The 55,498-nt window shown below is 61.0% G+C and carries 59 protein-coding genes and 6 pseudogenes (1 of these 65 running past the window's edge); 23 read left to right on the top strand and 42 right to left on the bottom strand.

The window, feature by feature from the left end; all coding sequences use genetic code 11:
* A protein-coding gene (locus QA637_RS21965) for an efflux transporter outer membrane subunit (RefSeq protein ID WP_283066891.1) crosses the window boundary here: on the bottom strand, positions 1-77 show its 5' portion. Its footprint begins 1,405 nt before the window's first position; the window shows 77 of its 1,482 coding nt (coding positions 1-77); its start codon is at positions 75-77; its stop codon lies beyond the left edge, outside the window.
* A 146-nt stretch (positions 78-223) separates the two neighbouring features.
* On the opposite strand from QA637_RS21965, the gene QA637_RS21960 reads away from it, so the two are divergent.
* The 3 genes from QA637_RS21960 (at position 224) to QA637_RS21950 (ending at position 3,982) form a co-directional block, all read left to right on the top strand.
* A complete protein-coding gene (locus tag QA637_RS21960; protein WP_153443146.1) occupies positions 224-913 on the top strand; it encodes a response regulator transcription factor in 690 nt (229 codons plus the stop codon).
* A gap of 20 nt (positions 914-933) precedes the next feature.
* Positions 934-2,232, top strand: coding sequence for a HAMP domain-containing sensor histidine kinase (locus QA637_RS21955; RefSeq protein WP_283066889.1), 1,299 nt, complete (start codon positions 934-936; stop codon positions 2,230-2,232).
* Between the two features lie 664 nt (positions 2,233-2,896).
* The gene (locus tag QA637_RS21950) at positions 2,897-3,982 is read left to right on the top strand and encodes an ABC transporter ATP-binding protein (protein ID WP_153443151.1); all 1,086 of its coding nucleotides are present in this window, start codon (positions 2,897-2,899) and stop codon (positions 3,980-3,982) included.
* A gap of 75 nt (positions 3,983-4,057) precedes the next feature.
* Here QA637_RS21950 and QA637_RS21945 read toward each other — a convergent pair whose 3' ends face one another.
* The 5 genes from QA637_RS21945 to QA637_RS21925 form a co-directional block, all read right to left on the bottom strand.
* A complete protein-coding gene (locus QA637_RS21945; RefSeq protein WP_153443152.1) occupies positions 4,058-4,900 on the bottom strand; it encodes a carbohydrate ABC transporter permease in 843 nt (280 codons plus the stop codon).
* Positions 4,897-5,784: a carbohydrate ABC transporter permease gene (locus QA637_RS21940; RefSeq protein WP_153443153.1), complete on the bottom strand. Its 888-nt coding sequence runs from the start codon at positions 5,782-5,784 to the stop codon at positions 4,897-4,899. Before QA637_RS21940 ends, QA637_RS21945 begins: the two co-directional genes overlap by 4 nt.
* A 70-nt stretch (positions 5,785-5,854) precedes the next feature.
* Positions 5,855-7,129, bottom strand: coding sequence for an extracellular solute-binding protein (locus QA637_RS21935; protein ID WP_153443154.1), 1,275 nt, complete (start codon positions 7,127-7,129; stop codon positions 5,855-5,857).
* 47 nt (positions 7,130-7,176) lie between these two features.
* Positions 7,177-8,685, bottom strand: coding sequence for an arabinosylfuranosidase ArfA (gene arfA, locus QA637_RS21930; protein WP_153443155.1), 1,509 nt, complete (start codon positions 8,683-8,685; stop codon positions 7,177-7,179).
* Positions 8,686-8,788: 103 nt separating this feature from the next.
* The gene (locus QA637_RS21925; protein WP_153443156.1) at positions 8,789-9,712 is read right to left on the bottom strand and encodes an ArsR/SmtB family transcription factor; all 924 of its coding nucleotides are present in this window, start codon (positions 9,710-9,712) and stop codon (positions 8,789-8,791) included.
* 206 nt (positions 9,713-9,918) lie between these two features.
* Between QA637_RS21925 and QA637_RS21920 the strand changes: the two are divergent.
* The 6 genes and pseudogenes from QA637_RS21920 to QA637_RS21900 form a co-directional block, all read left to right on the top strand.
* Positions 9,919-10,665: pseudogene (locus tag QA637_RS21920) on the top strand (ATP-binding cassette domain-containing protein); the annotation flags it as partial.
* Between the two features lie 43 nt (positions 10,666-10,708).
* Complete coding sequence (locus QA637_RS31135) at positions 10,709-11,767, top strand: hypothetical protein (RefSeq protein ID WP_487247768.1); 1,059 nt, start codon at positions 10,709-10,711, stop codon at positions 11,765-11,767.
* On the top strand, positions 11,649-11,972 hold the full coding sequence (locus QA637_RS30905; RefSeq protein ID WP_475527767.1) for a beta-barrel domain-containing protein: 324 nt from the start codon (positions 11,649-11,651) through the stop codon (positions 11,970-11,972). Before QA637_RS31135 ends, QA637_RS30905 begins: the two co-directional genes overlap by 119 nt.
* Before the next feature lie 379 nt (positions 11,973-12,351).
* Positions 12,352-12,632: pseudogene (locus QA637_RS21910) on the top strand (type II toxin-antitoxin system RelE/ParE family toxin).
* A 28-nt stretch (positions 12,633-12,660) separates the two neighbouring features.
* A complete protein-coding gene (locus QA637_RS21905; RefSeq protein WP_153443157.1) occupies positions 12,661-12,960 on the top strand; it encodes a HigA family addiction module antitoxin in 300 nt (99 codons plus the stop codon).
* Between the two features lie 141 nt (positions 12,961-13,101).
* Positions 13,102-13,476: a lipocalin-like domain-containing protein gene (locus QA637_RS21900; RefSeq protein ID WP_283066884.1), complete on the top strand. Its 375-nt coding sequence runs from the start codon at positions 13,102-13,104 to the stop codon at positions 13,474-13,476.
* Between the two features lie 182 nt (positions 13,477-13,658).
* On the opposite strand, the pseudogene QA637_RS21895 reads toward QA637_RS21900, so the two are convergent.
* Positions 13,659-14,046 (bottom strand): annotated as a pseudogene (locus QA637_RS21895) (LysR substrate-binding domain-containing protein); the annotation flags it as partial.
* A gap of 58 nt (positions 14,047-14,104) precedes the next feature.
* Between QA637_RS21895 and QA637_RS21890 the strand changes: the two are divergent.
* Both QA637_RS21890 and QA637_RS21885 read left to right on the top strand, forming a co-directional pair.
* Positions 14,105-14,275, top strand: coding sequence for a hypothetical protein (locus QA637_RS21890; protein WP_167528422.1), 171 nt, complete (start codon positions 14,105-14,107; stop codon positions 14,273-14,275).
* Positions 14,272-14,535: a hypothetical protein gene (locus QA637_RS21885; protein ID WP_184108940.1), complete on the top strand. Its 264-nt coding sequence runs from the start codon at positions 14,272-14,274 to the stop codon at positions 14,533-14,535. Before QA637_RS21890 ends, QA637_RS21885 begins: the two co-directional genes overlap by 4 nt.
* Here QA637_RS21885 and QA637_RS21880 read toward each other — a convergent pair.
* Positions 14,501-15,576, bottom strand: a pseudogene (locus QA637_RS21880) (extracellular catalytic domain type 1 short-chain-length polyhydroxyalkanoate depolymerase); the annotation flags it as partial. The gene QA637_RS21885 and the pseudogene QA637_RS21880 overlap by 35 nt on opposite strands.
* Before the next feature lie 557 nt (positions 15,577-16,133).
* Complete coding sequence (locus QA637_RS21875; protein ID WP_153443159.1) at positions 16,134-16,412, bottom strand: hypothetical protein; 279 nt, start codon at positions 16,410-16,412, stop codon at positions 16,134-16,136.
* Positions 16,413-16,780: 368 nt separating this feature from the next.
* On the opposite strand from QA637_RS21875, the gene QA637_RS21870 reads away from it, so the two are divergent.
* From QA637_RS21870 to QA637_RS21835, 8 genes are all read left to right on the top strand, one after another.
* Positions 16,781-17,596, top strand: coding sequence for a class I SAM-dependent methyltransferase (locus tag QA637_RS21870; RefSeq protein WP_153443160.1), 816 nt, complete (start codon positions 16,781-16,783; stop codon positions 17,594-17,596).
* A 286-nt stretch (positions 17,597-17,882) separates the two neighbouring features.
* Complete coding sequence (locus tag QA637_RS21865) at positions 17,883-19,712, top strand: PHA/PHB synthase family protein (protein WP_153443161.1); 1,830 nt, start codon at positions 17,883-17,885, stop codon at positions 19,710-19,712.
* Between the two features lie 239 nt (positions 19,713-19,951).
* Positions 19,952-20,305, top strand: a complete 354-nt coding sequence (locus QA637_RS21860) for a LysR substrate-binding domain-containing protein (protein ID WP_283066879.1) — start codon at positions 19,952-19,954, stop codon at positions 20,303-20,305.
* Positions 20,299-20,577 (top strand): type 2 periplasmic-binding domain-containing protein, encoded by a 279-nt coding sequence (locus tag QA637_RS21855; protein WP_234887130.1) that lies wholly within the window; start codon positions 20,299-20,301, stop codon positions 20,575-20,577. The genes QA637_RS21860 and QA637_RS21855 overlap by 7 nt, the downstream gene beginning before the upstream one ends.
* Before the next feature lie 66 nt (positions 20,578-20,643).
* Positions 20,644-20,919 (top strand): TniB family NTP-binding protein, encoded by a 276-nt coding sequence (locus QA637_RS31040; protein WP_283066876.1) that lies wholly within the window; start codon positions 20,644-20,646, stop codon positions 20,917-20,919.
* Positions 20,885-21,529, top strand: a complete 645-nt coding sequence (locus QA637_RS21845; RefSeq protein WP_283066874.1) for a TniB family NTP-binding protein — start codon at positions 20,885-20,887, stop codon at positions 21,527-21,529. Before QA637_RS31040 ends, QA637_RS21845 begins: the two co-directional genes overlap by 35 nt.
* The gene (locus QA637_RS21840) at positions 21,507-21,986 is read left to right on the top strand and encodes a TniQ family protein (protein WP_327791109.1); all 480 of its coding nucleotides are present in this window, start codon (positions 21,507-21,509) and stop codon (positions 21,984-21,986) included. Before QA637_RS21845 ends, QA637_RS21840 begins: the two co-directional genes overlap by 23 nt.
* Before the next feature lie 134 nt (positions 21,987-22,120).
* The gene (locus QA637_RS21835) at positions 22,121-22,384 is read left to right on the top strand and encodes a hypothetical protein (protein WP_283066872.1); all 264 of its coding nucleotides are present in this window, start codon (positions 22,121-22,123) and stop codon (positions 22,382-22,384) included.
* 413 nt (positions 22,385-22,797) lie between these two features.
* Here QA637_RS21835 and QA637_RS21830 read toward each other — a convergent pair whose 3' ends face one another.
* The 9 genes from QA637_RS21830 to QA637_RS21790 form a co-directional block, all read right to left on the bottom strand.
* Entirely contained in the window at positions 22,798-23,220 is a 423-nt protein-coding gene (locus QA637_RS21830) for a type II toxin-antitoxin system VapC family toxin (RefSeq protein WP_153443162.1), read from the bottom strand.
* Positions 23,217-23,471, bottom strand: a complete 255-nt coding sequence (locus tag QA637_RS21825; protein ID WP_184108938.1) for a type II toxin-antitoxin system Phd/YefM family antitoxin — start codon at positions 23,469-23,471, stop codon at positions 23,217-23,219. Before QA637_RS21825 ends, QA637_RS21830 begins: the two co-directional genes overlap by 4 nt.
* A 400-nt stretch (positions 23,472-23,871) precedes the next feature.
* Entirely contained in the window at positions 23,872-24,909 is a 1,038-nt protein-coding gene (locus tag QA637_RS21820; RefSeq protein WP_283066868.1) for an IS110 family RNA-guided transposase, read from the bottom strand.
* A 229-nt stretch (positions 24,910-25,138) separates the two neighbouring features.
* Positions 25,139-26,314 carry an N-methyl-L-tryptophan oxidase gene (gene solA, locus QA637_RS21815; protein ID WP_283066866.1) on the bottom strand — a complete coding sequence of 392 codons (1,176 nt, stop codon included), beginning with the start codon at positions 26,312-26,314 and terminating at the stop codon, positions 25,139-25,141.
* On the bottom strand, positions 26,298-27,818 hold the full coding sequence (locus QA637_RS21810) for an HAL/PAL/TAL family ammonia-lyase (RefSeq protein ID WP_283066865.1): 1,521 nt from the start codon (positions 27,816-27,818) through the stop codon (positions 26,298-26,300). Before QA637_RS21810 ends, solA begins: the two co-directional genes overlap by 17 nt.
* Positions 27,815-28,591, bottom strand: a complete 777-nt coding sequence (locus QA637_RS21805; protein ID WP_153443165.1) for an ABC transporter ATP-binding protein — start codon at positions 28,589-28,591, stop codon at positions 27,815-27,817. Before QA637_RS21805 ends, QA637_RS21810 begins: the two co-directional genes overlap by 4 nt.
* Before the next feature lie 27 nt (positions 28,592-28,618).
* A complete protein-coding gene (locus QA637_RS21800) occupies positions 28,619-29,323 on the bottom strand; it encodes an ABC transporter permease (protein ID WP_283066864.1) in 705 nt (234 codons plus the stop codon).
* Between the two features lie 9 nt (positions 29,324-29,332).
* Positions 29,333-30,058, bottom strand: coding sequence for an ABC transporter permease (locus tag QA637_RS21795; RefSeq protein ID WP_153443167.1), 726 nt, complete (start codon positions 30,056-30,058; stop codon positions 29,333-29,335).
* 97 nt (positions 30,059-30,155) lie between these two features.
* The gene (locus QA637_RS21790; protein ID WP_153443168.1) at positions 30,156-30,998 is read right to left on the bottom strand and encodes a transporter substrate-binding domain-containing protein; all 843 of its coding nucleotides are present in this window, start codon (positions 30,996-30,998) and stop codon (positions 30,156-30,158) included.
* A 187-nt stretch (positions 30,999-31,185) separates the two neighbouring features.
* Between QA637_RS21790 and hutC the strand changes: the two genes are divergently transcribed.
* Positions 31,186-31,932: a histidine utilization transcriptional repressor HutC gene (gene hutC / locus QA637_RS21785; protein ID WP_283066863.1), complete on the top strand. Its 747-nt coding sequence runs from the start codon at positions 31,186-31,188 to the stop codon at positions 31,930-31,932.
* A gap of 237 nt (positions 31,933-32,169) precedes the next feature.
* On the opposite strand, the gene QA637_RS21780 is transcribed toward hutC, so the two are convergent.
* From QA637_RS21780 to QA637_RS21750, 7 genes are all read right to left on the bottom strand, one after another.
* On the bottom strand, positions 32,170-33,024 hold the full coding sequence (locus QA637_RS21780) for a transporter substrate-binding domain-containing protein (protein WP_283066861.1): 855 nt from the start codon (positions 33,022-33,024) through the stop codon (positions 32,170-32,172).
* A gap of 57 nt (positions 33,025-33,081) precedes the next feature.
* Positions 33,082-33,858, bottom strand: a complete 777-nt coding sequence (locus tag QA637_RS21775) for an ABC transporter ATP-binding protein (RefSeq protein WP_283066859.1) — start codon at positions 33,856-33,858, stop codon at positions 33,082-33,084.
* A gap of 2 nt (positions 33,859-33,860) precedes the next feature.
* Entirely contained in the window at positions 33,861-34,583 is a 723-nt protein-coding gene (locus tag QA637_RS21770) for an ABC transporter permease (RefSeq protein ID WP_283066857.1), read from the bottom strand.
* Positions 34,583-35,302 carry an ABC transporter permease gene (locus QA637_RS21765; RefSeq protein WP_283066855.1) on the bottom strand — a complete coding sequence of 240 codons (720 nt, stop codon included), beginning with the start codon at positions 35,300-35,302 and terminating at the stop codon, positions 34,583-34,585. The genes QA637_RS21770 and QA637_RS21765 overlap by 1 nt, the downstream gene beginning before the upstream one ends.
* Positions 35,303-35,412: 110 nt before the next feature.
* Positions 35,413-36,258, bottom strand: coding sequence for a transporter substrate-binding domain-containing protein (locus tag QA637_RS21760; protein ID WP_283066853.1), 846 nt, complete (start codon positions 36,256-36,258; stop codon positions 35,413-35,415).
* A 68-nt stretch (positions 36,259-36,326) separates the two neighbouring features.
* Entirely contained in the window at positions 36,327-38,021 is a 1,695-nt protein-coding gene (locus QA637_RS21755) for a M28 family peptidase (RefSeq protein ID WP_283066851.1), read from the bottom strand.
* Positions 38,014-39,438 carry a M20 family metallopeptidase gene (locus tag QA637_RS21750; protein ID WP_283066849.1) on the bottom strand — a complete coding sequence of 475 codons (1,425 nt, stop codon included), beginning with the start codon at positions 39,436-39,438 and terminating at the stop codon, positions 38,014-38,016. The genes QA637_RS21755 and QA637_RS21750 overlap by 8 nt, the downstream gene beginning before the upstream one ends.
* A gap of 282 nt (positions 39,439-39,720) precedes the next feature.
* Between QA637_RS21750 and QA637_RS21745 the strand changes: the two genes are divergently transcribed.
* Positions 39,721-40,353: a GntR family transcriptional regulator gene (locus tag QA637_RS21745; RefSeq protein WP_153443176.1), complete on the top strand. Its 633-nt coding sequence runs from the start codon at positions 39,721-39,723 to the stop codon at positions 40,351-40,353.
* A gap of 163 nt (positions 40,354-40,516) precedes the next feature.
* Here QA637_RS21745 and dhaK read toward each other — a convergent pair whose 3' ends face one another.
* The 16 genes and pseudogenes from dhaK to QA637_RS21665 all read right to left on the bottom strand — a co-directional run bounded on the left by dhaK (position 40,517) and on the right by QA637_RS21665 (position 53,549).
* The gene (gene dhaK, locus QA637_RS21740; protein WP_153443177.1) at positions 40,517-41,512 is read right to left on the bottom strand and encodes a dihydroxyacetone kinase subunit DhaK; all 996 of its coding nucleotides are present in this window, start codon (positions 41,510-41,512) and stop codon (positions 40,517-40,519) included.
* Positions 41,513-41,627: 115 nt separating this feature from the next.
* Positions 41,628-42,038, bottom strand: coding sequence for a hypothetical protein (locus QA637_RS21735; protein WP_014330605.1), 411 nt, complete (start codon positions 42,036-42,038; stop codon positions 41,628-41,630).
* Complete coding sequence (ptsP, locus tag QA637_RS21730) at positions 42,039-43,652, bottom strand: phosphoenolpyruvate--protein phosphotransferase (protein WP_153443178.1); 1,614 nt, start codon at positions 43,650-43,652, stop codon at positions 42,039-42,041.
* On the bottom strand, positions 43,636-43,980 hold the full coding sequence (locus tag QA637_RS21725) for an HPr family phosphocarrier protein (protein WP_153443195.1): 345 nt from the start codon (positions 43,978-43,980) through the stop codon (positions 43,636-43,638). The genes ptsP and QA637_RS21725 overlap by 17 nt, the downstream gene beginning before the upstream one ends.
* Positions 43,980-44,378 carry a dihydroxyacetone kinase phosphoryl donor subunit DhaM gene (gene dhaM / locus QA637_RS21720; protein WP_167528423.1) on the bottom strand — a complete coding sequence of 133 codons (399 nt, stop codon included), beginning with the start codon at positions 44,376-44,378 and terminating at the stop codon, positions 43,980-43,982. Before dhaM ends, QA637_RS21725 begins: the two co-directional genes overlap by 1 nt.
* Positions 44,375-44,989 carry a dihydroxyacetone kinase subunit DhaL gene (gene dhaL, locus QA637_RS21715; protein WP_380786762.1) on the bottom strand — a complete coding sequence of 205 codons (615 nt, stop codon included), beginning with the start codon at positions 44,987-44,989 and terminating at the stop codon, positions 44,375-44,377. Before dhaL ends, dhaM begins: the two co-directional genes overlap by 4 nt.
* 68 nt (positions 44,990-45,057) lie before the next feature.
* Entirely contained in the window at positions 45,058-46,692 is a 1,635-nt protein-coding gene (locus tag QA637_RS21710; RefSeq protein ID WP_283066842.1) for a dihydroxyacetone kinase subunit DhaK, read from the bottom strand.
* A gap of 39 nt (positions 46,693-46,731) precedes the next feature.
* Positions 46,732-47,739 (bottom strand): ABC transporter ATP-binding protein, encoded by a 1,008-nt coding sequence (locus QA637_RS21705; RefSeq protein WP_153443181.1) that lies wholly within the window; start codon positions 47,737-47,739, stop codon positions 46,732-46,734.
* Positions 47,732-48,829: an ABC transporter ATP-binding protein gene (locus QA637_RS21700; protein ID WP_283066840.1), complete on the bottom strand. Its 1,098-nt coding sequence runs from the start codon at positions 48,827-48,829 to the stop codon at positions 47,732-47,734. The genes QA637_RS21705 and QA637_RS21700 overlap by 8 nt, the downstream gene beginning before the upstream one ends.
* A gap of 3 nt (positions 48,830-48,832) precedes the next feature.
* Positions 48,833-49,045: a hypothetical protein gene (locus tag QA637_RS21695; protein ID WP_153443183.1), complete on the bottom strand. Its 213-nt coding sequence runs from the start codon at positions 49,043-49,045 to the stop codon at positions 48,833-48,835.
* Positions 49,042-49,995, bottom strand: coding sequence for a carbohydrate ABC transporter permease (locus QA637_RS21690; RefSeq protein ID WP_283066838.1), 954 nt, complete (start codon positions 49,993-49,995; stop codon positions 49,042-49,044). The genes QA637_RS21695 and QA637_RS21690 overlap by 4 nt, the downstream gene beginning before the upstream one ends.
* Complete coding sequence (locus tag QA637_RS21685) at positions 49,992-50,960, bottom strand: carbohydrate ABC transporter permease (protein WP_283066836.1); 969 nt, start codon at positions 50,958-50,960, stop codon at positions 49,992-49,994. Before QA637_RS21685 ends, QA637_RS21690 begins: the two co-directional genes overlap by 4 nt.
* A gap of 81 nt (positions 50,961-51,041) precedes the next feature.
* Complete coding sequence (locus QA637_RS21680; RefSeq protein WP_167528425.1) at positions 51,042-52,367, bottom strand: ABC transporter substrate-binding protein; 1,326 nt, start codon at positions 52,365-52,367, stop codon at positions 51,042-51,044.
* Positions 52,368-52,616: 249 nt separating this feature from the next.
* A pseudogene (locus tag QA637_RS21675) lies at positions 52,617-52,733 on the bottom strand (GntR family transcriptional regulator); the annotation flags it as partial.
* 154 nt (positions 52,734-52,887) lie between these two features.
* The gene (locus QA637_RS21670; protein ID WP_283066833.1) at positions 52,888-53,295 is read right to left on the bottom strand and encodes a type II toxin-antitoxin system VapC family toxin; all 408 of its coding nucleotides are present in this window, start codon (positions 53,293-53,295) and stop codon (positions 52,888-52,890) included.
* On the bottom strand, positions 53,295-53,549 hold the full coding sequence (locus tag QA637_RS21665) for a type II toxin-antitoxin system Phd/YefM family antitoxin (RefSeq protein WP_283066831.1): 255 nt from the start codon (positions 53,547-53,549) through the stop codon (positions 53,295-53,297). Before QA637_RS21665 ends, QA637_RS21670 begins: the two co-directional genes overlap by 1 nt.
* Positions 53,550-54,417: 868 nt before the next feature.
* Here QA637_RS21665 and QA637_RS21660 point away from each other — a divergent pair.
* Both QA637_RS21660 and QA637_RS21655 read left to right on the top strand, forming a co-directional pair.
* A complete protein-coding gene (locus tag QA637_RS21660; RefSeq protein WP_283066829.1) occupies positions 54,418-54,618 on the top strand; it encodes a type II toxin-antitoxin system VapB family antitoxin in 201 nt (66 codons plus the stop codon).
* Positions 54,615-54,998 (top strand): type II toxin-antitoxin system VapC family toxin, encoded by a 384-nt coding sequence (locus QA637_RS21655; RefSeq protein ID WP_283066828.1) that lies wholly within the window; start codon positions 54,615-54,617, stop codon positions 54,996-54,998. The genes QA637_RS21660 and QA637_RS21655 overlap by 4 nt, the downstream gene beginning before the upstream one ends.
* A 226-nt stretch (positions 54,999-55,224) precedes the next feature.
* Here the strand turns inward: QA637_RS21655 and QA637_RS31035 are convergent.
* Positions 55,225-55,381: pseudogene (locus QA637_RS31035) on the bottom strand (IS21 family transposase); the annotation flags it as partial.
* Positions 55,382-55,498: the final 117 nt, after the last annotated feature.

The following is a 55,498-nucleotide window of genomic DNA, read 5'->3' as shown; positions in this document are numbered from 1 at the left end:
ACGACGCAACCGCTCAAACTCCCGGCAAGGCAGACAAGGCTGACCAGTTTCAATTTGCGCTTGATATGGCTCTTCAACGTGTGCTCCGCCGTCTCCAATGTCAGAGCCGTTGATAGAGGTCGGGGTGTTAAGTGCGGTTAAGGAAGCGTAAAGTTATGTAAAAATTGCCCCGATCTGCTGCTGCCGTTGTATTGCTCACGGGAATGGTGAACCGGGATTGCCCATGCCGAAAGTACTTCTGATCGACGATGACACGGAACTGACGACGCTGCTGAGCGAATACCTCACCGAGGAGGGCTTCGACGTCGAAACGACGGACGACGCACGGCAGGGGATCGCAAGCGCCGCTGCCGGTCAGGGAGTCGACATCATCGTCCTGGACGTAATGATGCCGCGGATGAACGGCATCGACGCGCTGCAGCGCATCCGCCGTCTGGGCGACATCCCGGTGCTGATGCTGACAGCGAAGGGCGACGATGTCGACCGCATCTCCGGGCTCAATCTCGGGGCTGATGACTATGTCTCGAAGCCCTGCTCGCCGGGCGAGCTGGTCGCGAGAATCCGGGCGATACTCCGGCGGACGACCGGCAAGACGACAGACGAGAGCGAGACACTGCAGGCGGGCGGGCTTACCCTCAACCCCGCGACGCGTGCGGCGATCTGGAAAGGTCGGCACCTGGAGGTGACCGGCACGGAGTTCTCGATCCTCGAAGTCCTCGCGCGCAGCGCTGGGCAGCTCGTTCCAAAGGAAGAGATATCCCGGTGGGCTTTCGGGCGCGGCTTGACGCCATTCGACCGGCGGATCGACGTCCACATAAGCAGCGTCCGGCAAAAACTCGGGTTGCGGGATGACGGCTCCTCCTGGATCCAGTCGGTCCGCGGTCAGGGCTACCAATTGCTGCGGGACGGCTGATGCAGAGGCTTCGGAGAAAGATGTTCGTGATGGTGTGGCTGTGCGTAGCTGGATCCATCGCGCTGGTCTTCGCCATACTCAGCTTCCTGCCGCTCACGCCGTTTGCCGAAGAGGTCCAGGAGCGAACCACAAGCTTTGCCCTGGACACGGCTTCGGACCTGCTCGCTCGCCAAGGCATGCTTGCCGTGCAAGACGTCATATCGGCGTTCGCAAATGCGGATCCTTCGATCCGCCTGAGCGTGAAGGCGGTCGGCGCACCGCTTGAATGCGCGGTATCCGTCAGCGACACGCTTGTCCGGCGCGTCGTGAACTCGGGCAAATGCTATGAAGTCACGGCAGTCCCGGACGATGCCTACATTTGGCGACAGTGGCCCAAACTCATGCCGTGGGCTTCCGCCCTTTTGGCCGCGGCCGGCGCCGCGTTCTGGCTGGCGAACTACTTCACAGGGCCGGTCGAACAGCTTCGGCAAGGACTGGGGGAACTCGCTCGCGGCAACTTCGGTGCGCGGATCGGTGAAGAGGTCGACCGCAAGCGTGACGAGGTGGCTGCCCTTGCTCATGACTTTGATGCCACGGCTTCTCGTTTGCAGGAGTTTCAGGAGGTTCAGCAGCGCCTGTTTCACGACGTCTCCCATGAACTCCGGTCGCCTCTCTCGCGTCTGCAGGCTGGTCTAGGGGTGCTTCGCCAGAACCCAGCCCGGCTCAACGACATGCTGGAACGGCTGGAGCGGGAAATTCAACGTATGGACGATCTTGTCGGCGAGATCCTGACGCTTGCCAAGCTTGCGGCGGCGGCGGACCAGCCTTTGAACCGACAGAGACTTGATCTGATCGACCTCGTTCGCGAGATAGTGGACGACAGCACCTTCGAGGGAGCGTCGAACCAGGTCGCGGTCGAATACGACGGAGAAGAGTCGTTCGTGACGTCAGTAGATGGCGAGCTGATTTATCGAGCGGTGGAGAATGTCGTGCGGAACGCAGTGAAATACTCCCCGCCCGGATCGGTGGTCCGCGTGTCGAGCCGAAGAACGTCGTATAGTTTCGAGCTTATCGTCGAAGACGAAGGCCCCGGAGTTCCAGACAGCGCGCTCGAATCCATCTTTCATCCCTTCCGGAGGTTTGCCGATACCCCGGCCGACGCTGCCGGGTTCGGTCTGGGTCTGTCGATCACCAAGCAGGCATTCGAGCGGCATGGGGGCAGGATTGACGCATCGCGGATCTCCGGTAGCGGTTTGCGTATGAAGATGATTCTGCCGATCACAGAGGCAGATGCTGTTCTGCGCACGATGCCGGCAAACCGCCGGCCTTCCGCTGAATAATTACTGTCCGGTGGGGAGCGGTCGCTCGCGCGTCACACGGTGACGGTTGCTTTGCGCGGCAAAACCGGAAATTCCGAGTGCTATCGACGGATATCGGCTTAGGGTCGAAGCGTCGGTTGAATGAACGTCCCAAAAGTCCGCATCTCGGCCATTCGCGCTAACCGCAGCAGACGACCGGTCACCACCCCGAAAACGACTTTCCAGCCACGATTCACGAACGACCGCTGTGCGCCTTCAAGTCGGACACTGAGCAGAGCACGGTGGTATCCCAGAAGCGGAATGCATACATGCCGCCGAGGTGCAGGTTTGCACCACTTCCAGACCTTACCCTCGGAAGCTGCGATCGACGCGTTTCGACCCAGTGCTGCCGTCTGATATCAATGGGGCAAAGACCGCTTAGAGCCCGAAGCGGACTGTCAATTCGTTGCGCGGGACGGCAGGTTTGCGCCGTCATCGGTCGTCCACACCACCTGCTCAAGCTCATAAAAGCCGTCGATACGCTTAGCCAGCGGCCACGCCGGGAACCCCAACAGGAGACATCGGCCGAGCGTGTTCTCCCTTATGTTGGTCCCACATTTGTGCTCGCTGCTCGGCGGTTGTTGGAGGCGATATCTTGACTTCCGATACATACCGAAAAGAATGATGCAAACATTGGGAGGATTACATGGCGGAAATTCGTCTGGAGAACGTTTCCAAGAGCTTCGGCTCGGTATCGGTAATCAGCAACATATCCCTGACGGTAAACGCCGGCGAACTGATGGTGTTTCTGGGACCATCGGGGTCGGGAAAATCAACGCTTCTTCGGATGATCGCCGGTCTGGAGACAATCGACTCCGGCTCTCTGACGATCGGCGGCATACGCAGCGAAGCGCTGCCGCCCGGCCATCGCAACGTAGCGATGGTTTTCCAGAACTACGCGCTTTATCCGCACATGTCGGTGCGGGACAACATGGCGTTCGGGCTTGAGAACATCGGGCTTCCGGCGGCGGAGATCGAGACGCGGGTCTTGATGGCGGCGCGAATGCTCGAGATGGAAAACCTGCTTTCTCGCAAACCCGCGCAGCTATCTGGTGGCCAAAGGCAGCGCGTAGCCATAGGGCGTGCGATCGTGAAGGAGCCAAAGGCGTTCCTTTTCGACGAACCTCTGTCGAACCTCGATGCCGCCCTGCGCGTGAGGACCCGCGTCGAGCTGGCGCAACTTCACCAGCGGATGAAGTCTACGATGATCTATGTCACGCACGACCAGACGGAGGCGATGACGCTGGCAGATCGGATCGTGGTGCTCAACCAATGCAAGATTGAGCAGATCGGGACGCCAATGGAGGTTTACCTCAAACCCGCGTCCCGCTTCGTCGCAGGTTTCATCGGAAGCCCAGGAATGAATTTTCTTTCGGTCGATGTCATCCGTCCAGGGCGGACACCCATCAGGTTCGGGAACGGGTTCGAGCTCGAGATTGAGGCCCCTGTGCCCGCGCCAGGCAGGTTCGATCTTGGCATACGGCCAGAGTCGGTCCGGATCATGACTGGCGAAATCGATCCCTCTCGTCCCTCGATCGAAGCACAGGTTGGCGTCGTCGAGCAACTTGGCGAGCGGACGCTGGCATATTGCACGCTCGAGGACGGTTCACAGCTTATCGCTCAGGATGCGGGGCGTTCCGAGGTCCGTCCGGGAGATCGCGTGCGCGTGGGACTCGACCCTCTGGCCGTTCACCTCTTTGATGCCGACGGGAAATCCTATCAAGCAATCTGATACGCGTCCAAATAGCAGCGGACCTCCAATCACCAATTCGGAGGTCCGTGCAGGCGCCAGCCGGAGAGTAACAATCTAGCCTTTAATACCCGCTGACAGCGTGATCGCTTCAGTGACGCGCCGCTGAAAGATTAGGTAAGCCATCGCCACGGGCAGGCCGGCGAGAACCGCCGCAGTAAGCTGCCTTGCATAATAGACCCCGAAGGCATCGTTCACCTGCGTGATCCCCACAGTAATCGTCATCATGTCGGTCCTGGTCACCGCAAGGAATGGCCACAAGAACGAGTTCCAGGACCAGATGAAGCAGACGATCGAGAGCGCCGTTGTCACACCCCAGTTCATAGGAATATAGACCTTGGTTAAAATCCGCCATTCAGACGCATTGTCCATAACCGCCGCCTCGCGAAAATCCTTCGGCACGCCGTCAAAGAATTGCTTGTAGACGATGATGATGACGGGATGAATGAGCTGCGGGAGCACGATCCCACTCCAGGTATTGATTAGGCCAAGACCGGCCACCAATTCGAAGTGATTCACGATCAGGGTCTGCATGGGGACCATGAAGCTCGCCAAGATTAGCCACCACAAGACATTCCGAAGCGGAAAGCTCAGCTGCGAGATGGCGTAGCCGCAGAACAGTGACGAACTGACAGTTAGCACCGTGACGGCTATCGCCGTGAGAATGGAATTGACATACCACCGCCCGATCTCTGTCTGAGTCAAGGCGAATACATAATGCGAAATGGTAAAAGTCTCGGGCCAGAGCTCGATATAGGGCCTGACGACTTCGTGCTCAGGTTTCAGTGACGAAACCACAGCCCAGTAGAGGGGAAACGCCCAGACGATGGCGCAGATGACGGTTATGACAGTGATAATGAGGCCGATGGCGTTAAGTCGGCGCGCTGTTGTCGCGGTCATCGGTCCCGCCCTCCCGAAAGGCGTGTCAGCTGAAAATTCAAAACAGACACGACAATGACGATCACAAATAGGACCACCGCGACGGCTGCCGCCCTGCCTCCCTGATCCGATTGGAACGCTCGCTGAAAGACATAATAGACCAGGACCACGTTGTCGTTCGGTCGTCCGCCGACTGAGAAGAGGTAGACTTGGTCAAAAATCTTGAGCTGCGAAATCAACTGGATGGTCAGTACGAGCGCGGTGATTGGCCACATCAAAGGCCAAGTAATGCGGCGGAAGGTCGACCATCTGCCGGCGTTGTCTAAGGCCGCAGCCTCGTAGATTTCCGTCGGGATGGTTCGCAATCCGGCGAGAAACAACAATATGGAAAATCCTGCGGTCCACCAGATCGTGATTATGCCGACGGCGGGCATGAACCAGGCGGTCGACTTGAAAACGGGGATGCGCGCGATGCCGAGCATGTCGAAAAGGTACATCGCGATGCCGAACTGGAAGTTCAGCGTCCAATCCCAGAGGAGATACACGACCGAGACCGGAAGAATATATGGCAAGAAGAACAGGGCGAGTATGGCTGCCTGAAGTCGTCCGGCAAGACGATTGACGCCGAGCGCTATTGCGAATGCCACAAGCGTTCCAGGGACGACGGTGATGAGTACGAAGTAGGCCGTGTTCCATACCGCGGTGCCGAACCGTCGGTCAGAAGGAAGGCGTGCGTAGTTGTCGAACCCGACGAAGTTTCCATCGCCAATCAGGGGCGCATCTGTCAGGCTTATCATGAAAAGCCTTATCGTCGGATAGACGAACACAAGTCCGTAAATGGCGACGAACGGCGCGATGAGCGCCAAGGCGAAGAGAGCTTCGTTGCGCCGGTTTCTGAGCATCATCCTCCCGCTCCACTTACCTTTCAGACGAGGATGGCCCAGGCGAACGATTGATTGCCTGGGCCTCGGGTCGTCAAAGGTCGGCCAAACCGGTCTTGATCTCCTCGACCGCTTTCGCGGGCTCCATTTCACCATTGAGCGTCGGCACGAAGAAATTCGACATCACGTCAAAAATTGGCCCAGCGATGCCCGCCAGCGGAGTCTTCGGATCGAAGATCATGTTTGCGGTCAGCGAAGAGTATGTGTGGTTCGGCTCCATCGCCTTGTACTCGGCCGAGTTCGTGACGGGACCATATGCGGGGATATGCCCCGCGGTCGCCCAGAACAAGGAATTCTTCGACATCCAGCTCATGACCTCGAGGACCGCGGCTCGCTTCTCGGGACTCATGTCCTTGCCCTTGTTCGCAGGGAGCGCGAAGGTGTGACTGTCGGCGTAGGTGGAGGGATGATTGAAGATTACAGGCAGTTCGACGGCTCCCCATTCGAAGAGCTTGCCGTTCTTCTTGAGGTCCGTCATCGTCGGGACTTCCCAAACCCCGTTGATCATCATCGCAGCTTCACCCGATGTGAAGAGCGCCACGGTCGCAGGGTAGTCCGTATAGGTGGATTGAAGCCCTTCCTTCGTCCATTCGGACAGAACGGCAAGAGAGTTTTCGAGCTTCTTTGCGCTGTCGCCAGCAAGAAACTCACCGTCCGTCATGAGCTCACCATCCTGCTGGCCCATGAAGGAATAGACGGTGCGGAACATGAAGTTGCCGTCCGCAGTCACCGAGCCAAGCGGGAACTTGACCCCAGCGGCCTTCAAGGCCTTCAGCGTCGCGGTGAAGTTCTCACGCGAGTCCATGCCCTTCGGCTTGCCGTCGTCGCCGAGAACTCCGGCTTTCTTGAGCAGGTCCTTGTTATAATAAAGGACGATTGGGTGCGTATCGAGCGGCACCGCATACTGTTTGCCGTCGATGCTCACAGCCTCCCAAGTCGCGGGGGCGTAGTCAGATTGTCCGAGGCCCATCGTCTTCCAGTCGTCGGCGGTGATTTCCTGCAGAATGCCCTGCTTCACCGCCAGCGGGATGCGGCTGGCGTGATACGTCATGATATCAGGGCCTTCGCCAACCGCCGTAGAGGTTTGGACCTTGGAGTAAAATGGCGTTCCCCATTCCAGCGTGGTCGCATCGATCTTTATCTCGCCCTTGTGGGCCTCGTTGAAATCGGCGACCATTTGTTTCATGCGAACGCCGTCACCGCCGCCGAAGAAGTCCCACCATGTGACGGTTTCCTCGGCGTGGGCGACGGTGGTCATGAGACCTCCCGCCAAAAGCACTGCCTTCGTAAGTTTAAACCAATTCGGCATGTCACTTTCCTCCCAGACAAGCAGCGTGTTGCCGCTACCGATTGATCTTAAAGTTGAATTCTGATCATCGAATATGAGTATGGCGGAACGGAAACACTCACACTGTTGCCGTCCATGACCGCATCGGACGTCTTGCGCGGCGAGACATTGTCCGGATTGTCCTTGGTATTCCGGGCCTCGAGGTCGTCGTGCTTGATCAGGGTGTGCTCGACGCCCCTGATGGTTCCGAAGCGCTCCACGGCGAGCTTGATGCTTGCCGATTCGGACGAGTGGCGATTGACCGCAAAGAAGGTGAGAGTGCCCGCGTCGCCGTCATGAACGCCGGCGATATCGAGATAGGACACAGCTTCGGACACGTTGGAGACATAAGTCGCACAGTCGACGTCGAGTTGTAGAGCGGTGCCTCGACCGTAGCGAGATGCCAGATGGAAGGGATGGTAGATCGTCTGACGCCAAGAACGACCGCCTGGCTCGGTCATGATCGGCGCGATCACATTGACCAACTGCGCTATGCAGGCGACTCGCACGACGTCCGAGCGGCGGATGAAGGTGTTGATGATGCACCCGACCTGGAGCACATCCTCGAAGTTATATATGTCTTCCAGGAGAACCGGCGCATGAGGCCAATTCCATTCTCGCATCCGCTTAGCGTCGTTCTTGCGCTCGTGGTACCAGACGTTCCATTCGTCGAAGGAAATCTTGACGTCTCGCTTGGATCGTTTGCTGCCCTTCACAAAATCGATAACACCACTGACGGTGCCGATGTAGCGATCGAGCTTTTCCGGAAGAGCGAGAAACTCTGAAGTTCTCTTCTCGTAGTTCTCGAAATACATGTGGAGGGAGATGTAGTCGACCTGGTCGTATGTCGCGTCGAGGACCGTTGCCTCCCACCGAGGATAGGTCGCCATATCGGAGTGGGATGATCCGCAGACGACAAGTTCAAGCTTGTCGTCGAAGGCTCGGATGGCCTTCGCGGTCTCGTTTGCGAGGTGGCCGTACTCGGCGGCGCTTTTGTGACCCACCTGCCACGGCCCGTCCATTTCGTTGCCAAGGCACCACAGCTTGACATTCCAAGGCTCCGCGCGCCCGTTCTGGCGCCGTAGGTCCGACCACTGACTGCCGCCCGGATGGTTCACGTACTCGACGAAGTTCCGGGCGGCGTCCAGGCCGCGCGAGCCCAGATTGACCGCCAGCATCATTTCTGTGCCAGCAGCCTCGGCCCATTCGGCGAACTCATGGATACCGACCTGGTTAGATTCCGAGGTGCGCCATGCGAGATCAAGGCGCGTCGGACGGCCCTCTTTCGGCCCAATGCCGTCTTCCCAATTGTAGGCCGACACGAAATTGCCACCTGGATAGCGGCAAATCGGTGTATCGAGTTCCCGCACGAGATCGATTACGTCCTTGCGCATCCCGTTGGGGAGCGCCGTTGGATGGTCGGGTTCGTAAATGCCTGTATAGACAGCCCTACCCAGGTGCTCCAGGAATGATCCGTATAGCCGCCGATCTATGTCGGCGATTGTATAGCGCGAATGCGCGGTGACCCGAGCCTCCAAAACTCTCTCCCCTCGAATTCAATATCCAAGATTTCGGTTTATATCCAATTTGTTGGTATATGAAACCGAATTGGAGGGTCACGTCAAGCAAAAGTATGACTTCTCAAATTTGAATTCGGAGCACGATGTCCTGGTCGTAATTGCCGAAGCCGCTGCCGAAAATGTTGATTCCACCGGGATGCTCGGCCGCGTCCTTGACGCCAACCCGCAACCGGATTGAACGATGCTTGTCCAGATCGAGGTCATCGAGGTTGGTGTTTGATATCTTCACTCCATCAACGAAACTTCCCTGCTCGTTGATGCGCCAGTTCTTGAGCTTGCCATACTGTGAACCCGCGAGTTTCCACCAGTCCGGCGTGAAAGTACCCCTTTTGTCCCCATAATCGCCCGGCGACGTCCACGTGCCGATTTCGATTCCGTTGACCTGCAGAAATATGTCGGACGGCCAGTTTGCCGACGTCCCCGGCACTTCAGAACTCAGTTCCATCGAGAATTCGATTGCCTTAGGTTTCGCCTTCTTGAGCAGGGTGTTGTTAGGAAACTGATATTCTACGAACCCCGTGTTGAACCACAGAAGCCCCGCTTTCATACGGTCCGGATCGAGGAAGGTGTCCGGTACGTCGAGAAGGCCGATGACACCATCCTTGGAGCACATCCCACACGGGCCGGTGACTTCAAACTGGGTATATAGACCAAGCGGCATCGAAACTTCTATCGCGTCCGCTAATCGATCAACCACTGGCTCTGAAAACGAAATGAGAATTTCCTGGAAGGCCGAATAACAGACTTTCTGGCTGCCCTTTTTGGCCCGCTGTCCCTCAGTATAGATCAGTCCGCAATCCTCGAGCACCTTCAGGTTGATCGACGCCGTTGACTGGGGAAGACTTAGTTCCTCCGCGATCTCGTTCACGTTTTTGGGACCGCTCGATCGAAGCAACTTCAACATCATCACGCGAACGTCGCTTGCGAGACCTTTGATGAGGTCTTGCCGCTCGATCGGATCAATCACGAGTACTTTACCAGTCATATCATCCCCACGCTTTCCTACGCTTCATATCAGGTTTCACGATATGAAAGCAACTGCTGCATTGAGTGCGGACGTGTGACACTAGGGAGCCTACAGCACTGATCGCGGTGGCGTCATCGAACCAGCAATTGGCCCGCTACAAAGAGAATTCTCGTGAAATTGCCAAGCCAAGACACCATCAACCGATACGCGCCTGCGAGAACCGCCAGCCGGTGCCACTGCCGGCGCCGCGGCAAACATTGGACGCGGCCGGGCTCGTCGTCGCCGCACCCGGCAACAATGCCGCCATCGTCCGCGACGTCTCGTTCAAGCTCGCCGCGGGCCAGGGCGTCGGCATTATCGGCCCGAGCGGCTCCGGCAAGTCGACCCTGGCCCGTGCCTTGGTCGGTGTCTGGCCGCCCGCGCGCGGCACGATCCGCCTCGACGGGGCCGAGCTCGGCCAATGGGAGCCAGAATCGCTTGGGCCTTCGATCGGCTACCTACCGCAAGGCGTCGACCTGTTCGACGGCACGATCGCCGAGAACATCAGCCGCTTCGCGAGAGACGTGGACCCGGCCGCGATCATCGAAGCGGCCGAGCAAGCCGGCGTGCTTCAGTTGATCCTGTCGATGCCGGAAGGCTACGACACCCGGATCGGTGCTGCCGGCGCCATCCTGTCGGCCGGCCAGCGCCAGCGCATCGGCCTCGCCCGGGCGCTCTACGGCAAGCCGTTCCTGCTGGTGCTCGACGAGCCGAATGCCAGCCTCGACGCGGAGGGCGAGGCGGCGCTGACCAATGCCATCCTCGCCGCCCGCAAGGCCGGCGCGATCGTTGTCGTTATCGCCCACCGGCCGAATGCCCTGGCCGCCGTCGATCAGGTCCTGTTCATGGCCGAGGGCCGAGCCGTCGCCTTCGGCCCGCGCGACGAGGTGCTGCGCAAGACCACCGTCCACGCCGTTTCGGAGACCGCATGAGCACCAAAGCAGAAAGCCGCGCCGCCAAGGCCATCTCCCGCACATGCTGATCGCCGGCGTCTCGATCGCGGTACTCGTCTTCGGCGTTGGCGGCTGGGCGGCAACGAGCAATCTCTCCGGCGCCTTCGTCGGCGCAGGCACCGTTGTCGTCGAGGGCAACGTCAAGCGCATCCAGCACCGCGACGGCGGCATCGTCGGCGAGATCCGGGTGCGCGACGGCCAGCAGGTGAAGGCCGGCGAATTGCTGATCCGGCCCGACGACACCGTCACCCGCGCCAACCTGGCGGTCATCACCAAGCAGATCGACCAGTTGCAGGCGCGCGCCATGCGGCTGACCGCCGAGCGCGACGAGGCGGCGGAACCGGCGCCGTCGAAGGAACTGCAGGCAAGACTCGGCGATCCCGAGGTCGCCGCCTACGTCAATGCGGAAAAGGCGCTGTTCCACGCCCGCAAACGCACGATCGACGGCCAGAAAGCGCAGCTCAGCCAGCGGGTGCATCAACTGGCGCAGGAAGCCGACGGACTGACGGCCCGCCGCGACGCCAAGGACGACGAATTGAAGCTGATCGATGAGGAACTCGCGGGCATTACCAGCCTGCACGCGCAGGGACCGGCGCTGTTCTCGCGGCTTGCCGAGCTCAAGCCGATGAAGGCGCAATTGTCGGGCGAGCGCGGCCAACTGACGGCGGAGATCGCCCGCGCGGCGACGCAGACGACGGAGACCGAACTGCAGGTCCTGCAGCTCGACCAGGACCGCCGCTCCGAGGTGCTAACGGAACTGCGCGACGTCGACAACAAGCTGGCGGAACTCACCGAGCAGCGGGTTACCGCCGAGGACCAGTTGAAGCGCATCGATATCCTCTCGCCGCAGAACGGCATCGTGCACGAACTTGCGGTGCACACGGTTCGGCGGCGTCATCGCCCCCGGCGAAACGGCGATGCAGATTGTTCCCGTCAACGACAGCCTCGTCGTCGAGGCGAAAATGCAGCCGGCCGATATCGATCAGCTGCATCTCGGGCAGAAGGCCACCTTGCGCTTCTCTGCCTTCAACCAGCGCACGACGCCGGAGATCATCGGCGAAGTGCAGACGATTGCCGCTAACCTCAGCACCAACCCGCAGACCGGCGAGGCGTGGTACGCCGCGCGCATCCGGATTTCCGCGGCCGAGCTCCACAAGCTCGGCAGCCTCGTCCTGCACGCCGGCATGCCGGTCGAGGCGTTCATCCAGACTGGCGAGCGCACGGCGCTCTCCTACCTCGTCAAGCCGCTGGCCGACCAGATCGCCCGGGCGATGCGGGAGGAATGAGCTCAACGGCGTTTTTTATGCAAATCGATGAAGCCCCGGCCCCTCCTCAAGGCCACTGTTCAGCATGCGAGTCGCCAGCGCGACAGTTCGACTCTTCAAGGCGGGGGTGGGGAAATGTCGGCTTCTCGCGCGGATTGCTGTCACTCGTTGGGTTGCTCTCCAAGTTTTCCACCCGACTGAGACGACCGGAAGCCGACGATACGCCGCCACCCGAGATGTCGGCTCCTATCCCTCGCCTTGAACAACGGTATCGAACCGAAGATCGGCCATTTTCGGATGGCGTAAAAAGGATCGCGATTGCGAATCTGTATCGTGCAATGATACATATTGGTTGACTTTCACCAGTATCACCATATGATACAAGCATAAAAAGCCGGACGTGATCAGGTCATTTAAGGACGCCAAAACCGAAGCCGTTGCGCGCGGCAAAGCACCAAAAGGCTTTCCTTCAGACATCGTGAGGTCGGCCGTTCGTAAATTGACGATCCTGAAAGTGCTGCCGCTCTTGACGACCTGCGTTCCCCTCCGGGAAATCGACTTGAAGCGCTGAAGGGCGATAGAGAAGGCCAACACTCGATCCGGATCAATGATCAGTGGCGTATATGCTTCGTATGGACAGATGCCGGTATCGAAGACGTCGAAATAGTTGACTACCATTAAACGCCAATCGTGGCACAGGGAGCTTGAGATGACCCATATCCTTCCGCCGGTCCATCCGGGCGAAATCCTACGCGAGGAGTACCTACGTCCCCTTAACATGAGCGCTGGTGCACTGGCGAAAAAGCTCAATGTTCCTCGCACCCGCATCGAACGCATAGCGGCGGAGCAAACACCGATAACGACGGATACCGCTTTGCGCCTCGCCAAATACTTCCGCACAACGCCGGAGTTTTGGATGAACATGCAGACCAGCTTCAACCTCAAGACAGAGGAAATAGCACTTCATCGCGAACTGGAGTTGATCCCGGAAATCGATAGCGCAGCATAGCCTGACCCTGTCCCCCAAGTACGGCACATTCCAGCCGATACATTATGCGATCTTCTGCAACGGGCGTTGCGTCAATCCCTTGTGAGCTTATGGCCGTGTTGTCCCCGGCCCTCGCCAACGACGAAAAGGGTTCGTTGGTGCGTGGAACATGACCTCCCTTCAGGTCACCGACGCGAGCGGCAGACAGAACAGATTCCGTATTCCGGACAGGTGATCCTCTCGAAAAGCGGCACACTATCCGTGCAGGCCATGAACCCGGACGCTGCGGCGGAGCCGACGCCTTGCATGGCAAATGGCTATGAGGCCTATTATGGCCCGGTCGAAATCGACCAAGCGAAAAAGACGTTTGCCATCACGGTGTGTTCATCGCTCGTTCGCAACCTTATCGGACAACGGCTCGAGCGGAATTTTGAAGTGACGGAAGACCAGTTGGTGATCACGCCGACAAATGCACCCGAAGGCTGGCGCGTGACGTACGAGCGGCGTAGGCCTTTGCAGGGCTTGCGTGGCTCTTAACGAACTTTCAAACCGGAAGTCCTCTCCCTCTACTGGTGGCGGGGGCTTCAGTCACGACTAGTTTGCCTCCCCAGGCCCCTAGTTTAATCCTTCGAGCCCTCGACGCGTGCGTCATGGGTTTTCCTGTAGGAAGAGGATATTCAAAGAGAGCATTACCTTGCAGATTTGGAGCCTTCTTGATCTCAGTTTGGTTTCACGGCGATTTTAGGCCCTGACATCGCGGAGCGACCGACGCCCACAGGGGTCGGAGCCTCCTCGAAACACTCGATCAGCATTTCTGTGAGACACGTATCTTCTTTGCGGGATGCTGCCCCGACGGGCGGATGACATATATGCCGGCAGAGGTGGTGGATAGCGTGTCATGACCGGAACCAGCGCGCCGGATGCTGCATATTCACGGGTCACGCCATCGGGGATCCAAGCTACCCCCAGCCAATGCGGCGGCGGGGAGAGCCCGGGCGTTGTCGGCCTTGAAGCGCCCCCGGTAATGATCTTTTCGCCGTCCATGAATTGCCAGGCTTCCGTTCCTTGCATGAGGGCCTGATGGGCGACGAGCTCCTCCGGCGCCTCAAATGCCGGGGAGTGTTAGCCCTTGACGTCATTGGCAGATGAGAAGAATGAGGTTCTCATGACCAATGCGGAAGACGTGATCGAGCGCGCTCACTCCATCGTGGCGGCTTTGCGCGCAAAAAGAGAGCGCGAGGCAGCGCGGCGCAAGGAGGTGGTTGGGCGGATTGAGACCGGCAAACCCTTGACGATCCCCCAACGCAGCATCCAGCTAAGCCTGAAATTACAATGACCGCCCCAGAAATAAAGGCGAAGAGCGCCGATCTCGATTGGGAGGTCGAAGCCGCCCTCGCCTGGCACGATGAAGATCCGCGCGCAGCGATCGCCACACTGCTGCTCGACTGCAAGCATCTGCGCGAGCAGCTTGCAGTCGCTGAGCAGTTCATGAGCCGCGGGCTCGCGCGCGGGTGGTCACCGCAGTATCAGAGGCCAGAAAATCAGACGGAGTCTGTTTCGGCATCAGCCCGGCCGATCGAAGAGCGTCGGCGATGACTTTCAGGATTTTGTTCTGAGCCGAGCGTGAACGATCCGCATGTAGAGTGGATGCGTCGGCTTTGCCTCGTCACGTCGGTCTCTCGTCAGTTTTCGCGTCAATCCCCATGAATAGGCAATATGGGCGGTTGACGATATACCAACGTCGAGCATGTAGGGACCGCGCTTTCCATAGCCACTCGCCAGATCAAGCGGCAGCCCGTGCCCCATGCCTTCGATGCTATAGAGAGTGACGACCTGCCGTCCGTCATTGTCCTTCCAGACCTTGCGCGTCTGCCCGTCTATCGTTTCAGTGACCGTCGGCGCCTCGCCCAAGCCATGCACGCCGCGCCACTGTTCGACGATTGCGCGCGCGTTCACTTCGGCAACAGTGCTGTCCCTCGTTCCATGCCAGACGGAGATTGTCGGCCATGGTCCCGTATGGCTGGATGCCGACAGAACTTTGGCGCGCAGTTCTCGCGTCGACGGCATGCCGTGCCCGCGCATCCGCTCGAATGCCTGCGAGAGGGTCAGCGCGGTTGCGTATGGGAGCCCGGCAATGATCGCTCCGCCAGCGAAAACCTCGGGATAGGTCGAAAGCAAGACATTCGCCATTGCGCCACCGGCGGACAGTCCCGTCACATAAATTTTTTCACCGGCGATCTTGTGCCTCGAGCACATCGTCTGGATCATTTGCCGAATGGAAAGAGCCTCGCCCGCTTCGCGCCGGATATCGCCAGGCAAGAACCAGTTGAAGCAGAGATTGCCGTTATTGTCGCGCACCTGCTGCGGGTAAAGCAGCGCGAAGCCATGCCTCTCGGCCAGTTTCGACCAGCCGGAACAGACATCGTAATCGGCTGGAATCTGTGTGCATCCGTGCACAGCGACGACGAGCGCCGGTCTCTTTGCCAGGTTCGGCGGCAGATAATATCTGGCTTTCAACTTACCTGGGTTCGACCCGAAATTCGTTAGTGTGGAAAGCCTGTTGCCGGAGTGCAGGTGCGCCGCCTTGCCCGTACTGGGCCGCGTAATTCTTGGAAGGATAACGGATAGGGTTCTCATGAATGGATATCTCCTTGCATCAGCGGTAGGGCTGCGCGCCCGAGTAACAACGTGGCTAGCCCCGGATTGTTGCTGCGCTGCACAATGAAATATCCGTGATAGTCACCTCAGCTGGTTGGGCTCATCAGAAGATCGCGAGCGCCTCTCGCGGTCCTCTGAGAGAGTCCTCAACACCGGCTAGCAGAAATGCAGCGGGTACCCATTGCGCCGATACTCGGCATCGCGCGCAGCGGCAATGGGCTTCAGCGCGCAGGTATCCAGTCGGCGTCGCCAAGCCTCACGCACCCGAAATCGACTCAGCGAACCGGGGGCACTGCCCAAGCGCACGGAACGCTGGGCGCGCTCGCTTATCCGCCGCGGGAGGGCATCCCGGAAATGGCATCGCACACTTCAAGGCGCCATTCCACCTCAAGACACCTTACCCGGCGCGCCACCAATCGGAGTGATCACCTTTACCGTCCCGCCTCAGTCTGGGCATGCTTCGCCGTCGAGCTTGCCTGTTCCGGAGCAGCGGCGGCAGATGTTCTCGCCCGACATGGGCATCCCGGCGAGACCTTCTATTCAGATCCGTCTGTCCCGACGTCGACAAATCGGCCAATTGATCGCAGGTAAGCGACAATCTCGACCTTGAGGAAATCACGATCGCCATACGCTTCTTCGATCCTGTCTAACATGCGCCTCTTCTTCTCATAGGCGCCCGGTGGCAGGTCGGTATGTCCAATCACGTATTTGTCGCGGCCAACGGCGCAGATATCGCATCCGGCCTCGATGACGTCATCCACGAAGGCTGGAATGTCGCTCGCCTTCATCAGCTTTTGGTTGGTACTGCGCGCCATCGTAATTTCTCCGCTCGCAAGTGAGCAGGCAAGGCGCCATCCGGTCGGGAGACTTGCAAAACTGCAACCTTCCTCCGAACCGCGATGGTCGCGGTTCGTTCCGTGCAGACTCACGCGCTCCGAGCGCTGCGCTAACGGATCCCAAGAGGCGCTGCGGTGCCTTTCGAAATCTGGCAGTCGCTCCAGAGTATCGGGGAGGGACCGCCTGTCCGCCTCCTCACTGTCGCCACCAGGCGCTCATCGGTGCTACGCGGCAGATTTGGCTGCTGCCCCGCACGATAGCTTGATTGATGTTGCGGATAAGAAACCGTTGCTGCGGATGCGACAGAGAGAGTACGCTCCTGATGCCGGGCACCTTGGAGAAAGCCATGCAATCGGAGCAAATCCGCCTCACCGGCGCAAGGGAAACCCTGCTGATCACGCTCCAAGCCAAGGCAGCCGAAAACGCCATGCCGGATTCGCTGCTGCGCGACCGCTTTGCCGCAGACGCATTGCACCGTATCGATCAGGACGGTCGGCACCTTAAAGTTGGTCAGGACATGGCCATCGGCATCGCGTTGCGCGCCTATATGCTTGATCGCTGGACAGAGGCATTCCTTCAGCACTGCCCGGAGACGACTGTTGTCCATCTCGGCTGTGGTCTCGATAGTCGCATCTTCCGGATAAATCCTGGGCCGGGGGTTCGCTGGTTCGAAGTGGATTTCCCGGACGTCATCTCCTTGCGTCAGCAGATCTACCCGGACCGTGCGGGCTGCACGATGGTTGCCGGCTCGATCGTTCAGCGCGGGTGGATTGCGAACCTTCCTTCCGACAGGCCGGCCATGATCGTCGCCGAGGGCGTTCTGCCTTATCTGAAGGAACGGCAAGTTTCACAGGTTTTGCGGCGGATCGCCGGCCACTTTCCCTCGGGCGAGATAGCCTTCGATGCCTATAGCAGCTTCGCGATCCGACTGCTGCGCTTCAATCCGGCAATCCGCGCCACCGGTGCCTGTCTCCATTGGGCGCTCGACGACCCGGCAGAGATAGAACGGCGGGTTTCGGGGCTAAAGCTCATCGAGGATCGTTCGGATTGGGACATCGGACAGATGGCGCGGATGTCACCGCCCGTCCAGATCGCGCTGCAGCTCTTCAGCATGATCCTAACCCCCTATCGTATGGGGCGCCTCGTTCGATTTCGCTTCTGAACCATTCGCACGATAGCCAGACAGCGCGGCGCGCCTCCCGAACACCGACGTGTTTTCGGGATGAGAGCTCTTCTGGGGAAGTTGATGTACCTCCTCCAGCGCAAGGCGGACCTGCGCTTCGGAATGCCGAAAGGCCTTACTTGCCCAGAACTGACAAGCAGCGCACCATCATAAATGGTAGCTTCCGTCTGCTGCTCCGATCGACGACACTTCGTTGATCCCCGTCGGCGATCGGGCATTAAATCGGCGTGAACGACTGCGCAGCAAGGCTGAATGGAGTTTCGCAATGAAGACGCCTGAAAGACCAGTTTTGGCCGCAGCCCGCGCGAGGAAAGCAGGGTCCGCCAGCTCGATAACGGCTCAGTCGGCGCTGCCATACGAAGACGAGGACGCGGGCGGCGAAGCATTCCGGGCGATCGATCGGATGCGTGAGGCTCTGAGTGCAATGGCGACCGGAGGTCTTTCACCTGCCGCATTGATGCTCGCCTATTTCGACTGGTCGATCCATCTCGCATCGGCTCCGGGGAAGCGCATGGAACTCGCCGATAAGGCAGGGCAGAATTGGGGCCTTCTGCTGACTTACATGGCTGCAGCCGCGACGCGTCCGGACGCGACACCCTGCATCGAGGCGCTGCCGGGAGACAACCGGTTTCGTGCGGAGGGTTGGCAAAAGCAACCCTACACAATCTGGGCGCAGGCTTTCTTGCTGTGCCAGCAGTGGTGGCACAATGTTACGCGCAACGTCCCGGGCATGACACCGCACCACGAGGATGTCGTCTCCTTCACCGCGCGCCAGTTGCTGGACATGTTCTCGCCGTCCAACATTCCCTTTGCCAACCCGGAAGTGATCCACAAGGCAATGGAGACGGGCGGGGCGAACTTCGCGCAGGGATTCCGCAACTGGCTCGAAGACGTCGGCCGGATGGCCATGAGGCAACCTCCGGTCGGGACGGAAGCGTTCCGCGTAGGACACGATGTCGCGGCCACGTCTGGAAAGGTCGTCTACCGAAACCACCTGATCGAGCTGATCCAGTATGCGCCCGCGACGAAGGACGTCCTGGCCGAGCCGATCCTGATCGTGCCGGCCTGGATCATGAAATACTACATCCTCGACCTTTCACCGCATAATTCCCTGATCGGCTATCTCGTGGCGCGGGGCCACACCGTCTTCTGCATTTCCTGGCGCAATCCCACCGCGAGGGACCGCGACCTTACTCTCGACGATTACCGGAGACTGGGAATCCTGGCCGCGCTTGATGCCGTCAGCGCCATCGTTCCTGAACGCAAGATCCACGCAACGGGCTACTGCCTGGGAGGGACGCTTCTAGCGATCACGGCGGCCGCGCTGGCGCGCACCGAGGACCAGCGTTTGGCGTCGGTCACGCTGTTTGCCGCTCAGACGGACTTCTCCGAACCTGGCGAATTGGCGTTGTTCATCGATCACAGCCAGCTGCATTTTCTCGACAGCATGATGTGGCATAGTGGCTGTCTTTCTGCCGATCAGATGGCGGGGGCATTTCAACTGCTGCGCACCAACGATCTCGTGTGGTCGCGCCTTGTCCACGACTATCTGATCGGTAAACGCACCCCGATGACCGATCTTATGGCGTGGAACGCGGACCCGACCCACATGCCCTACAGGATGCATGCGGAATATCTGCAGCGTCTCTATCTCGACAACGAACTTGCCGCCGGCCGTTTCATCGTTGACGGACGACCGGCTCACCTCCAGAACATCCGCCTTCCGATGTTCGTCGTTGGGACGGAGCGAGACCACGTCGCACCGTGGCGTTCCGTGTACAAGATACATTATCTCACCGACACCGACGTCACTTTTGTGCTGACAAGCGGGGGCCACAATGCCGGCATCGTCTCGGAGCCAGACCATCCCGGGCGAGGTTTTCGCATCGCATTGTCACGTGAGGGCGATCCCAGCGTCAGCGCGGACGAATGGGCCGCGGCAGCCACATCGAAGGACGGCTCATGGTGGCCGGACTGGGTCGAGTGGCTCGCCGGCCATTCAGCGCCGGAACGGGTGGCACCGCCGGTCCTCGGCGTTCCCAAGAGATATCCCCCGATCGACGATGCGCCCGGCACTTATGTGCATCAGCGATAAGGCTAGGTTTTCGGGCACCGGTGGAACGGCACCGCCGGGCGATCGAGGCCTAGTCGCGTCGGCCGTAGTCCTGTCATTCTTTGCGGTTCCTGTTGATACTTTATGCGATTTCTTAGCCCAGCCACGCTGCCCGACGCGCCGGCTTATCCGCGGGCACGGCGCTTCGCCGGGACAGGCGGTGTGTCGCGGCGGATTTTCTCAGCGCACTCGCTCTGAGCCGGCGGTCGGATCGGCCAACGGTGGTCCCGGCAGTGGGCTCGACGCTTTATGGCGGCATCCCGGACCTCGTCCGTCGAATGCGCGGACGTTGGCCCGATCTGTACATCGAGATCCGGGAAATGGTGTCGACCGAACAGGTCACCGCTCTCAAGGAAAGGCGGATCGATGTCGGCTTCGGCAGGGTCCGATTCAATGATAGCGAGATTGAGAGGCTGACGTCGCGAGAGGAACGGCTGGTCGTCGCCTTCCCCAACGGACACCCGAAATCGCTTTCCACCGAACCGATCGCCCGTGCCGAACTCGAGGGCAACCGCTGGTCGTCTATCCGTCGGCTCCACGGCCGAGCTTTGCGGACGAGATCCTCAAGATGTTGACCGAGCTAGGCATTTCTCAAGGAAGCGTGGAAGAGGTCCGCGAAATTCAAACTGCATTGGGTATCGTGGCGGCCGGGGTGAGCTTGTGCGTCATTCCCGCAGCGTCGCAGCGGCAAAGACCCGACGACGTGTGCTACCGCACCATAAAGCACGAGAACGCCACGTCGCGGATCATCTGCGATCGAGCAGCGCAAACTGGTGGACGCAGCGGTCAAGAAGACGGCGGCTGCGCGACGCGGCCGTCCAGGCAGCGCAAAAACGAGGGTGGATGACGGCGGATGGGGCTCGCTTCGCGGGGTCGACTCCAGCAAACCTGTGGCCTTTGACGAGGACACGGAGTGAGCTGGCATGAACACCGAACTCTCCACCTGACCGCGAGCGCCGCAGCGCTGATTGCTGAAGCCGACGAACAGCGCATCCGCGCGATCAGATCGCGCCGCTGGCTTGTTTATCCGCGGGCAAAGCAGGTGCTCGATCGACTGAACCTCTTGCTCGATCATCCGCGTGGAACGCGAATGCCATCCATCGCCATTTATGGCGACAGCGGCATGGGCAAGACGATGATCATGAAGCGCTTCCGTGGACCCGCCAAGCTTCAATTCGATTACCGGTAAGCTGAAGACACCGGTCCTGGCCATGGAGATGACCAGCCGCCCCGGCGAACGGCGGTTCTACGCCGGACTGCTGACCCTGCTCGGTGCACCGCAGCGGCCACGCGCCGATATCGCGCAGATGGAGCAGGCCGCTTTGCGGATCATGGAAGCGATCGGTGTGCAGGTGCTAGTGATCGACGAAGTGCATAATATTCTTGCCGGAAGCTATCGCGAGCAGCGTATTGTCCTCAACACATTGCGTTTTCTTAGCAACCGCCTCCAGATCTCTCTCGTCTGCTTCGGGGTTAATGACGCCCGCGAAGCCATCGGCGGCGATGTGCAATTGGCCCGCCGCTTCGAGCAGTTTACGTTGAACCGCTGGGCCGCCAACGAGCAGTTCGAAATCTTGATCGCCTTGATCCTGCGCAACACGCCGCTGCGTCTACCATCGGTGCTAACAGCAAAATCGCTGCGGCGGATGCTACAGATCACCGAAGGCGTCACCGCGAACATCTTTCACATTATCAACTCACTCGCTATCGAGGCCATCAAAAGCGGCCAAGAAAGGATTACGGACGCAGCCATCGAGAAATGGGAGCCGGAGTTTGATGCGGAAGCCGCCTTCGCCTGATATGGGAGAGACCTCGCGGCGGTTGCCGGTAACGCTGGCGCCTCGCACGGATGAGCTTCTGTCGTCGTGGATCGGCCGGCATGCCGAGTTCTATGCTGTCCCTCCCCTGGCTATGCTTCGGCATTGCCTTCCAGAGGCGTCATCCCTGCGCGCCGCAGATCTCGACCTCAACGAGGATCAGGTCTTCCGCCTTGCCCGCATGTTCTCCGCTGATCAGACCATGGTTCACCGCATGACCTTCGCGAATATCGCGCAATCGTCGCGGCGCCTGATTGCCAAGGAACCTGTCCAATCGTGCTCTCGCTGTCATCCGGCAAAGCACGACCCCAGGCCCGTTCTTCGGAGCCAGCTTTTCGGCTGGCGTATCACCTGCACGCTTTGCGGCTGCCTGCTCCGGCACTCAGGCAGGCATGACCGCCAACTGCTTTCGGCCGCTACCATGGGACTTCTCTCATAGGAGAACGGCTCCTCGACGATGAAGCCGAACGCAATGTCCGAACCTGGACATCGCCGGCCGAGATCGCGCGGCTTCTGCTGATGCGACGGGTGACGAGACCCATCTCCCGAGGATACGAACCGTGGCGATACAGGGTGATCGGCGCAATCATTCCAGATCTCGATGATGTCGTCGAACGGGGGAGCCTGACGACACCGGCAAGTCCGATCCTGCCGCTGCATCTGCGACCAGCTCTGCTGGCCGGAGTGGCCATCGTCGAGCGGGCCGGACCTGAGATGCTCGACATGCTACGCGGCCAAATGATGGGTGCGAACAAGGCGCGTTTCAGCGGCGCTATCGACGAGATCATGACCCATACATGCCGATCAATGGCGTGTTCGCAGTTGCAGTTAATTTGAGATTCCGGCCGCTCAGATTCTCAGTATTAAATGCCAACCTTGGCTAAAACAGGTGCATTCTCACGTTTAAATGCAAAGCGACATCCCTCATTCTGACCCACTGGCAAGCCCACGAGGTCGAAATGGCCGCATTCCCATAATTGAACGCTAGAAGCCGACATTTCGGATTCGGCCCCAAACAGGTCATCCGGCAATCGGCTTGGCGACGACCGCTTAGTCCGCATCGCGGCCATTCGCGCTGGCCGCAGCGGCGCGACCCTCCCCGCCCTACTGAGACGATCGGAACCCGGGAACATGGCTGCCAGTCCGGAATCTAAACTCCTATCCATCGCCTTGAACGGATTCGATCCGGCCACCCAGCAATCGAACTCGCCCGGTCAGGAACGGCCTGTATTCGGATAGGAGTGAAACGATCAGCCTTGCCAGGGATCGACGATAACGACGCCGGTGCCTTCGAAGTCTCTGGTGTTTCGGGTGACAACGATCATGTCGTGAACCATCGCCGTCGCCGCAATCAGCGCGTCGGCCTCATTGCGCCGGTCGGGGATGTGCAGGTGCGCGCACCGTGTCGCAACCACATCGTCAACCGGAAGAATACGGCCGGCGAATTCCGGACGCACATGACTGTCGAGCCAAGAACGCAACCGAGCGCCTTGTGCGGCGTCTCGGCGCTGCACCCCGAGTACACCCCGCTCCAGTTCGAGAATTGTGATGGCCGAAAGGAAGAAGCGGGACGCATCTTCCGCTCCGATCCATGCGACCACATTGGCATCGGCTTTGCCGTCACCGATCTTGCGCAATTCGGAAACGACGTTGGTATCGAGCAGGTATCTCAAGACAAGTCCACTTCGCGCGGACTAATTTCAGCGCGGTGCGGCTCGAAATCGATCCCCGAGAGGCCAGGCATGGCGAGACCCTCGACAAGACTGCGGTGCTTGCCGGTCAAGCGCTCAAATTCATTGTAGGTCATGAGCACATGGGAAGGCCTGCCGCGATCCGTGATGATGACCGGGCCGCTTTTTGCCGCCTTCTTGGCGCTACTCACGTCGTGGTTCAGCTCTCGGCTGGAAAGGGTCGTAATCCCCACAGCTAACACCTCCATGTAGGTAGTTACCTACATATAGCATGAAAAGAAGAAATAACAAGCCGAACAGTCGAGCGGGCCCAGCGGGTACATCAGGGTTCAATGGAGGTGTCCGGCACTGCAGCGTTCCAGTCGATATATTATGCGATCTTCTGTAACGGGCGTTGCGTCAATCCCTTGTGCGCTTGATCCCTCGCCGAGTGCTTGCTTCTGTCCGCAGTCGGAGCTTTGCCGCTGCTCCATGGGGTCTGCTGAGGACCGGTTGGCCAATCTTAGAAGCGCAGTCACCGGGTGCTGCTGATCGCATAGCGGCCTAACCCATCCATCGTCCCGGCGAAGGGACCTTGCTGCGGCGGGCTGATGGCTGTGCCCGTCCGAAAGCCTGTCTTGTCGTCTCCTCCGATCAAGCCGCCACGGCTGGCGCTCCCTTATGAGCAATGAAGTTGGTTCTGTCCCTGAGCAGGCAATGCAACACCACCGCGAGCTTGCGGGCCAGCGCCACGCGCGCCTTTCTGGGACCGGCCCGTTTGGCGACCGCCAACGCCCAGCGCTTCAGATCGGAACCTTTGACCGGTCGCGTCAGGATGACGTTGGCCGCCTCGTAGAGCGCGGTGCGCACGCTCCCATCGCCGATCTTCGAGATGCGACCGCTATGATCGGTCTCGCCCGATTGATATTTCTTCGGCGTCAATCCGAAGTGCGGCCCCACCGCGCGGGAGGAGCGGAAGCGCTCCGGCGCATCGACGGCCGCCACAAACGTCAGCGCCACCAGGACACCAACGCCTGGCGTCGTCATCAACCGCTGTGCGTTGTTATCCTGGCGGGCGATGGCGCGCAGCTGGCGCTCAAGCCCTGCAAACTCATGCACAAGCGCGTCGCGCACCTTCAGCAGCGAAGCGGCGATCGCTTCCAAGGTCGAATGGCCTGCAATCAGCGCGCGGATGCGCCCCGCGTAAGTGCGCCGCGTCGTCGGCCCGACCTTGAGGCCGAAGCCGCGCAGGATGCCCCGGATGCTCATCTCGATGTCGTGAAGCTTGCCTTGAATGAGCTTGCGGGCGGTCAGCAGCGCACGCACCTCCTGGGCCGCAAGAGATTTGCAGTGGACCGGCCTGAACCAGCCAAGCCGCATCAACTGCGCAATGCCCCGAGCGTCCTTCTTGTCGGTCTTTACCGGCATTGTCTTGAAGGCTGCACGCACGTGGCGCGTCTCGATCAGCTCGACCGAGAGACCGGCTTTCACCATCCCGGCATGGAGCCACTGCGACAAGGGCCCGGCCTCCAGACCAATTCGCTCCATCGCAACGCCGTGCGCGCCGAACCAGGCGATCAGCGCAGCGGGCTCGCTGAGGATCTTTGCTTCCCGCACAATGCGGCCATCCGCATCCACCACGCACACACTTGAGTATTCCAGGGATACGTCTATGCCGGCATACTCTTTCATGGTCGTCTCTCCGTGCTGCTATGGAGCAGGCCACTCCTGACTCCGCGACACCATCATTGTGAGGGACGACCACCGGCCCTTCAAACCTGCCGGGCCGGGTCGGCCCGTTACACCATCTTGAGAGCACATAACGAGAACACCGCGCGTCAGCGGGATCAAATTTACGCGTCACCGGCTGACGGATGATATTTCGGTCGTTGGCGGTTTCCTGGTGCAATCGGCCGCTCGATCATCCAAGTGGAATGTCTGTAACGCGCGCCCCGCACTCGAAACGGTTCATGGCATCGAAAGAGAAGGCGGCCACCGGCAAGCTGGTTGCGGCCTCGAGTGCGAGGTCCGCCAAGATTTCACCGACGACGCTGGTAAACTTGAAGCCATGTCCCGAACAGGGCGAAGCGACGACGACGTTCGGATTGCCGGGCGCGAGGTCGAGCAAGAAATCCTCGCTCGGCAACATCGTATAGCGGCACGTCACGGCATTGACACGCTGTCCGGCGGCCGCCGGCACGCGCTTGGAGATAAAGCCATCGAGCAGCGCCGTGTCCGCATCGTTGACCGGCGGGTTTGGCTCATCCGGATTGATCCGTTCGCGAAAATGTGCATGCCTGCCGACTTTGACGCCATCAATGCCGATCGCTGGAAAGCCGAAGTAAGAGCCCCCTGCTCCCTCGTCCCTAAGAAAGCAGGGCATGCGCCGCGGTTCGGTCGCGAAGCCGTCGCGTGGCTGGTACCAGGCAACGACCTGCCGGATCGGCACCGCATGCGCCTTCAACTGCGGAACGAGTTCGGCGATCCAGGGTCCGGTCGCAACCACCGCCTTCTTCGCGCGATAAAGTCCATCGGCTGAGCGGAGCGTGACACCGCCGTCGCCCGGCTCGATTGCGGTTATCCGTTCACCGAAGTGGAGAACGGCGCCATCCTGTGCGGCAAGTTTCAGATAGCCCGCAATGGCTGCTTCCGGCCTGAGATAGCCGCCCTGCGGATCGAGGACCGCGATCTCGTCGTCGTCCAGTTGAAAGGCGGGGAACCGGCGTCCCATCTCAGCCTTATCGAGCACCTCATGCGCCAAACCGTGCATCTCACAGGACGCGCGCGTTCCCGCGACGATCTTGCTGTCCGCAGCACCAACCTGGAGGACGCCGGTTGTCGTCAAGATCTCCGTGCGAAGCCGGATTTCCAACGCGCGCCAGTTGTAATAGGCACGTTGCAGCAGCGGCACATAGGATGGATCCTCGAAGTACCCGAGCCGGATCAGGCGGCTGTCTCCATGCGAGGAACTGAGCGCATGGGCCGGGAAATAGGCATCGATGCCGATCGTCTTGGCGCCGCGCGCCGAAAGAAAGGACAGTGCAGCACTTCCCATGGCGCCGAGGCCGATAACGGCAACGTCAAACTCGACCGTCATCCCTGCTCCCTCCGTTCACGACCGGTGGCATGTCTTCCCGGACCAGGATGCGAAGCGCTTCCATGTCGCCGGCAAGCGGACGATCGTCGTCGTAATGCGCAACGACCCCGCGCACGAGGCGATAGATGGCATCAGTCCCTTGCGCGCGCGCTGCGGTCGCGGACAGGAAGTCATGAGCCTGGGCAGCCGCCATCAGCTCGATCGCCAGGATGTATTCGGCATTGTCGACCACGTTCAGTAGCTTGTTTGCGGCCGCCGTCGGATGCGCGAGAAAGTCCTCCTGGAGAGCAGAAGTCAGGCCGCCATCTGTCGAGGCCGGAGCCGCCAGCCTGCGGTTCTCATTGCTGAGCGCTGCCGCGGTATATTGCGCAATCATGAAGCCGGAGTTGCTGCCGGCGTCGCTTGCCAGGAACGGCGGCAGGCCGCTCACCAACGGATTGACAAGCCGATCCGTGCGGCGCTCGCTCATGGCGGATATCTGCCCAAGGGCGATCGCCAGGTTGTCGCACGCCTGTGCGAGGGCGGGCGCGACGGCATGGGCTTGCGACGAGACGATCGGACTGTCGGGCGTTCCTGACACCGTCGGATTGTCAGTGACGGAAGCAAGCTCGCGGTCTACGACATCAGATGCATGGTCAAAGACGTCGCGGGCGGCCCCGTGGGCGTGCGGGATCGCGCGGAGACTGAGCGCATCCTGCGTGCGCCGGCCGAGCGCAGCCGCGACGAGCCCGCTGCCTTCCAGGCGCTCTCGCAGGGTAGCACCGACGTGCCCGAGGCCGCGCGACGGGCGAAGCGCCAGAACCGCTTCGTCGAAGGCCGCCATCTGGCAGCCGGCTGCCTCCAAAGTGAGGGCTGCGATCGCATCCGCCCAGTCGAGCAGCCGCTCGGTGCGCGCGAGTGCAACGCTTGCAAGACCCGTTGCGCAGGCCGTACCATTGACGAGGCTCAATCCCTCCTTCGCGCCGAGCACAAGCGGCGAAAGGCCGATAGCGCTGAGCGCCTCGCGGCCACTCATGCGCTGGCCGGCCACCTGCGCGCTTCCCTCGCCGATGAGGACGAGCGCGGTGTGGGCGTTGTGCGTAAGGTAACCGGCCGAGCCTTTCGATGGGACATCCGGCACACAGTCCTTTTCCAGGAATCCCGCAAGATAGCGGATAATGTCCGCGCTCACACCGGAATGGCCGTGGGCAAAGTTGGCGATTTGCGCAGCGATGATTGCTCGGACCTCGCGTGCGGCCAAGACATCGCCGACGCCGCAGGCGTGACTGAGAACAATGTTGCGCGACAGCCGGCTTTGATGGTCGCGACCAACGACCGTGTCCGAAAGCGCGCCGACGCCGGTATTGATGCCGTAGGCGCGCACCCCCGTCTCGACAATGCGCGCAACGATGCGACTGGCATTGTCCACGCGTGCCCACGCCGCGCGAGAAAGCGCAACCGTCTCCCCGGCCGCGACGCGGGCCACCTCGCGCCAGCCGATCCGCGTGTCGATGGTGACCGTCATTGCGCGCTTCCGAAATGGCCGATGAACTGGCGAAAGGCGGGCGAGGCTCCGCCGCCGAACATCTCGTCCGGCGTGCCGCTGCTGTCGACCAGGCCTTCCTTCATGAAGACGACCCGGTTGGAGACATTGCGGGCAAAGCTCATCTCATGGGTTACGACCAGCATGGTCATCCCCTCCTCGGCGAGCGCACGCATGACGCGCAACACCTCACCGACGAGTTCCGGGTCGAGCGCCGAGGTCGGCTCGTCGAAAAGCATGACCTTCGGTTTCATCGCCAGCGCCCGGGCGATCGCGGCGCGCTGCTGCTGCCCGCCGGACAGGTGCGCAGGATAGGCATGGCGCTTGTCGGCAATGCCGACCTTCTCGAGCAACACCTCGGCCTCGGCGATACATTCGGTGCGCGGGCGTTTGAGGACATGGACCGGTCCCTCGATCACGTTCTGCAAGATCGTCATGTGCGACCAGAGATTGAAGGACTGGAAGACCATGCCGAGCTCCGAGCGGATATGATCGACCTGCTTCTGGCTCGCGGGCCGGCTCGTGCCGCCCTTGTGAACCATTCGAACCTGCTCGCCATCAACCCAGATCTCTCCGTCGGTTGCCGTCTCCAACAGGTTGATGCAGCGCAGGAAGGTGGATTTTCCGGAGCCGGATGCCCCGAGCAGCGAGATGACGTCGCCATCCTGGGCATCGAGGGAAATGCCGCGCAAGACCTCGTGGGTGCCGAAGCTTTTGCGGATGTTGCGTACGGAAAGTCGGGTGACGCCTGGCATGGAAGCTCCAATCGTGTCGTTCAGCGCTCAGGCTTTCAGCGCCGGCGGGATCGCGCGGCGGTGTCGCGAGAGCGAATATTCAAGCAGTGACATCGCCTGCAGAATGATGAAGTTGAGAACGAGATAGATGATAGCCGCACAGAGAAACACTTCCATCGTGCGATAGGTCTGCGAGATCAGCCGCTGCGCCACGCCCGTTACTTCCCATACGGTCACCAGGCTTGTGAGTGCCGTCGATTTCATCATCAGGACGATCTCGGTGGAATAGGCCGGCAGCGCGTGCCGAAAGGCGATCGGCGCGAGGATGCGACGCACGAGGAGCGCGCCGGACATGCCGATCGATCGCGCTGCCTCAATGTCGCGCGGGGAGACGGCGCGAATGCCGCCGCGGAAAATTTCAGCCGTATAGCCCGCGGTGCAGAGCGCCAGCGAGAGGACCGCGCAGACAAAGGGTTCGCGCAGGAACGGCCACAGGAACGAATAGCGGATGAAGCCGAACTGGCCGAGTCCGTAGAAGACAAGAAACATCTGGATCAACAGCGGCGAGCCGCGAAAGACGAAAATGTATCCCTTGGCGACGGATGCGAGCACAGGGTTGCCGCCGACACGCATCCAGACGATCAGAAGCGCCAGAATGCCGCCGGAGAAGATCGAAAGGGAAAACAGTGCCAAGGTCATCGGAACGGCCTTGAGCAGCGTGGTCATCGTTTGGGTGAGAAAGGCAAAATCCATGGTACTATCTCACGCCTTGCCCATGGCCGCCGCCGGCATGCTCCGATTGGCGCGCCGTTCGGCGCCGTTGAAGACGCGGTCCGAGAGGCTCGTCAGAATGAGATAGAGACCGCCGCCCACGATGAAGAACAGGAAGTATTGTCGCGTCGAACCGGCGGCAACCTGGCTGGTGCGCATCAACTCAGCAAGGCCCGTCACCGAGATCAGCGCCGAGTCCTTGAGGCTGAGCTGCCAGACGTTGCCGAGACCCGGAATGGCGAAACGCAGTACCTGCGGGATGATGATCCGGCGAAACCGGAGACCCCGGCGCATGCCGATGGCCGATGCCGCCTCCAGTTCGCCCTTGGAAATGGCGAGGTAGGCACCGCGGAAGACTTCCGCCTGATAGGCACCGGAGATGATGCCGACGGCCAGCGCGCCGGCCAGGAAAGAAGGCAGTCCGAGGAAGCCTTCATAGCCCATCGACTGACTGATCGCCGTGACAGCCGTAGAGCCCCCGAAATAGATGAGATAGATAATGAGCAACTCCGGCACGCCGCGAAACACCGTCGTGTAAAGGCTGCCAAGCGCAACAAGAAACGCGTTGCCGGAGAGCTTTGCGGCGGCGATGACAGAACCGAGCACGGCTCCTATTGCGAGCGCACTTGCAGTCACGCAGAGGGTCATCAGCGCGCCGAGCAGAAGGAGTGCGCCCCATCCGGTCGTGCCGAAACCAATTAGTTCCAGTGTTGCCATATCAAGTTCCCCGCCCCACCGCCTTCTCGGCGATATCAGAACAGCAAGCGGTCCCCGGCATCGAGCCGTGAGACCGCCCTTTCGGCCCGCGCGGGCGTCAATTCTGCGGGCTGACGTCGACCTTAAACCACTTCATCGACAGGTTCTTCACGGTACCGTCGGCGAGCGCGGACTTGATCGCTTCGTTGAACTTGTCGCGCAGGTCTGTATCGGCCTGACGGATGCCGAGGCCCTCACCCTCACCCCAAATCGGGCCTACGATTTCCGGGCCAGTAAAGGCCAGGCTATCGTTTGCGGACTGGAAGGCATTGGCGAAATAGACGGCGTCATCGAAACCGAGATCGATGCGGCCGGTCTGGAGATCGAGGTCGCGGTCTGCACCGGTCTTGTACTCGCGCACCTCTGCGATGTCGCCGAAATTGTCATAAATGAACTTGGCGTAAACGGTGGCTGCCTGAATGCCGATGGTCTTGCCCTTGAAGGCTTCTTTCAACGCTTCGACCTCTTTAACGCCGGTCTGGCCGGGCGTCATCTTGATTGTCGCGCCGGTGCCGGCCGCGTTTGCCAGCGGGCTGTCTTTAGCGGTTGCGAAGGCCGCCGGCGTCGCAGCGTAGGGAATAGTGAAGTCGATGACCTTCTTGCGGTCCTCGGTGATCGACAGGGCGTCCATGATGACATCGAACTTGCCGGCATTAAGAGCCGGGATCATGCCATCCCAGTCGGAGGCGACGAGCGTGCACTCGATCTTGGCCCGCTCGCACAGCACCTTGGCAAGTTCCGGCTCGAAGCCGCCCAGCGTGCCGTCGGCATTGGTCATGTTCCAGGGCGCATAGGCGCCCTCAAGCGTAATCGTGGCAGCCTTCCAGTCTTTAGCAGCAACAGGAGCGGCGAAAGTCGAAAGCGCAAAAGCGCTGGCAAGAACAAGCTTGCTGAAGTTCATCGGTGAGTTCTCCTCTGAGGTTACGATTGGCCTTGCGGCCCGACGCCAGTCTCCGCCGGCTTGCCCGACACCAGCTCTGTTGGCCGTGTGTCGAGGTTGTATAGGGTAGCATATGTCACATTTTGTGTTATGCAAGAGGAAAGTCGATTTAATCGAGCGGATTCCGCCGTCGCAAAAGGAAAAGGCATTGAAGCGTCCAAGCGAGATGAAGCGGGACAACGATACCGCACCGCTTTACGCCGGTGTGAAGCAGATGATCCTTGACCGCATCCACAGTGGCGAGTGGCCTCCCAGGCATCGCGTGCCTTCCGAGAACGAATTGGTGACTGAACTCGGCGTCAGCAAGATGACCGCTAACCGCGCGCTGCGTGAACTTGCAAACGAGGGTGAACTGGTCCGCATTCAGGGCGTCGGCTCCTTTGTTGCCGAGCGTAAGGGTTACTCGGCCCTGTTTGAAGTGCGCAACATCGCCGACGAAATTGCCGAGCGTGGCCATACGCACGAGGCCTCCGTTGTAATTCTCGCCCAGGAAGCTGCTTCTCCCGAAACCGCGGACGCGCTCGATTTAGCGATCGGCGCAGCGGTGTTCCACTCGCTGATTGTTCACAGCGAAAACGGCGTGCCGGTGCAGATAGAAGATCGCTTCGTTAATCCGGCGGCAGCTCCCGACTATCTCGCGCAGGAGTTCTCCTCAATCACGCCGAACGCCTATCTCACGGCTGCAGCCCCGCTTAGCGGTTCTGAGCACATCGTCGAGGCGGCAATGCCGCAGTCCTGGGAATGCAAGCTGCTGTCAATTCTCAAGAGCGAGCCGTGTCTCGCAATACGCCGCCGGACATGGTCGGGACGACACGTCGTCTCCACCGCCCGCCTCATCTACCCCGGTCACCGCTATCGACTGGAGGCACGCACGGGCAAGATGTTTGAGGAATAGGGCCATCTTGTATATGGAACCACGGTAGTGATTGCGGCTATCGCTTGGCAGATGGGTGGTTGCCTCCTCACGTTGAACGGGATTGAACCAAAGCACCAATCACCCACGGCGTTATTGGCGATCCTGTTGATTAACGCAAAGCCGCTTCGCTAATCAACGCGACGTGCGTTAACGCGCCGCGCAGACACCGCGCATTCCGACGAATACGCGGCTCTTGCGCCCCACCGCAGAAATGCCTTATTGCGGCGTCAGGTCGAAGCCGAACCACTTTTCCGAAAGGCTTTTAATCGTGCCGTCCGCCTTCGCCGCGGTGATGGCGTCGTCGAACATCGCCTGCAGGTCGGTGTCGCTCTTGCGCAGCCCGACGGAGCTGCCGGCACCGAGGAAGCCGCCCTGGAAGCGCGGTCCGACGATAGTCATGTCGGCATTCGCAGGCTTTTCGACCGCGGTTTTCAGGTAACCCATCGAGGCCATGACAAGATCGACCCGGCCGGCGACCAGATCGAGATCGTGCTGTTCAGTCGTCTTGTATTCGCGCACTTCGACGATTTCTTTAAGATACTCGTCGATGAAGCGCGCCGCGATCGAAGCGCTCTGGACGCCGATCGTCTTGCCTTCGACAAGCGGCTTCAGCTCTTCGACGGCCTTGCGGGCACCCGCCTCGTTGGACGCCAGCGAGAAGAGTTCGCCTTTCATCGGCAAGGTTTCAAGCTCGCTGCCCTTGAGCGTCGCGAAAGCTTGGCCGGTGCTGCCGTAGGAGATGGAAAAGTTGATAACTTCCTTGCGCTTTTCCGTCGCCGACATGCCTGCCATGATGGCGTCGAACTTACCGGCATTGAGAGCTGGGATCATCCCGTCGAAGGCCTGCGGAATGATGGTGCATTCCACCTTCATGTGATCGCAGAGATATTTGCTGAGCTCGATCTCGTAGCCGTCCAACGTGCCGTCCGCCTTGGTGAGATTATAGGGCGGGAAGGCGCCTTCGGTGGCAATGGTGATCTTCGTCCACTTCTTTTCTTCCGCCTGTGCCGTCGTGGCGAGAAGCCCCGTGGCAACGGCGAGGGCCGCCATGATCGCGGTTGTTTTCTGCATTTCGATATTCCCCTTTTTGCTCTGGTGGTTATTTGGTTCTTTCAGGAGGTCATTCGCCTAATTGCTGATGAACTGCCGGAAACGTTCGGATTTCGAGCTGGTGAAGACGTTATGAGGCGCGCCCTCCTCCTCAATCGCGCCCTTGTGCAGGAAGACGACGCGGCTCGATACATCGCGGGCGAAGCCCATCTCGTGGGTCACGACCAGCATCGTTCTGCCTTCTTCGGCGAGCCCGCGCATGACGCGCAGCACCTCGCCGACGAGTTCCGGATCGAGTGCGGAGGTCGGCTCGTCGAAAAGCATCGCCTTCGGCCGCATGGCGAGCGCACGGGCAATCGCTGCACGCTGCTGCTGGCCGCCGGAAAGATGAGCGGGGTAGTGGTTGCGCTTGTCGGCGATGCCAACCTTGGCAAGCAGCGCCTCCGCCTCGTCGATCGCTTCCCTGCGCGGCCGCTTCAGCACATGGACGGGCGCCTCGATAACGTTCTCCAGCACCGTCTTGTGGGACCAGAGATTGAAGCTCTGGAAGACCATGCCGAGCTCGGAGCGGATGCGGTCGACCTGCTTCCGGTCGGCAGGCCGGCTTTTGCCGCCGCCCGCCGCCTTGAGGCGGATCGTCTCGCCGGCCACCGCGATGGAGCCGGAATCCGGCACCTCCAGCATGTTGATGCAGCGCAAGAGCGTCGATTTTCCCGAACCCGACGAGCCGAGGATCGAGATCACCTCGCCCTCATGCGCGTCGATCGATATCCCTTTCAGTACCTCGACCGGGCCGAAGCTCTTGTGCAGATCCCGGACACTGATGGCGACGAACGGAGCGGCTTTTGCGGACATGTTCAATGGGATTCTCCCTTCAGCCTGCCGGTCATGGGCAGCGGCTGGCGCTGATGCGGGCTCAACTGGTACTCGACGAAGGCGATGAGCCGGGTGAGCAGGAAATTGATGGTGAGATAGATGGCGCCGGCGACGACGAAGACCTCGATCACCCGGAAGGTTTCGGAAATGATCTTGGCGGCAACCCCGGTGATTTCCATGAGCGTGATGATCGAGGCGAGCGAGGTCGCCTTCACCATAGAGATCATCTCGTTGCCGTAGCCGGGCAGTGCCTGGCGGATGGCAAGCGGCATGACGATGCGGCGGAAGATCATGAAACGCGGCATGCCGCAGGCGCGCGCGGCCTCGACCTGCCCGTGCGGCACTGAAAGCAAGCCGCCGCGAATGATCTCGCTCGCATAGGCCGCGGTGTTCAGCATCAGGGCAAGCACGGCACACCAATAGGGCTCGCGCAGCACCGGCCAAAAGATGCTGTGCCTGACCGCGCCAAACTGGCTAAGACCGTAGTAGATCAGGAAGATCTGGACGAGCAGCGGAGTTCCGCGAAAAATGAACACGTAGAGGCGCGCGAACCAGTCGAGCACGAGGATGCCGGAGAGGCGCGCGAGCGCCAGAGCAAGAGCGAGAACCGCACCGAGAGCGATTGCCGTTATTGCGAGCTCAAGCGTGAGCGGCAGGGCCGAGAGCAGGCTTATCAGCGTTTCCGCGGCAAAGGCGATATCCATCAACCCCTCCTGACGCCGCGCGAGAACCAGCGTTCCGAGGCATTGAGGAAGAGGCCGGAAACGGTGGAAATCGCGAGATAGATCATCGCGGCGATGAAATAGAAATCGAAAGGCAGACTGGTCGATCCGGCGCCGATTTGGGCTTGGCGCAGAAGCTCGACGACGCCGGTGACCGAAACGAGCGCCGACTCTTTCAGCACCACCTGCCAGACATTGCCGAGTCCGGGCAGCGCGTGGCGCAGCGTCAGCGGCGCGGTGATGCGGCGGAACTTGAGCACGCGGCCCATACCGCAGGCGGTCGCCGCCTCCAGTTCGCCCGGATGGACGGCACGGAAAGCGCCACGGAAAACCTCCGTCTGCTGGGCACCGGAGGTCAAGCCGACCGCAAGCGCACCAGCGAGAAAGCCCGGAAAGCTGACGAAGCCCTCGGCGCCGAAGAACTGCCCGACCGCCGTCACGACGGCGCTGCCGCCGAAATAGAAAAGGTAGATGACGAGCAGATCCGGAATGCCGCGCAAGATCGTCGTATAGGCATCGGCGAACATCCGGAGGAACCGGCCGCCGGATATCTTCGCCCACGCGCCGAGGGTACCGATGACGCTGCCGATCGCAAAGCCGGCAAGCGCGATCAGGATCGTCATCCACGCGCCCGCGGCAAGCGCGTGACCCCACCTGTCAGGCCCGAAACTGATGATGTCGAGGAAACCGGGATTACTCATGGAGACGATGGTCCTTGGCCAAGCGCTCAGAAGACTGACTCGCTGTTCATGGCTGGATGTCCGTCGAGTGGTGCCGGACGGGCCTTGCGGCCCGCCCTGCCAGTCCGTTGTTAGAACGAGGGCGTAAGATCGAGCTTGCTCCATTTTTCGGAGAGCGCACGAATAACGCCGTCAGCCGCTGCGGCCTTGATCGCGTCGTCGAACCTCGCCTTCAACTCAGCCTCCCCCTTGCGCATGCCCATCGCCACTTCCGTTGCCAGCATCGCGCCCTTGACCAAAGGTCCTGTCATGGCGAGGCCCTCGTTGCCGGGCTTGGCGAGCATCGACGTTCCATAGACGCCGCTGTCGAACCCGGCATCGATGCGCCCAGCCTTGAGGTCGAGATCGCGTTCGCCGGAGTTCTTGTAGGCGCGCACCGTGACGGTGTCGCCGAAATAGGCGTTGATGAGCTGTTCCTGGCTGGTCGACTGCACAACGCCGACGGTCTTGCCGTCGAGCGCTTCGCCGATCGTCTTCATGACCGGATCGGCCTTCGCCTTGTCGTTGAGATTAAGGCGCTCGCCGGTCATCGGCAACTCGGTGACCGGTCCGTTCTTGGCAATCAGGAAAGTCGCGACACCACTCGCATAGGGGATGGTGAAGTCGACGACCTGCTTGCGCTTCTCATTGATGCCGAGCGTCATGATGAGATCGAACTTGCCGGCGTTGAGACTGGGGATGAGGCTGGTCCATTCGCCCGTCATCAACTCGCATTCCACCTTGGCGCGGGCACAAACATCCTTGATCAAATCGACGTCGAATCCGGTGAGCTGGCCCTGGGAATCGAGCGCATTCCATGGCGGGAAGGCGCCTTCGATCCCGACCCGGACATGCGTCCAGTCCTTGGCCAGCGCCGACGTGGCGGTCAAGGAAAGGCCGGCCATGAAAATGGCGGCGACAAATCTGCTTCGTTTCATGTTTCAGTTCCCTTCTTTTTGCCGGGCCTTTTTGGTGGCCGGCTTTGCGATTGATCGATCCGCGCCTTTCAGCGCGTGTCGTGTTTGAGGGCGGCTGCCAGTGTTGCCCGCGCCTCCCGCAAGGCATGTGCAGCGAGGTTTCGGCATTGTCGGGCGTGCACGGCATAAAACGGCAGTTCGGGCGAGCTCTGCGGCAGGTCGGCAAGCTCGCGCAGGCCGGCAAGCGATGGCCAGGCCGGGTGCGGCAGGGCGCTGTCGTGGCTGAAGCGGTGTCCGGTCGTGTAATTGAGGGGCACGAGCAGACGAGACACCTGCATGAGGGAGCGGTTGATCGCTTCCAGCGCGTCCTCGCCGGCGCTCTCGGCCATCCTGTTCACAGCCTGTACCGCTTCCTCGAACGCGCCAAGGCGCGAAATCAAAATGTCGATGTCCATGCGGTCGCCGAGGCGGTCCTGAAGGGTCAGCAGTTCCTTCCTCATCGAAGCGGCAACGGCGGTGTAGTCGAGCGGTAGCACTGGCGCAGTCAACAGGCGCCACAGAACGCGCAGCACGATTGCCGTGTCGCGTTCAAGGTTGTCGAGATCGATGTGCTCTACCATGTCGTGCGGCGTATGCCACCACCAGCCAAGCGCCGTCAGCATCTTGACGGGACCGGGCGGCTGATGGCTGAGGCTGCCGAACATCGACGGTATGCCAACACCCCAGAACGACTGGTCCGCGGCGCGGCCGTGGCGGCGACCGGCGTGGCGCTGTCCGCTTACCGCCTCGACCGCTTCAGCCGCAACGGATTTCAACTCGTCGATGACAGCCGAGTTGGTAAGCACGCTTGCCCCCTCGCCGCCGGTCGAATCGACATTCACATGGGCGACGCAGCGCCGATCGAGCTCGTCCCAATATTCGTCCGCATACCAGGCGGATCCCGAATAGCGCCCATGCGAATGGCCGGACCAGAAGCAGAGACGCAAGCCCCGCCGCCACGGGCCGCGCCGCGCGGCGAGCAACCTTGCCGCCTCCAGCATGGTGGCGTTGGCGCATCCGTTGTCCATGACACCGTAGTGCCAGGTGTCGTGATGGCCGGAAAACAGCACGAAAGGGGCGCCGTCGTCCACTTTCTTTTCAGCAGGCAGCTCCGCAACGAGAATGGGCGTTTTGCGCCAGCTGGTATCGACGTCCGCCCAAAGCGACACCAGCACGATCTCGCCCGCTTGGCATTGCGCCCGTAGCCTCGCGCCGTCGTCGCGCGCGATCGTACAAACGACCGTCGTTGGAAGCTTCGGCCGCGTAACCTGCGAGGGACTGCCCCATACCGGTGAAACGCACATTTCGTAAAGGTGTTCGTTCGGGCTGATATGAAGCTGGCCCAGAGCGCCATGCGCGCTTGCGAGCGCGGTCACTTCCTCGGTGGCAATGCCATCGACAAGAACGGTCTTGCCTCTGACATCGACGGAGGCGAAGGCCGCCTCGTCGCCCTCACCGACATAGACGATCGGCGCGCGGATGCCGTCGCTTGTCGTCGCAACCGACATCGAATGCGTGATGCAGCGCAGGTTTTCGCCGTTTGCCTCGACGCGAGCCTGTCCGGGCAGGCTGATATAGGCGTCGTGGAACAGAAGCTCCGTGCGATAGCCGTAGGACGCCATCTCCCGTTCGAGATAACGGAAGCTCTCAAGTTCCTCAGGCGTTCCCGAGAGCTTGATGCGGCGGCCGAACTCCTCGATATGGGCAGCCAGCCGCTCTCGATCGGGTTGAGCTAGGTCAAGCATCGCGCTTCTCCGGCAGCGGCGGATCGACATCGTCCGGGATCGGGTTCACGAAAGGCGTGCCGTCCAGTCTCGCCGCATGATCGGCCTTGGCGGCGGCTATGAGATCGGGCTTCAGGATCAGGTCGAGCGCCGTGCTCGCCATCACCTTTGCCGCATGTTCCATGCCCTTGTGCGCGGCTGGCAGCTTGCCTTGAGCGACGAGTTGCCAGGAATGACCGGGCGTTCCGATGGCGTAGGTCGCGCCGCGCATCTGGACGGTCGGCACAATCCAACTCACCGTGCCGACGTCGGTCGAACCGACGAGCGTGCCGTTGCCGCTTTCCGGCGGAAAGATCGTGTCACACAGGGCAACGCCGCGACGCACCTTCAGCCCGAAGCGCTCGAAGGAAGAGGCAATATCCTCCTTCGAGAAGGTCTCCTGGAATTTGGCCGCAAGGTCGCGGTCCTCTTCATCAAAGACCGGCGGACCGAGGCGTTCGAGGTGCGAATGCATCAGGGATTCGAGCGGGGTGTTGCCGACGAGATTGGCGTCGCCGCTGACGATTTCGCTCCGCACCGTCGTGCCGGTCATCAGTGCCGCGCCGTCGGCGACATTCCTTACGCGGGCGGACAGATCGAGCAGTTCCGGCAGACTGCGGGCGCGGACGAGATAGCGCACCGTCGCGCGCGCCTGGACGACGTTCGGTGCGTGCCCGCCGGTATCGGTGACGGCATAGTGGATGCGGGCGGTCGACGGCATGTGCTCGCGCAGATAGTTGACACCCACATTCATGAGCTCGACGGCGTCGAGCGCGCTGCGGCCGAGATGGGGCGAAGCGGCGGCATGCGAGGCGCGGCCGCTGAAGTGGAAATTGATCTCGTTGCAGGCGAGCGAGATCGGGTTGTTGACGCCGGCGAAGGGTGCCGGATGCCAGGAAATGGCGATATCGACGTCGTCGAAAACGCCCGCCCGCACCATGAAGCCCTTGGACGAGCCGCCCTCCTCGGCAGGGCAGCCGTAATAGCGAATCCGCGCCCTGATGCGGTTGGCCTCCAGATAGTCCTTGACGGCAGTTGCCGCCATCATCGAGCCGGCGCCGAGCAGGTTATGTCCGCAGCCATGGCCGTTGCCGCCGACAACGAGCGGCCTCTCCTCGGCAATCCCCGCCTCCTGGCTCAAACCCGGTAGCGCGTCGAACTCTCCAAGGATGGCGATAACCGGGCCGCCCTCGCCCGCCTCGCCCATCACTGCCGTCGGCATGCCGGCAATGCCGCGCGCGACGCGGAAACCTTCATTCTCCAGCATGGCCGCGTGCGCAGCGGACGAGCTGTATTCCTCGTAGTTGGTTTCCGGCGTGTCCCACACACGGTCGCTCAAGGAGCAGAACGCTTCGCGCTTCTTTTCGACGAGGTCCCAGACGGCATCGGAATTTTTCATCGTTTACTGGCTTCCACAACAATGGTATCCAAAATTGGCGCCAATTTATGACAACATTTTGAAGCACGCAAGCGCGTTATGGGTGTAAAACAGAGGGCGCGAAGAGATTTTTCCACGGCTTTGCGGGTGACTGCATCTTGGAGAGCAGTCGGGCGCAATGGCAGAATGAGAGGCAGGTCCTGCAGCGCCGCGCATCTTAACCAGACGCGAAAGGGACGCGGCAGAACTTTGAATTGCTGCCTGTTTTGTTCGAAAGAGGAAAACCTGCAGTAGGGAGGCTGTATGAACAAGGTGAAACCGCGGGAAGCAAACAATCCGACTGCAGTCGATGTCACGGACCTGATTCTCCATGACATCCAGACCGGCGTGCTTGCACCCGGATCATGGCTGAAGCAGATCGACCTGGAGCAGCGCTACCAGTGCACGAGGCCGGAAGTGCGGCGCGCACTCGACCGGCTTGCGCAACGCCGCCTTGTCGAACATGTGCCGAACCGCGGCTATCACGTGTACGAGCCCGATGGCCGGCAGGCTTCCGAAGTCAGCGAAATTCGCATCCTGCTCGAAGCGGGGGTTGCGGGCAAAATCGCCGCCAACGCGTCAGAGCTGGACGTCGAGGCCCTGCGTGACCTCGCGTCGCGCTTCGACACGCTCATTCTCGAAGGAACGCCGATCGAGCTCTACGAGGCCAATCTTGCCTTTCACCATCGGCTGCTTTCGCTCTGCGGCAACAAGGAACTCGTCAATCTCGTGACCGAGATCCGCCAGCGCACATCGTCGGCCCCGGTCTCGCAGTGGAAGACACGGGCGCGCATCGAACAATCCTCGCGCGAGCACCATCAAATGATCGACGCCGTTGCCGCCGGCGATGGAGCAACCCTCAAGGAAGCGATTGCACGCCACATTCGCCAGGATTGAGCGCGCGCCACCGGGCGCGCCTGTTGCGGCTCGTCGCGTGGGCAGAAATTTGTCACGAACTTCACCCAGATGGCGTCGCCCTGGGACCTGTTCTGAGCAATGACATCATGCTGCCACGAAGCGTGCCCATGTCGGGCTGCGGCGCGCAGAGAGGAAAGATAAATTAATCTCCCCAGCGCAGCGCCGCCGTGTCGACCGGCGCGTCCCACAGCGAAAGCTCTCGGTCCGCAAGACGCGCGACGGTGATTGACAGGCCCGCCATGTCCAACGAGGTCACGTAGGTTCCGACCAGCGACCGGGCGATCGTAAGGCCGAGGCGCTCGCACTGCGCTTTCGCAGTATTGTATACGAGGTAAAGCTCCGACGCCGGTGTACCACCGTAGCCATTGATGAACATGAGGAGTTTTTCGTCACGTTCCGATACCAGCTCGCCCAAGATTGCCTCGAGCATAGTTTCCACAATTTCGTCGGCCGTGGCGAACTTGACCCGTGCGCGCCCCGGCTCTCCGTGAATGCCTACCCCGATCTCCATTTCATCTTCAGCCAGAACGAACGTCTCCCGCTCCGTGTCGGGCACGGTAACACCACGCAGCGAAACTCCCATCGTGCGGATGCGACCGTTCAGGCTCTCGCCGAGCGCGCTCAGTTCATCGAGCCGCCAGCCGGCCTCCGCCGCCGCCCCGAGCAGCTTCTCTACCACGAGGGTCCCCGCAACGCCTCTCCTGCCTTGGCTGCGCTTCGACCCGCCGGGATCGACGTCGTCGCGCACCACGACGGTGGCGATCCGGTGCTCCGCCGCGACGAACTCGGAGGCCATCTCGAAATTCATGACGTCGCCGTCATAATTCTTGACGATGAGCAGACACCCCTCGCCCCCGTCCGTTTCCCGGATCGCGGCAATGATCTGGTCCGGCGTCGGAGAAGTGAAGACATGCCCGGTGCACGCGGCATCCAACATACCTCTCCCGACAAATCCGACGTGCATCGGCTCGTGCCCGGCGCCGCCGCCCGAAATGAGCGAGACCTTGCCCGGCCGAAGGCTGCGCCGGCGAACGAACTTCCCGTCGGCGCCGAAGGTCACCAGCCGTTCGTGGGCCGCCACCAGGCCCGCCAGGCTCTCAGTAACCAGCGTCTCGGCTCGGTTCATGAATTTCTTCATCCTGCCCCTCCCACGACGCCGTGCTTTCCTGCCTTGCGCAAATCGCCGCTCGATCGGACAGGAACATAGAGGGTTCTGCCGGAGGCAGCGACATACTGAAACACATCGCGACCCTCTAATCCATCGTTCCGACCAGTTTCGCCATATTGCGGACGAGTTCCTCGATCGCTTCGTCGAACAGGCGGTTTTTCTTTTCATCGCCGAGATCGGGAACGATCAGCGAGAGCTGGCGCAGCTTCTCCGCACTTGCGAAATCCGGCAGCTTGCCGGGGTGCGCGGACTGATAGGCCTGAAGAAAGCGCTCCTGCTCGCCCGGGCTGAAATGGCAGACGCGGAAAATCGTCGCCAGGTGGCGCGCCGGCAGCGGGGTCGAATAGGCCGGACTCGTCACCTGAGTGACGAAGCTGCGATGCTTGCCGAGTGCCTCGGCGAGGCGCTGACGGGTTCCTGACGGCCGATTGTCGATAATCTGCGCCAAGATCGTCTTGTAGGCGATGATGGGGTCTTCAACCGTCTCGCGCGACATTCATTTCATCTCCGCCGCCGCCTGGCCGTCCGTGCACAAGCCGCTGATTGTCGATCGTATGTCAGTCACGCGATCGGGCGCCACAGAGAAGTGGCGAAGGCCCGCGGCCATGAGCGCCGGTATATGTCGGGGGTCGGAGGCGATCTCGCCGCAGATCCCGATCGGTCTTTTCATCGCCTTGGCAAGGCCCACGCACTGGGCGATCACCCTAAGGACGGCCGGCGTGGCGGCGTCGTAAAGCGCGGCCACGCTTTGGTCGTCTCTTGCGGCAGCCATCAGATATTGCGCCAGATCATTCGTGCCGAAGGAGAAAAAAGCCGAGTGCGAAAATTGCTCGAGCATCAGCGCCGCCGCCGGAACCTCCACCATCATACCGATCTCCGGCATGCGCGCCTCCACCCCGCGCCCCAAGAGAACGGCGCGCTCCTCTTCGAAGTAGGTCCGCATCGCGTCGAGCTCGTCTGGAACAGTTACCATCGGCAGGAGGACGCCAAGATTGCCGTGCACGGCGGCGCGCAACAGCGCGCGCACCTGGGCGCGGGCAAGCTCCGGCCGTGCCAGGAGCAACCGGGTGCCTCTGAGGCCCATGAAGGATTCACTCTTCCTGGCCCCTAGACCCGGCAATGTCTTGTCGCCGCCTAGATCGAGCATGCGCACGATCGCCGGCGCGTCGCCGGCCCATTCCAATGTATGCCGATAGATGTCGTAATGCCTTTGCTCGTTGACGGCATCCGCGGATGAAGCCACCAGAAATTCGGTCCGCATCAGACCGATGCCCGCGAAGGACGCGGGATTAATGGCCTTGAGCTCGAGTGGATCGTTGATGATGGCGGACAGCCGGATCGCAACGCCGTCGGCGGTTTCGACCACTCCGCCGGCGCGGCGCGCGGCGATCGGCCGTGCTTCAGCTTTTTTTGGTTTCGCCTCGCGAACATGCCCATCGTCGGGCGCAATAACGACTCGGCCGTTATTCGCATCGACGAGCACGCGCGCGCCGTCCGCCACTTCGAACCGCCCCGTCGCCACGACCATGGGCACCGAGCGACCGCGTGCAAGCATCGCCACGTGGCTTGAAACGCTGCCTTCAAAGAGGACGATGCCGCCGCCGGCGGTCCAGTCATGCGCGAGGAAGCGGCTTGGCTCAAGGTCCTTCCCGACGAAGACCGAACCCGACGCGAAATCCTCCAAAGGAAGGCCCGTGAGCGCGCTCACGACGCGATTGCGGATATCGACGACGTCGACCGCGCGGGCGCGCAGCTGCTCATCGGGCGCTTCCTCGATACCGGCGATATAGTCGTCGAGTGCCCCGACCCAAGCGAGAGCGGCGCCATCTCCGGCGACGATCCGGTCCTCGGCCATTTCGACGAGAGCCGGATCGAGCAGCATCTCGATCTGGAAATCGAGAATGCCGGCGCTCTCCTCGTCCGACCGGTCCGCGAGAGCCCGGAGCTCCGCAACGGCAGTGGCGATGGCCTGCCGCAGCTTGTCGCGCTCCGCGGCCACGGTGTCGCGTAGCGCAAGCACCTCTGCCGTGACATCGGCGGCGCGATGAACAGGCCCGAGCCCCACGCCGGGAGAGGCGGCGATTCCGGCGATTTCAACCGCTTCGGCCATGCTTTTTTTCTTCATCGAAGTCGCTCTCGACAAGCGCCTTGAGGGCATGGATTGCTTCTGCGGCGCGCAAACCTCGGGCGCGGATCTTCAGCATCGAGCCCGTGCGAATCCTCGCCCCCATGATCTTGACGATGCTCTTGCCGTTCAGCCAGACGTTGCTGTCGTTGACCTCGATCTCGACGGTGCAGGGAAACGACTTGGCAAGCCGCGTGAAGATGACCGACGGACGAGCATGCAGGCCGAAGCCGTGCGTCACCTCGATCTCCGCCTGGCAGTAACCGTGCGTATCGACTGCCTCCGGCGTTTCCCGTCGCGACCTGTTGTCCATCACGGCGACAGCTCCTCCGCGGTTGCCACGACGCGGGCGAGTGCCGCTCCGCCCGATGCCTCGGCCGCGGCCATCACCGCCCCCTCGACCAGAGGCGCATCGCAAATAATCACTCGTGCGGAACGCGGTTCCCCGAGCATTTCGATCGCCATTTCGCTATTGGTCTCCGCCCCGCCGAGATCGACGAAGACGGCGACCCCCGCATCCGACCAGGCGCGTTCGATCGCTGCCATTATTCCGGCTGCATGCGTACCGAGGCCACCTTCGGCGTTCCCGCCGGACCAGGCGAGCGGTACGCAATCGCCGACCATCTGGCGCACCATGTCGGCCGCCCCCTCGGCAACAAGCGGAGAATGCGAGACGATGACGATGCCCACATTTGCGGATTTCGGACTCATGCCGGACATTGCTCCTCCAAGAAACGACAGATCGCCGCCGTCAGCAGCGCACAACTCTTCGCGCCGGGATCGACATGTCCGACCGACCGGTCGCCGAGAAAGGCGGCGCGCCCGCGTATCGCCTTCATGCCGAAAGTGAGGCTTGCCGCCCGTTCCGCCTCTTCGGCGATACCCGCCAATCCCGCGCGCCTTACCACTTCGGCATGCACGGGGTAAAGCACGTCGAGCAGCGTCTTGTCGCCGGCGCTTGCCCGCCCACGACGGGCGACGGCATCGATGGCATGCTCGAATGCGCGTGCAAAGTCGATCTGCCCGTTCGCACCCGCCAAGTGACGGCCGATCTCGATCAGCAGCGTCCCATAGAGCGGACCGGCCGCCCCGCCGACGCTCATGACGAGCGTGAGGCCGGTTTCCTCCAGTGCTTTTGGCAGTGGAAGCTCTGCGAGACGGCTTCGCTCGGCATAGACCGCCTCCAGGCCGCGACGCATGTTGGTGCCATGGTCTCCGTCGCCGATCGCCCTGTCGAGTTCCGACAGATGATCGGCATTGGCGGCAATCACCTCGCGACAGGCCTCGATCAACCCGCCTATGAGCGCTGCGTTTGCCGGCACCTCGGACACCTTCTTTCAACCCCTCCCCGATCATACTCGCGATCGGTCGCCATCGTTAGAGCATGTGCTTAACGAAGACCGGCTGCGACTTCGAAGACCGCGGCCACCGCCATGGCGCCCGGGTCCGGTACGCCGTCGAGATCCCGTTCGCCGATGTAAGAAGCGCGGCCGGCCTTCGCCTTCTTCATCGCCCGGGTTGCATCGGCGCCGGCACGCGCCGCGGACGCCGCAGCGGCAAGACCGTCCGCCCTAAGCGCGCGCAGCGCCGGATCCAGAGCATCCACCATCGTGCGGTCGCCGACGGCCGCCCCGCCGTAGAAGGTCATCCGTTCGAGTCCCGCCAGAAGCGCGCCCGCCATGTCTTTCGTGTCCGAATAGGCCTTTGCGGCGGCGGTGAAGAAGATCGACAGAAGCACGCCGCTCGAGCCGCCCATGCTTGTGCTGAGAATGCTGCCGATCGACGAGAGCGTCGCGGCGATGTCCTTCAGCGGCAGCCTTTCGATTTGCGCCAAAACGCTGCGCGAACCTGTCGCCACGGTTGAGCCGGTATCGCCATCACCGGCCCGGGCGTCGAGGTGGTTGAGCTCCGCCTCTAACGAGAGCAGATGATCGCAGATCGCCGCGATCAGCCGATCGGCCACCGGATCGTGACTGGCCGCTACGGACGGAGTGGCGGGCACGGTAGTCACCGGCAGAACGGAGACATCATGCCGCTCGACGGCGGGTATCCAGGCATGCGGCCCGACGAGCGAAGTCAATGCTGCCTCACGCTCGTCGTCGAGTCGGATCAGGGAAAGCGAAAAGCCGTTCATGTTGAGCGCCGTCATCATCGGCGCCGGGCCTATCGTCAGCTTCACGCGCTCAGCGAGCGACGATGAAAGAACCGTGTGGGCGATCAATCCCATCTCGATCGGCGGCACAGCACCAAGATTGTTGATGAGAAGCGCATAGTGGCGATCTCCTCGCAAAGCTCGAGAAAGCCGCTCGGACATGATAGCAACAATGCTGCGCACCTCCTGCAAGGCGATCCTTTCGGCGCCGGGTTCGCCATGGATGCCGAGCCCCAGCTCCCCCTCGGCCGCCTCGAGCCGCTCCACATGCGCCTGGCCGGGAATGGAGCAGGAGGACAGCGACACGCCGAGCGAAACGATGTCGCGCGCGGCCGCGTGGGCGGCAGCGGCAACGGTCTCGAGATCCGCATCCTGCTCGGCGAAGTGTCCGGCGATCTTGTGCACGAAGAGCGTTCCGGCGACGCCGCGCGGCTGGGCGATATCCGGCAGCGCGATGTCGTCGGCAACGATCACCATCTCGACGCGAAAGCCTTCGACGCGCGCTTTTTCCGCTGCGAGTCCGAAGTTGAGGCGGTCGCCGGTGTAGTTCTTGACGATCAGCAGGCAGCCCTTTGGCCCGGTCACCGCGCGGATCGCTGTCAGCACCGCATCGACGCTCGGGGAGGCAAAGATCTCGCCGGAGACGGCAGCCGTCAGCATGCCGCGGCCGACAAAACCCGCATGCGACGGCTCATGGCCGGCACCCCCGCCCGAGATCACGGCAACCTTTCCTTTGTCCCAATCCCCGCGCAGGACGACCTTGATATCTGGATAGGTGTCGAGACGCGCGAGGTTGCCGGCCGGCGCGGTCTGCAGCAAGCCGTCCAGCGCTTCGGTGACGATGTTTTCCCTGCGGTTGAAAAAGTGCTTCATCGTTGTCATCCAATCTTATGTCGACTGATCGCGGTGGCGTCAGCGCAGCCGCTCGCCGTCCGACCCAAAATATAGGGGCTGTCTCAGCGTGAGGTTGATCCGGTCGCCCGGTTTGATGGCGAGATAAGGATCGGCAAGCGTCACGAGCTTATGGCCTTTCACCCGGATGTGCAGGTGGTTCTGGTCGCCAAGGTGCTCGATCCAGTCCACCTCGGCATTGCCGGCGGTGTTCGTCGCAATCTGCAGATGTTCGGTTCGTGCACCGATCGTGCTGGCGCCCGAGGGGGGCGCCGCGCCCGGAAGGAGATCGGTCGGCAGCAGGTTTATGTGCGGCTGGCCGAGACGCGCGGCGACGTGCAGATTGGCCGGGTCCGCGTAGATCTCCCGCGGCGTGCCGATCTGCACGAGCCGCCCTTCGGACAGGATGCCGATGCGATCGGCCATCGTCATCGCCTCCACCTGGTCGTGGGTGACATAGAGCAGCGTGGAGCCCAGCTCCTTCTGGATGCGCTTCAGTTCCAGCCGGAGTTCGGCGCGCAACTTGGCGTCGAGCGACGACAGCGGCTCGTCCATCAGATAGATTGCGGGCCGGCGAACGAGCGCGCGGCCGATCGCGACGCGCTGCATCTCACCGCCCGAAAGCCGCGTCGAGCGGCTTTGGAGCTTGTGTTCGATCCGAACCATGCGCGCGACTTCGCGCACCCTCCGATCGATCTCGTCACTATTCAACCGTCGAGCCGGGGAGCGCAGGGGGAAGGCGAGATTGTCGTAGACGGTCAAATGCGGATAAAGCGAATATTGCTGGAAGACGAAGGCCACGTCCCGCTCGGCCGGCGATTGCCGGTCGACATCGCGACCGGCGATCGTCACCCGCCCGCAATCCGGTCTTTCGAGCCCGGCGATCAAACGCAGGGTCGTCGTCTTGCCGGCGCCCGTCGGCCCGAGGAGGACGACGAATTCGCCGTCCCTGATGGTCAGCGACAGATCTTCGACCGCGACCGTGTCGCCGAAGGTCTTGCCTATACGGTGAAGAACGACCTCAGACATGGCGCGCCCCCGCATAGAGGGAGGAGGCGATCGCCCGGCCCGAGGCGCAGTCGAAGATGGCGAGCTTTGCCGGATTGAATTCGAGCCCGACGGTCTCGCCGAGACTGAAACTGCGGTCCGCCGAAACGCGTGCTTTGACGATGCCGGCGGCGGTCTCCACGGCGACGATCTGGTTGGTGCCGAGATATTCGCTGCCATAGACAGCGCCGCGGATGGGCGATCGATCGCTGAAGCGGATATGTTCCGGACGGACGCCGAGCGCCATTTCGCCCGGCGCCACGTCCTCCCCCACCTCCGGCACGGCGACTTCGTGACCGTCAAGGACGATCGACCGCGTCCCCCGCCTGAGCCCCGAACTGAAGCGCATGAAATTCATCGGCGGCGAGCCGATGAAGTCGGCGACATACATCGAAGCGGGACGATTGTAGATTTCCTGCGGTGTGCCGAACTGCTCGATGACGCCATGGTTCATCACCGCGATCTTGTCGGCCATCGCCATCGCCTCGTGCTGGTCGTGGGTCACGTAGACGGTCGTGGCATGGATGCGATTGTGCAGTTCGCGTAGTTCATGGACCATCACCTCGCGGAATTCCGCGTCGAGTGTGCCGAGCGGCTCGTCCATCAGGAAGCATTTCGGACGCCGGACGATCGCCCGGCCGAGCGCGACTCGCTGGCGGTCGCCGCCGGCAAGGCCGGAAACCGAGCGGTCGAGGATATGATCGATCCTCAAGAGCTTCGCGGTCTCCTCGACGCGGGCGCGGATTTCCGCCTTCGGCACGCCCTGCGACAGGAGCGGGAAACCGATGTTCCGGCGCACATTCATGTGCGGATAAAGCGCGAAGAGCTGGAAGACGAAGGCGATGTCGCGGGCGCTCGCCCGGTTGAAGGTGACGTCCTCGTTACCGAGATAGATCTTGCCGCTGGTCGGCAGCTCAAGCCCGGCGATCATCCGCAGCGTCGTCGTCTTGCCGCAGCCCGAAGGCCCGAGCAGCGCCAGAAACTCGCCGTCCTGGACCGTGAAGCTCGAATCCTCGACGGCGACAAAATCACCGAACTGCTTGCGGAGGTTTACGATCTTGATCTCGGACATCGCTTACTCCGGAAATTTCGAGACGATGATGAACATGACGGTTCCGGTCAGGAGCATGGCCAGCGAGTAGGTGTAGAGGGCCAGCAGGAACGGCTGGAACAGCATCAGGAAGCCAGCGGCGATCAGCGCCGTGGCGATGTTTTCCATCGGTCCGCGCCTGAGGAACAACGGCCGCCTCTGCTTGGCTGCACGGGTCGGTTCTCGCGTGTTCGTCATTTGCGGACCGCTCCGAAGGTGATGCCGCGCAGCAACTGCTTGCGCAGGATGATGGTGAAGACGAGGATCGGCACCAGGAAGATGGTCGTACCGGCGGCAACCGCCGGCCAATCCTGCCCGCCCTCACCGATGATCGTCGGTATGAACGGCGGCGCGGTCTGTGCCGAACCCGAGGTGAGCAGCACCGCAAAGGCGTATTCGTTCCAGGCGAAAATCAGGCAGAAGATCGCGGTCGCGGCGATGCCGGTCGTCGCCTGCGGCAGCACGACCTTCCAGAAGGCCTGCAGTCGGGTGTAGCCGTCGATCATCGCCGCCTCCTCATATTCGCGCGGGATTTCATCGATGAAGCCCTTGAGCAACCAGACGGCAAGCGAGACGTTGACGGCGGTATAGAGCAAGATCATGCCAAGTGCCGTGTCGGAAAGTCCGAACTGGCGATACATGAGGTAGATCGGAATCGCGACCGCGATCGGCGGCATCATCCGGGTCGAAAGGATGAAGAATAACAAATCGTCGGCGAGCGGCACGCGGAAGCGCGAGAAGCCATAGGCCGCAAGCGTTCCCAGAGAAACGGCGAGGAAGGTCGAGCCGAAGGCGATAAGGAGCGAATTGCCGAAGCGCGGCCAATAGTTCGAGGGGCCGGCGATGACCATGTTGCGGCTGCGCGTGATCTCGTCGCATGTTCCCGTCGGCGGCGGCAGCGCTTGGATATAGTCCGGTGTCTGCCTTGTCCGCGTCGTGAAGAGGTTGCAGAAGCCCTCGAGCGTCGGCGTGAAGACGACCTTCGGCGGATAGCTGATCGAATCCGGCGGCGACTTGATGCTCGTCAGAAAGATCCAGGCGAGCGGGATCATCGTCACCAGCGCGTAGAGGATGACGATCGTGCCGGCGATGCGCTTGGCGGTCGGCGTCGGCTCGACCACGGAGTGGGCGGTATTGACCGAACTCATCGCTGTTTCACCTTGTTGAGCGCTTTGACGTAGATGTTGGCGAGGCCGAACACGGCGACGAAAAGAATGATCGCGAAGGCAGAAGACCGTCCGGTGAGCCAGCTTTCGAAGGCTTCGCGCTTCAGCGTGATCGACGCAACCTCGGTGGTCGAACCAGGCCCTCCGCCCGTCAGCAGCATCACCATGTCGAACATCTTGAAATTCTCGATGCCGCGGAAGAGCACGGCGAGCATGATGAAGGGCAAGGCCATTGGCACGGTGATCGACCAGAATTGCCGCCAAGTGGAGGCGCGATCGACCTCGGCCGCCTCGTAGATGTAGTCCGGAATGGATCTGAGGCCGGCGAGGCAGATCAGCATGACGTAAGGCGTCCACATCCAGGTATCGACGATGATGATCGCCCAGGGGGCCAAGGTCACCGAACCGAGCATCTCGAAGGATGACGGCGGAATGCCCGTGAAGAACGAGACGATATAATTGAAGAGGCCGATCTGCGGCTGGTACAGGAACCGCCAGAAATTACCGACCACCGCCGGCGACAGCATCATCGGGATGAGGATGACCGTCGTCCAGAAGGCATGGCCGCGGAACTTGCGGTCGATCAGATAGGCGAGCGCGAAGCCGATGACGGTCTGCAGCAGGATCGTCCAGAAGACGAAATGCGCGGTCGTCTGCATGGCGATCCAGATGTCCGGATCGTTCAGCACTCGCCGGTAGTTGCGTAAGCCGACGCCCTCGACCTCGGCGTTGGGGCGGTTCGCGCGGAAATTCGTGAAGGACAGATAGACCGCCCAGATCAGCGGGAAGATATTGATCGCAAGCAGCAAGGCGATCGTCGGCGTTATGAAGAGCCAGGCGATGGCGCGGTCCGAAAGGCCGCGCACCCGAACTGCGATCGTCGTCGGCGTCGCGCGGGCAAGCACGTCGGCGGATCGCTCCGCAATGGTCGAAGGGGCATCGGTCACTGACGTCACCTGAATTCTAGGAAGGATCGGGTTCGAGGCCGACGGCCCGGTTTTCGCAGCCGGGCCGTTGCCGAGGGGAGCCTAGAGCTTGCCTTCGTCCTCGAAGATTTCCTTCCAGTCGTTGACGAGAGAGTCGAGTGCCTCTTGCGCCGTGCCCTGGTCGGCGACGACATAGTCGTGCAGGCGCTTCTGCATGGCCTGCAGCAGGATCGCGTAGGACGGCTCCTGCCAGAAGTCCTGCACCTGGTTCATTGCGACGAGGAAATCGGCCGCAAAGGGCTGGCTAGTCTTGAAAGACGGATCGTTCAGGACCGCGTTGTGCACGGCGTAGCCGCCGAGCGCCCACCACTTCTTCTGGACATCGGGCTGGGCGAACCATTTGATGTAGGCGAGTGCGCCGTCCATGTTGTCGGTGTTGGCCACGACGGATATCCCCTGCCCGCCGAGCGTCGAGGCGGCGACCTTCTGCTTGGGATTGACGAAGAAGCCGATCTTGTCGCCGCCAACCTTCTCGTCCTTGTAGAGGCCCGGGAAGAAGGCGAACCAGTTCATCGCCATCGCCACCTGGCCGGACTTGAAGGCATCGAGCCCCTCGCCCATGTAGCTGTCGGTATAGCCGGGCGGCTGGCAGCACTTGTAAAGCGCCTTATAGGCCTCGAGGCCGGCAACGGAGTCGGGCGAATTGACCGCGCCGTCCATATCGTATTTGCCCGGTGTCGTCTCGTATTTGAAGCCATAGGGATAGAGCGCCGAGGTCGCGCCCATGGTAATGCCCTCGGAGGCGCGTTCGGTGAAGATCGCCGCGCCATAGACCTTCTGGCCATCGATTTCGCGACCGGTGAAGAATTCGGCGACCTGCTTCAGTTCGTCCCAGGTCTGCGGCGGGCCGAGGTCACGACCGTACTTCCCTTTGAACTCGGCCTGCAAGTCGGGCTTGGCGAACCAATCCTTGCGATAAAACCAGCCATTGGCGTCGCCCATGGCCGGCAACGCCCAATAGTTCGGCGTACCCTTCGGCCAGGTGGAGTAGGCATTGACCGCGGCTTCGGCGAAGTCGCTCATCTTGATCCCTTCCTTGTCGAAGAAATCGTTGAGCTTCACGTAGTACCCGTTTTCGGCGGAGCCGCCGAGCCACTGGCTGTCGCCGATCAGGAGATCGCAGAGCTTGCCGCCCGAATTGAGCTCGTTGAGAATGCGGTCGGCGAAATTCGGCCACGGCACGAACTCAAACTTCATCGCGGTGCCGGTCGCTGCGGTAAAATCCTTGGAGAGTTCTACCAGCGCATTCGCCGGATCCCAGGCTGCCCAGCATAGCGTCAATTCATCAGCCTTCGCCATTCCCGGTATCGCCGTCGACAGCACGAGTGCCGACGACATGCCCATCAGGGCCTTCGTCACCTTCCGCATGTATTCCTCCCAGATACAGAACCGACCGACGCCGGCTTCGGAAAATTCTCCCTTGCTCACATGCCCAAGCCATACTCCCTCATGTTGAGCAATTTGTTTAGTGATATACATTTTACTAAACACATCAAGTGCAATTCGTCGCTGCGATGCAGCATCGGCAGCGAGAAAACGTCAAATGTGCCGGCGGCGGCCGCTATTTTTCCCTGAAACTCAGCCGATGATAAATGTCGCAGAAAGGGACGGCTGCGGTCAGCCCTTATTATGGCTCACGAAAACCGTGCTTGCGTCGCTGACGTTCGAGATGTGCCAATAGGCGGCCTTGCCCGCACCTTCGGCATCGGCGCGAAGGATCGCCGTGACGATGCGGTGGGCAGTGGCATGTATTCGCTGCAAGCTTAGAACGGCGAACGTAGAAGTCATCGCATGTTCCCGTTGATAATGGCCCTTATCAATCCCTCATCGCGAAAGGCCACGATCTTCCGCGGTCCGAATGTTGGTAAGCGCTGCGGCGCCGAGCGGCTCACGCCGACGTTTCCCAAGGATTGATCACGGAAGCATCGGTGTCTTCGAAATCCTTGACGTTGCGTGTGACAAGGATGAGATCGTGAACGATGGCAGTCGCGGCGATCAACCCGTCGATATCGCCACGGGGCCGGATTGCCGCGATGCGGCCCCATTCGACCGCGATTTGGTCAGTTATGGGCAAAATGCGGTCGCCATGGTCGTGGCGCAGTTTGCGCAGCCATTCGGTGAGGTGCGCGGCAGTCTTCGGATCCGACTCCTGTTTGAGGGCAATGCCGCGCATGATTTCGCCGAGGGTGAGCGCACTCAAGTGAATGCTGAGCGGATCGACAGAGCGCAGCCAAGACACGGCTTGCGACGTCCCACGTCGCGCCTCTGAGACAATGTTTGTGTCAACCAGATACATCAGAAGGCCACGTCGCGACTCGGCGTCTTGATACGTACATTAACCGCATCAGCGAGTTGATCGTCCCAAGCGGGACCTCCAAGCAGATCATCGACTAAAGTCGGCCGGCCAGCGCGTAGGGCGTCGTAGTCACGAGCGGACAGCACGACGGCGGTGCGCTCACCGCGCAGCGTGACAATCTGCGGCCCCTCATGGCGCGCCTTCTGTACCACCTTCGAGAACTGGTTCTTGGCGTCCTGTAGTTGCCATTCCATGCTTCACACCCCGAGTTAGCTAGACTGTCTAGCTATATAGCCCTCTTTGTCTGTCATTGAAAGGGCCGATGTATCGTGCGGTCGATCGATGACCTGGGCGCAACGCCGCGCGATCGGCAACCTCGATTGTCCGTCGCGGTCGACTGAACTCCTTCACGTCATGGAACTACGGCTGACCGAAAATCCGACGCCGCCGTTTCCAGACGATACATTATGCGATCCTCTTAGCCCAGAACCTGAACATCCTGGGAACAAGCCCTGCATCGGGCTCGTGGAGGAAGGATCAACTCCCTTGAGTGGTAACTCACGTTGAGTGCCACATTCCATTCAACGCCGATTGACATGCCCGGTTCGCTCGCGGGAGCCGGGCACCGCCATACGCCTCAATAGTAGATCTCGGTGAAGGACAGGTTCTCGGCCGAAATCTCCGCGAGAGTGACGCACTCGATCAGGATGCCGGCGCCGACGCCTCATAGTTGATTACCTGAGTATAGGACGCTTCTTCTTAAGTTAAATTGCAAGAATTAGTCCGAAGCTTCCTTTAAATATGATCGAAATTTGAAACAAATTACTAGTAACAAAAGCACGTCACTAGTAAAGAATGCGGCTACACTTCAGAATCGCTCCGACGTTCGGGAAAATCGACCTGTATCCCTCGCCTTGAGCGGAATAGAACCCTCGGCCCTAGCCAGTCTCAGGATCGCGGCCGTTTTGGTTGCATGTCGGTGGCCAAGCAGCGATCGCTTTAATGGGGGGCACCCGCCCGCGGTATGTCTGCGTTCCGGATTGTAATACCACGACGGTCAATCGAGGCGTAGATTTCTTCACCAAATGGTGCTATCTGCAACACCAAAGTGGGAACCAAACGATGCGATCGACTATCAACCTCGACGACACTCTCGTGGAAAGGGCTAAGTCCCTAACCGGCACGAAGGAAACCGCCGCTCTGGTCCGCCAGGCATTAGAGACGCTTGTTCGTGTGGAGTCAGGAAAACGCCTCATCGCGCTCGGAGGAACGATGCCGGATGCGGAGGCCGCTCCACGCCGCCGGAGCCCAGCTGCCAAGTGATCCTTGCCGACACTTCAATCTGGATTGATCATTTCCGGCATACCGATCCCGAACTGCGTAAGATTATTGAGGAAGATCGTCTCCTCTGCCATCCGGCCGTGATCGGAGAGCTCGCACTTGGCAGCCTTAGGGATCGCACCAGCGTGATAGCATTCCTGACGGCTCAGCGCGAAGCGCTCGTCGCAACGCACGACGAAGTCGTGATGATGATAGATCGCCACGCTATTTTTAGCATGGGCATTGGCTACACGGATGCCCATTTGCTGGCTTCGGTTCTCCTCGATCAGCGAGTGGTTTTGTGGACCAGAGCCAAGCGTTTGCGGGCAGCGGCAGAAAAGGCGGGGGCGTCGCTGCACACCCCTGCTCATGCGGGGAACTAAGCACTGAATGGCCATGGCCGTTGCTCTGGCTGCTTGAGCGGTGGAGCCAACAGGGCGCAAAGTTCCGGTCGATACATGGCCTTTATCAACCAAAGACAGCAATCTCCTTGTGCGATCGTTTCAGCATAGAACGAGAACAAGCTACGGTTCTTCGTAGACCGTCTGTCCCGGCCGGTCATGGCAACGTTCGATGATGCGGCAATGCTCGCAAATGATCTGGCCTTCCAAGCTTGCTGGGCCGTTCCGGAACTTTTCGGCTCCACGCCCTCGGATCGCAGATATTTGTGGATAGTATTCCGGGACACGCCAGTCCCGCGGCAAATCTGCCGGATCGATAGATGTTCTCGAAAATGCCAGCGTCGGATTACGTTCAATAACGCCATGTCGATCACCCCATAGCCCCACTCAAAACAACCAGGGGTGGTTCAAACATGGTCAATTCTCGATGGAAATATCCCGCAATGCCGGGTCAGTGCTCAGTGGAGATCAACAGATTCAAT

The sequence above is a fragment of the Sinorhizobium terangae genome (assembly GCF_029714365.1).
In the GTDB taxonomy this organism is placed as follows: domain Bacteria; phylum Pseudomonadota; class Alphaproteobacteria; order Rhizobiales; family Rhizobiaceae; genus Sinorhizobium; species Sinorhizobium terangae.
Note: the sequence above shows the minus strand (reverse complement) of the source record. Positions and strands in the feature narration are given on the sequence as shown.

Bases quoted from the DNA above. Each gene is read 5' to 3' on its own strand.
- QA637_RS21960 (WP_153443146.1), top strand. From the start codon at position 224: ATGCCGAAAGTACTTCTGATCGACGATGACACGGAACTGACGACGCTG.
- QA637_RS21955 (WP_283066889.1), top strand. From the start codon at position 934: ATGTTCGTGATGGTGTGGCTGTGCGTAGCTGGATCCATCGCGCTGGTC.
- QA637_RS21950 (WP_153443151.1), top strand. From the start codon at position 2,897: ATGGCGGAAATTCGTCTGGAGAACGTTTCCAAGAGCTTCGGCTCGGTA.
- QA637_RS21945 (WP_153443152.1), bottom strand. From the start codon at position 4,900: ATGACCGCGACAACAGCGCGCCGACTTAACGCCATCGGCCTCATTATC.
- QA637_RS21940 (WP_153443153.1), bottom strand. From the start codon at position 5,784: ATGATGCTCAGAAACCGGCGCAACGAAGCTCTCTTCGCCTTGGCGCTC.
- QA637_RS21935 (WP_153443154.1), bottom strand. From the start codon at position 7,129: ATGCCGAATTGGTTTAAACTTACGAAGGCAGTGCTTTTGGCGGGAGGT.
- QA637_RS21925 (WP_153443156.1), bottom strand. From the start codon at position 9,712: ATGACTGGTAAAGTACTCGTGATTGATCCGATCGAGCGGCAAGACCTC.
- QA637_RS31135 (WP_487247768.1), top strand. From the start codon at position 10,709: ATGCTGATCGCCGGCGTCTCGATCGCGGTACTCGTCTTCGGCGTTGGC.
- QA637_RS30905 (WP_475527767.1), top strand. From the start codon at position 11,649: ATGCAGCCGGCCGATATCGATCAGCTGCATCTCGGGCAGAAGGCCACC.
- QA637_RS21905 (WP_153443157.1), top strand. From the start codon at position 12,661: ATGACCCATATCCTTCCGCCGGTCCATCCGGGCGAAATCCTACGCGAG.
- QA637_RS21890 (WP_167528422.1), top strand. From the start codon at position 14,105: ATGACCAATGCGGAAGACGTGATCGAGCGCGCTCACTCCATCGTGGCG.
- QA637_RS21885 (WP_184108940.1), top strand. From the start codon at position 14,272: ATGACCGCCCCAGAAATAAAGGCGAAGAGCGCCGATCTCGATTGGGAG.
- QA637_RS21875 (WP_153443159.1), bottom strand. From the start codon at position 16,412: ATGGCGCGCAGTACCAACCAAAAGCTGATGAAGGCGAGCGACATTCCA.
- QA637_RS21870 (WP_153443160.1), top strand. From the start codon at position 16,781: ATGCAATCGGAGCAAATCCGCCTCACCGGCGCAAGGGAAACCCTGCTG.
- QA637_RS21865 (WP_153443161.1), top strand. From the start codon at position 17,883: ATGAAGACGCCTGAAAGACCAGTTTTGGCCGCAGCCCGCGCGAGGAAA.
- QA637_RS21855 (WP_234887130.1), top strand. From the start codon at position 20,299: ATGTTGACCGAGCTAGGCATTTCTCAAGGAAGCGTGGAAGAGGTCCGC.
- QA637_RS21840 (WP_327791109.1), top strand. From the start codon at position 21,507: ATGCGGAAGCCGCCTTCGCCTGATATGGGAGAGACCTCGCGGCGGTTG.
- QA637_RS21820 (WP_283066868.1), bottom strand. From the start codon at position 24,909: ATGAAAGAGTATGCCGGCATAGACGTATCCCTGGAATACTCAAGTGTG.
- solA (WP_283066866.1), bottom strand. From the start codon at position 26,314: ATGACGGTCGAGTTTGACGTTGCCGTTATCGGCCTCGGCGCCATGGGA.
- QA637_RS21810 (WP_283066865.1), bottom strand. From the start codon at position 27,818: ATGACGGTCACCATCGACACGCGGATCGGCTGGCGCGAGGTGGCCCGC.
- QA637_RS21805 (WP_153443165.1), bottom strand. From the start codon at position 28,591: ATGCCAGGCGTCACCCGACTTTCCGTACGCAACATCCGCAAAAGCTTC.
- QA637_RS21800 (WP_283066864.1), bottom strand. From the start codon at position 29,323: ATGGATTTTGCCTTTCTCACCCAAACGATGACCACGCTGCTCAAGGCC.
- QA637_RS21795 (WP_153443167.1), bottom strand. From the start codon at position 30,058: ATGGCAACACTGGAACTAATTGGTTTCGGCACGACCGGATGGGGCGCA.
- QA637_RS21790 (WP_153443168.1), bottom strand. From the start codon at position 30,998: ATGAACTTCAGCAAGCTTGTTCTTGCCAGCGCTTTTGCGCTTTCGACT.
- QA637_RS21780 (WP_283066861.1), bottom strand. From the start codon at position 33,024: ATGCAGAAAACAACCGCGATCATGGCGGCCCTCGCCGTTGCCACGGGG.
- QA637_RS21775 (WP_283066859.1), bottom strand. From the start codon at position 33,858: ATGTCCGCAAAAGCCGCTCCGTTCGTCGCCATCAGTGTCCGGGATCTG.
- QA637_RS21770 (WP_283066857.1), bottom strand. From the start codon at position 34,583: ATGGATATCGCCTTTGCCGCGGAAACGCTGATAAGCCTGCTCTCGGCC.
- QA637_RS21765 (WP_283066855.1), bottom strand. From the start codon at position 35,302: ATGAGTAATCCCGGTTTCCTCGACATCATCAGTTTCGGGCCTGACAGG.
- QA637_RS21760 (WP_283066853.1), bottom strand. From the start codon at position 36,258: ATGAAACGAAGCAGATTTGTCGCCGCCATTTTCATGGCCGGCCTTTCC.
- QA637_RS21755 (WP_283066851.1), bottom strand. From the start codon at position 38,021: ATGCTTGACCTAGCTCAACCCGATCGAGAGCGGCTGGCTGCCCATATC.
- QA637_RS21750 (WP_283066849.1), bottom strand. From the start codon at position 39,438: ATGAAAAATTCCGATGCCGTCTGGGACCTCGTCGAAAAGAAGCGCGAA.
- QA637_RS21745 (WP_153443176.1), top strand. From the start codon at position 39,721: ATGAACAAGGTGAAACCGCGGGAAGCAAACAATCCGACTGCAGTCGAT.
- dhaK (WP_153443177.1), bottom strand. From the start codon at position 41,512: ATGAAGAAATTCATGAACCGAGCCGAGACGCTGGTTACTGAGAGCCTG.
- QA637_RS21735 (WP_014330605.1), bottom strand. From the start codon at position 42,038: ATGTCGCGCGAGACGGTTGAAGACCCCATCATCGCCTACAAGACGATC.
- ptsP (WP_153443178.1), bottom strand. From the start codon at position 43,652: ATGGCCGAAGCGGTTGAAATCGCCGGAATCGCCGCCTCTCCCGGCGTG.
- QA637_RS21725 (WP_153443195.1), bottom strand. From the start codon at position 43,980: ATGGACAACAGGTCGCGACGGGAAACGCCGGAGGCAGTCGATACGCAC.
- dhaM (WP_167528423.1), bottom strand. From the start codon at position 44,378: ATGAGTCCGAAATCCGCAAATGTGGGCATCGTCATCGTCTCGCATTCT.
- QA637_RS21710 (WP_283066842.1), bottom strand. From the start codon at position 46,692: ATGAAGCACTTTTTCAACCGCAGGGAAAACATCGTCACCGAAGCGCTG.
- QA637_RS21705 (WP_153443181.1), bottom strand. From the start codon at position 47,739: ATGTCTGAGGTCGTTCTTCACCGTATAGGCAAGACCTTCGGCGACACG.
- QA637_RS21700 (WP_283066840.1), bottom strand. From the start codon at position 48,829: ATGTCCGAGATCAAGATCGTAAACCTCCGCAAGCAGTTCGGTGATTTT.
- QA637_RS21695 (WP_153443183.1), bottom strand. From the start codon at position 49,045: ATGACGAACACGCGAGAACCGACCCGTGCAGCCAAGCAGAGGCGGCCG.
- QA637_RS21690 (WP_283066838.1), bottom strand. From the start codon at position 49,995: ATGAGTTCGGTCAATACCGCCCACTCCGTGGTCGAGCCGACGCCGACC.
- QA637_RS21680 (WP_167528425.1), bottom strand. From the start codon at position 52,367: ATGCGGAAGGTGACGAAGGCCCTGATGGGCATGTCGTCGGCACTCGTG.
- QA637_RS21670 (WP_283066833.1), bottom strand. From the start codon at position 53,295: ATGTATCTGGTTGACACAAACATTGTCTCAGAGGCGCGACGTGGGACG.
- QA637_RS21665 (WP_283066831.1), bottom strand. From the start codon at position 53,549: ATGGAATGGCAACTACAGGACGCCAAGAACCAGTTCTCGAAGGTGGTA.
- QA637_RS21660 (WP_283066829.1), top strand. From the start codon at position 54,418: ATGCGATCGACTATCAACCTCGACGACACTCTCGTGGAAAGGGCTAAG.